Raw genomic sequence first — 56772 nt, 5'->3', positions numbered from 1 at the left:
GCGCCGTCGACCGCGGTCAGGCGCAGCGTGGAGCTGACCCCGTTGGTCTTGTGGAAGCTTCCGCCGAGGTAGACGCGGCTGCCCATCACGGCGAGCGCGTTCACGGTGTCGTCGGTGGTGGGCGCCCAGCTGTCCAGCGCGCCGGTGGCGGCGTTGAAGGCGGCCAGGTTGGTGCGCGGCGAGCCGTCGACGGCGGTGAGCCGGCCGCCGACGTAGACCCGGCCGTTGCCGACCGCGAGGGCGTTCGGCTGGCCCAGCACGGTGTGCTTGAGCGGGCCGGGCGCCCCGGTGATCGCGTCGAGACCGGCCACCGCGTCGCGGGACATCCCGGCGACCTTGTTGAAGTCGCCGGCGGCGAAGACCGTCGCGTCGTCGACCGCGAGAGCCCGGACGGTGTCGTCGGCGCCGGGGTTCCAGTCCAGCAGGACGCCGGTCTGCGCGTTGAACGCGGCGAGCCGGGACCGGGCGATCGTCTTGCCGCCGATCACCGCCCCGGTGAAGGAACCGCCGACGTAGACCACGTCGCCGCGGTGGGCGACGGCGTACACGGGGCCGTTGAAGGACGGCGCCGGGCTCGGGGTGCTGGAGACCACCTCGGCCAGCGCAGCGCCGCCGGCGGCGACGAGGACGGTCGCGGCGCCGATCATCACCAGCCGGCGAGCGGCAGATTTCAGGCCATTTCGGTTATTGAGCACACCAGCGGCAACGGTGCTCGCGCCCCGGAGGACGCGAGCACCGGTACGCAATACCGCTATGGAGTGACAGTGAAGGTCCGGCTGGTCCCGGTGAACGCCTTGACGGTCCCCGTGAGGCCCTTGGCGTCGCCGTGGTGCACGATCCGGTACGTGCCCGGCTGCGCGTCCGCGGGCACGGTCCACGTGATCTGGGCCGTGGAGACGCCGAGGTATTCGCGCTTCCAGCGGTAGATCGTCTGCCACTCGGCGTCGGTGGAGACCGTGGTCCACGAACTGCCGTTCTGCCGCTGCACCTCGATGAAGGTGCCCTCGTCGCGCAGGTTGTTGTTCGGGTGGCCGGTCACGAAGTCGACGCGGACGCCGGCGCCGCGGGCGTACGACGCGGCGGGCTGGGTGAGCACGCTGCCGAACGACTTGCCCAGCGGCGGCGTGTCCAGCACGACGCCCGGCCGTACGCTGATCCGGTTCTGCGGCAGCGCCGGCGGTTGGACCGCGCTCGGGGTGGGCTGCCCGGCGCGCAGGGCCGCCGCCAGTTTCGCCAGCTCCTGCTGGTACGCCGGTCCGGTGTAGCGGCCGAAGTGCGTGGCGGCGCCCTCGTAATGCTGCAGGTCGTACTCCTCGGGGGTGGTGACGTAGCCCGCGTAGGCGTTCGCGTACCCGGCGAGGATCTGGTGGGTCGTCACCCCGGAGAGCTGGGCGGCGACCGCGTCGCGCACCCGCTGGCCGGCCACGATGGTGAACTCGCCCGGGGCGGTGGTGATCGCGAGCTGCCCGATCCTCAGCACCTGCAGCGGCATGATCTGCGGCGTCCACGGCGGGTTCTGGCTGCCGCTGCCCAGGAACACGTCCTTGGGGGCCTGGCACACCCGTACCTCGGCCGGTGTCGGGTTGACCACGATGCCCGCGACCAGCAGCAGCGGGTTGGTGTTGAGGTCGCCCTCGTCGACGATCGGCGGGCCGGGGCCGTCCTCGGCGCCCGCGGTGAAGTTCTGCCCGAGCGCGCCCGGGCAGGTGCGGTGCGGTTGCCCGTCCGGCGTGTACGAGCCGGCGACCTGCACGGCGGAGAAGTCGACGTAGCGCCCGCGGGCGTCGATCGGCCCGGTGAGCTCCTCGGTGGCGGAGTCGAAGAGCTGCTGCGCCTTGTCGGCCTGCAGCCTGCCGATGATCCGGGTGTTCTCGAACTCGTCGTCGGTCGGGCCCTGCGCGCCGCCGTTGCGCAGGTTCGGCGACATGTCGCCGGCGTTGGTCTGCGCGAAGGCGGCCACGAAGTCGCCGCGGTGCGCCCAGTCGACGCCGTGCACGCCGTCCTCGATGAGGTGTGCGGCGTACCCCTTGTTGTCGGCGCTGATGAGGTGGTTGGCCGGCGTCATGGAGGTGCCGTGGGTGGCGAAGAAGGAGAGCAGCCCGACGGGCCGGCCGCCCTGCTCGAAGCGGAGCACGCTCATCCGGGTGTCGACGGCGCCGGGGAACCGGGCCCGGTCGGCGGCCGGGTCGGCGTTGAACGCCGGCAGCGAGCGGTTCACGTTCGCGCCGGTGAGCGTACCCTCGGCGATCTTGACGGTGCCGGGCGCGAGCCGGGCGTCGGCGGTCTCGATCGCGCGCACGATGCCGGAGACGATGGCCTCGAAGATCGGCGCCTCGAAGCCGAGCGTGGTCAGGTTCCACATCGTGTACTCGGAGAAGCCGCCGGGCCCGGAGTGCGTGTGGGTCGCGGTCAGCACGACGTTCTGGTCGGTGTACGTGTCGCCGTGCCGGGCCCGGAGCCGTTTGAGCACCTCCATCTGGACCGCCTGGGTCACGAAGTCGATCTCGGCGCTGACGAAGGCGACGTGGTGGCCGGCCGGGTCGGCGACCACGAAGGCGCGGGCCCATTGCCGTGAGGCGATGCCGGAGGTGGTCTGGGCGGGGTCGGCGTAGCCGAGCATGCCCACCTCGGCGGCCTCTCCGGTGATGTCGCCGATGCCGACCCCGACGGAATATCCGGCGGACGGCGCGGCGGATGCGGGCGCGGGCAGAAGAAGGAGAAGACTTGCGGTGAGCCCCGTGAGCAGGCGTCGAGCGGACAAGGGCACCTCCGGACAGCGACAGAGGTCGATGGATATCCGCAGATGCTAATGCGATTCATGTTTTCCCGCAGCGGGTGTGGAATACTTCCGAGACTTGATCCTGAAACTTACGAGGAGGCGTCCGTGGCCCGCGTGACCATCGCCGCGATCGCCCGGGAGGCCGGCGTGTCCGTCCCCACCGTGTCCCGGGTCCTCAACGGGCGCGCCGACGTCGCCCCGCAGACCCGCGAGCTGGTGGAGAACCTGCTCAAACAGCACGGCTACCGCCGGCGCGCATCCCGGCAGCCCACCGGCAAGGCCGCCCTGGTCGACCTGGTCTTCAACGACCTCGACAGCCCGTGGGCGGTCGAGCTGATCCGCGGCGTCGAGGACGTCATGCACGCCGCGGGCGTCGGCACGGTCGTCTCCGCGGTGCACCGCCGCTCCGCGGCGACCCGCCAGTGGATGCAGAACCTGTACGCCCGCCAGTCCGACGGGGTCATCTTCGTGACCTCGGACCTGACCACCCCGGTCTACGCGGAGCTGCAGCGGCTCAACATCCCGGTCGTGGTCATCGACCCGGCCGGCGGCGCGCCGCTGGACATCCCCACCGTGGGCGCCACCAACTGGGCGGGCGGCCTCTCGGCGACCCAGCACCTGACGTCGCTGGGCCACCGCCGCATCGGCTTCATCGCCGGCCCGAAGAACCTCATCTGCAGCCGGGCCCGCCTCGACGGCTACCGCACCGGCCTGGAGTCGGTGGACGAGTCGCTCATCCGCCAGGGCGACTTCCTGTACGAGTCCGGTTTCGCCGGCGGCATGTCGCTGCTGGAGATGGACGACCGGCCGACCGCGATCTTCGCCTCCAGCGACACGATGGCCCTCGGCGTGTACGAGGCGGCCCGGCACAAGGGCCTGCGGGTGCCCGACGACCTGAGCGTGGTCGGCTTCGACGACCTGCCAGAGGCCCGCTGGGCGTCCCCGCCGCTGACCACGGTCCGCCAGCCGCTCGCCGAGATGGGCGGGCTGGCCGCGCGGACGGCCCTGCGGCTGGCCCAGGGCGAGGAGATCCAGACGCCCCGGGTGGAGCTGGCCACCGAGCTGATCGTCCGCGACAGCACCGCACCTCCGCGGGCCGCCGCCCAGGATTAGGGCGGCGGCCCCGGCTCTGCGTCAGTCGGTCACGCGCGGCGCCGTACGGGCCGCTTCCTTCAGCGCCGCAGCCGCGCTGGAGTACGGGTTGTACGTGTACGACCGCGACAGCGTCCCCGGCACGGTGAAGTACTCCGCCGAGAGCTTGGCCGGGTCGGTGGCGAGCTCGCCGCGGCCCGGCAGGTCGTCGCCGTCGTCCCAGCCCCAGGGCGCGTTCGCCGAGTTGGTGCCGCAGGAGAACGTGCCCACGCCGCAGTCGCCCGACGTGTCGCCGGCGAACGTGCCGAGGTTGGCGAAGAGGTTCGCGTTGGCCCGCTGCGCCCACAGACCGCCGTCGGCGAACACGTCGATGAGGGCGTACTGCACGTCGCGGTCGTTCGTGCCGGACGGGGTCTCCGCGGTGGTGGACGGGTAGTAGACGAGCCCGTCGCCGACGATGTTGTACTGCGGGTACGCCTTGAGCCCGTGCCCGCGGGCCTCCTGGGCGGTCACCGGGTGCTGGAACGAGTCGTACGGCGAGCTCTGCATCTGCAGGGTGCCGTCGATGCTCTCCCGGCCGCTCGTCCACGTGCTGCCCGCCGGCGCGTACGAGTAGAAGTTGGTGTGCGCCACCGTGACCGCCGAGCGCAGCACGCCGTAGTCGGTGCCGTTCTTCTCGACGGCGAGGAGCACACCCTCGCCGTCGTTCTCGTGCTCGGTCTCGAAGAACGGGTGGTCGATCCAGTCGCGCGGGTGGAAGAAGAAGTACGTGATGTACCAGTGGCTGCCGGTCTCGACGACGGAGTAGTAGACGTTCGCCGCGAACGACACGCCGGACCGGGCGGCGTTGTCCCAGTTGTTGCGCCCGTTCAGGTCGCCGTCGAAGTCGATCCTGGTGACGTAGTCGGACTTGCCGCCCAGCGCGTGGCTGCCCGTGGCGTCGACGTCCTGGTAGTGGATGGGGGCCCAGCGCAGAGCGAGCTCGGCCCGGCTGACCGCCGCATGCGCCGGTGCCGGCGCGGCGAGGCCGGCGGTGACGAGCGCCGTGGTCAGCACGGCCGCGATTCTGCCCGTGACGGACATGTGTTCTCCCGCGATCGAAGAGATAGACCGCGAGCAATCTATGAGATCAGAGTCGGCCCGTACATGTCCGCTGGACGACGTACGGATGGAGGCCCGCCGACAAGTCCGCGGCGGCCGCCGCACCGAGGTCCTTGCGGACGAGATGCAGGCACAGCTCGAGGGCGGCGCGCTGGTCCGGCGCGGTGAGCACCGGGTCGTCGTCGACGAACCGGACGCCCGCCGCGACCCGTACCCGGGGGAACCGCCGGGCGAACGCGGCCGCCTGTCCCTCGTGGACGGCGACCCGCCGGCCGTCGAGCAGGCCGGTCGCCGCCAGGCCGGCGACGGCCGGCCCGGCGGCGAGCACCCGGCAGCCGCGCCCGGCAGCCGCGCGCAACCGGGCGGCGAGCCCCGGCGCGCAACAGCCGGCCGGGGCGACCGCCACGATGTCCGCCTCCTCCAGCACCGCCGTGGCGGTGAACAGCGGTCCGCTGAACACCCTCCGGTAGGCCTCCACGAAGGACGCCCTGGTGGCCGGCGGCGCGAGCACCGCCACGGTGGTGGTCATCGGCCGTACGCCCGGCTCTCCGGCGGGCCCAGGTAGCTGTACTTCACCCCGCCGGTGTCGACGACCAGCCTCTGCAGGATCACTGTCGGGTCCACCATCCAGAACTTCAGGGTGTGCGTGCCCGCGCGGTCGATCGCGTGCGTGGTGGTCGTGACGTTGACGTTGTCGGACGTGTTGCGCTCCCACTGCCGGTTCATCGTGGTGGCGTTGGCCCCGGTGGCGGCGATGACGTCGACGGTCTGCGGCGCCTGGTCGTCGACCGAGATCGCGTACCGCAGGCCCGGGGTGGGCAACGTGTCGTTGCGCGGCGAGAGCACGGCGGAGACGCGTACGGGGCCGGTGGTGGTCAGCGTCATCGCGTACTCGAGCCGGGCGCCGTCCCCGCCCAGCGGCGTGAGGCCGTCACCGGTCTTGCCGATGCGGGGCAGCACCTGCCAGTGGCCGACCTTGCGGGTGTAGTGCGGCGCGTCCATCGCCACGTACCCGTTGGCCTCGGCGAAGCCGGAGGGACGCAGCGCCGGCTTGCGGATCGGGGCCTGCACCACGACCTGCTCCCCCGCCCCGCTGACCGTGATGGGCACGGTGGTCGTGCCGGCCGGGGCCCGCGACCAGTCGACGCGCACGGTGGCCCGCACCTCCTTGTCCACCCGGCCCCCCGCCGGCGTGACGTGCACCCACGGCTGCCCCGCTGTGATGCGGTACGCGTACGGCGTGGCGCCCTTGTTGAACACGTCGATGTACTGCTGGGGCTGCGACTGCCACGGGCTGAACTCCGGCAGCACCTGCGCGTCCCCGCCGTCGAGGGCCACGCCGAGCCCCGCCGCCGCGGGCACCTCGATGCGCTTGAGGTACGGGTAGATCTCGTCGGGCAGCGCCACGTTGTCCTTCTCGGGCTGCTGCCAGGGCGCGTTGGGGCCGTACCGCTCGACGTTGCCGTACCCGATCTTCGGTTGCAGCTGCCAGTTCTTCCACTTCCCGCCGGCCAGGCGGGTGTTGTAGTAGTCGTTCATCGCCTGGTCCTCGGCGAAGCGCGCCTCGGCGACGCCGGCCAGGTCGTTGGTGGAGGCGCGGCCCTGGGTGGCGTAGAGGATGTTGGTGAACTCCGCGCGCCGCAGCGCGTAGAGGTTGGCCGTGGCCTTCACCTGGTAGTAGACGAGCTGGTAGAAGGCGTCCTGCCAGGCGGCCGGGACGAGCCTGCGGATCCGGTCGGCCCGCGCGCCCATCGCCTGCCACTCTGCGGTGACGCGGTCCATCTCGCGGTAGTCGGTGAGGCTGAAGGGGGTGGCCTGGTCGTCGTACACGATCTCGTTGGTCGTGGGGTTGATCGTGATCCGCCGGTTGAGCAGCTCGGGCTTGCGGCGCGACTGCAGGTAGCCGTAGTCGGCGAGCAGGTCGGCGATCGCGGGGGCGAGCGCAGCGCCGAAGTTCTGGGCGGCGTAGCCCCGTTCCCACTCCCCCAGCTCGTGCAGCGGAATCGCGGCCGGGTTCCAGGCGTAGTCGAGGAAGAACTGCGTCGGTTCCTCTTCGTTCTTCAGGTCACCCACGTTGACCATCCACAGCCGGTCGATGCCGGACGTGTACGCCCGGTGCAGCTGCTCCCAGGTGTTGGTGAGGTTGACGGTGTCGACCCACTTGTAGTTGCGGCCGCCGCCGACGTAGTCGAAGTGGTAGTACATCCCGTACCCGCCGCTGCGCTCCGGCAGGGAGGCGTCCGGGAACTTGCGCATGTTGCCCCAGTTGTCGTCGCAGAACACGACCGTGACGTCGTCCGGCGGCCGGTAGCCCTGGTCCCAGTAGCGCTGGACCTCCTTGTAGAGGGTCTGCACCTGGGGCGCGCCGATCAGCCCGGTCTCCCGCAGGATCTGCCGCTGGGTGTCGATGATGGAGCTCATCAGGTCGATGCCGTCGCCGTCGGGCAGGCTCACGTCACCGTTGCCCCGCATGCCGAGCGTGATGACACCCTCGATCTTCTCGCGCGCCATCCGCTCGGCGCCGTCCCGCCAGTACGCCTTGATCGCGTCGGCGTTGCGGCGGAAGCTCCACTCGCCGTTGCCGCCGTACGGGTCGGTGCCGTTCTTCGCGTGCCGGTTCCACTCCTCGATGCCGCGCATCATCGGCGCCTCGTGCGAGGTGCCCATGACCACGCCGTAGTACGAGGCGGTCGCGTGGTTCTGCGGGTCGTCCTCGGCGAACGCTCGGCCCCACACGGCCGGCCACAGGTAGTTGGCACGCAGCCGCAGCATGGTCTCGAACACCTGGGCGTAGTACGCGGCGTTGAGCCCGCCCGGGTAGCCGGGGGCCTTGCCGGGGCCGAAGTACCCGGGCGCCCAGGTGCCGGTGGCGGGGTTCTCGTCGTTGATGAAGAAGCCCCGGTACCTGACCGCGGGCGTGCCCTGGGTGTGCCGGCCGGGCAGGGCGTACAGGGCGTCGCGGTGGCGCACCGGCACGTCGTCCCAGAAGTGCCAGGGGCTGATCCCGATGCGCTTGGACAGGTCGTACGCGCCGTAGATCGTGCCGCGCTGGTCGCTGCCGGCGATGACGAACGCGCGCCGGACGCCGGGCAGCGGATGGTCGACGATCTGCTCGACCGTGGTCTCCCACTTGCCGGCCAGGCCGCGCACGTCGAGCCGGCCGGACGCGGCCATCCGGTCGATGAGCGGGCTCTTGCCGAGCGTGCCGAGGATGATCGGGTCGCGGCCGGTGGGCAGCGTGTCGTGCCCGACGGCCGGCCGCACGCCGGTGACCTTCTCGAGGTCGGTCTGCAGGTCGTCGGCGACGCGGATGACGCCCGCGTGGTCGCCGGCGCTGACCACGATCGAGGCGACCCGGCCGCGGTCGGCGATCGGGAAGCGGCCGGGGCCGGGGTGGGTGGAGACGTAGCCGCCGAGGTCGTCGGCGGCGGGCTTCGCGGCGGCGGCCGCCGACGGTACGGCCAGCACCGGCAGCAGCAGGGCGGCGAGGGCGAGGAAAGGTCTCATGGCGCGTCCTATCGGAAGAAGCGCAGGGGCACGGCCGCGGCCATGGCCGCCATGCCGGCGTCGTTGGGGTGCAGGTGGTCGCCGCTGTCGTACGCCGGGTTCAGCCGCAGCGGCTGGGCGGGATCGCGCATGACCGCGTCGAAGTCGACGACGCCGTCGTACTCGTGGCCGTGCCGGATCCAGGCGTTGAGCTCCGCGCGCTTGCGCTCGTTCTCCGGGGTGTAGAAGCCGAACGTGTCGCCCTGGAACGGCAGGATCGTGCCCGCGTACGCCCGCAGCCCCGCCTGGTGCGCGCGGGCGATGAGCTGACGGTGGCCGGCGACGAGGTCGGCGGCGGACACGGTCTCCGAGGCGGGCGCGGTGGTGCCCGGGTGCCCGAGGTCGTTCACGCCGAGCAGCACGACGAGGTACCGGGCGCCGGGCTGGGCGAGCACGTCGCGGTCGAAGCGGCGCAGCCCGCTCTGACCGAAGTACGCGGCGTACGCCTCGGCGTCGCTGCCGGCCGGCGGGTTCGGGTCGTGCAGCAGCCGGTTGCCCGACACGCCGAGGTTCACGACGCCACGCTCGAGCCGCGCGGCGCGCAGCCGGGCGGCGAGCAGGTCGGGCCAGCGGTGGTTGGCGTTGGTCTGCGTGTTGGCGCCGTTCGTGATGGAGTCGCCGAGCGCGACGATCGCCGCGGAGCGGCGGCGGACGCTGACACCGGTGAGGAACAGGTCCTGGGTGACCGTCGCCTGCGGCGTCACCGTCCGCGCCGCGGTGACGTTGCCGGCGGCGATGACGTTCTCCTGGTACGAGAACGCCGCGAGCGTGGTGACCGGCGTGCGCTGCGGCAGGTAGATGCTGATGACGAGGTCGGAGCCGTCGTCCACCCGCAGCGTCACGGGATCGCTGACGAGCGGCGCGCCGGCCGGCACGGTGGCCGAGGGGTGGCCGCTGAACGTGACGCGGCGGTCCGTGCCGGGCACGGTGGCGGTGCTCGCGCCGGTCCCCTGGCGGCGGGCGACGCGGACCTCGCCGATGACCAGCGGCGTCGTGCCGAACTCGTTGGACAGTCGGATCCGCAGCTGATCACCGCCGAGGCTGAGGTGCGCTACGTGCCGGACGGTTTGCCGCTCCAGCACGACCGGGGCGCCGGGCGGGATCGTCGTCGGCACCGCGGCCCAGCTGGCGGTCCAGCCGCCGGGTGCGGAGCTGTCGTGCGCTTGCGCGGCCCGGGGAGCGGCGGCGACGGTGGCGGCGCCGGCGGCCGCCACGAGGACGGTACGGCGTGAAGCGCGACCGCCGATGTCGGGTGTGGGCATGGGGTCTCCTACCTCGGCACGCCGGAACGGACCGGCTGTCGCGGTCGTAAGTTTCGGAAATGAGGTGGCAACTTCCCGAAAGATAGACGTCCATCCAAGTCCGGTCAAGAGTGTCGGCGACCTGCTGATCAGCGGTCTTGAGGCGTTATTTCGCGCATCAATGGTCCACATTGTTGCCCGTTGACCGCTCCGGCATCGCTGGCCTATGTTCCGGGCACGTAACGGAAACTCCCGAAAGTTTCGGGGCCGAGCCCGTGAGGACATCAATGATGATCAAACCTTTACCGGCCCTCGTGTCCGCCGCGCGCCCCGCGGCCCCCACGGCAGCGACCGGGTCATGATCGTGGACGACAACCGGCGGGTCACGATCTCCACCATCGCCCGTGCCGCCGGCGTCTCGGTGCCCACCGTCTCCCGCGTCCTCAACGGGCACTCCGACGTCTCGGCGCAGACCCGGGCCCGGGTCGAGCAACTGCTGCAGCAGCACGGCTACCGGCGGCGCAACTCGCGCCAGCAGACCGGCCGCACCGGGCTGCTCGACCTCGTCTTCAACGATCTCGACAGCCCCTGGGCGGTGGAGCTGATCCGCGGCGTGGAGGACGTCGCGCACGCCTCGGGGGTGGGCACGGTCGTCTCGGCCGTGCACCGCCGGCCGATGGCGACCCGCCAGTGGCTGCAGAACCTGCGCGCCCGGTCGTCGGCCGGCGTCATCTTCGTCAACTCCGAGCTGACCGCCACGGTCTCCACCGAGCTGACCCGGCTGGGCATCCCGGTCGTCGTCGTGGACCCGGTGGGCAACTCCGACTCGGACGTCCCCACGATCGGGGCGACGAACTGGGCCGGCGGGCTGAGCGCCACCGAGCACCTGGCGAAGCTGGGTCACCGGCGGATCGGCTTCATCGCCGGCCCGCGGCACGTGATGTGCAGCCGGGCCCGCTTCGACGGCTACCGCGCCGGCATGGAGGCGGCCGGGCTGCGGGTCGACGAGGACCTGATCCGGCAGGGCGACTTCTACCACGAGTCCGGCTACGTCCGCGGCGCCGAGCTGCTGGCCCGCCCCGACCCGCCCACCGCGATCTTCGCGGCCAGCGACCAGATGGCCCTCGGCGTGTACGAGGCGGCGCGCCGGCGCGGCATGCGCGTGCCGGACGACGTCAGCGTCATCGGGTTCGACGACCTGCCCGAGGCGCGCTGGTCGTCACCCCCGCTGACCACCGTGCGGCAGCCGCTCGCGGAGATGGGCGGGCTGGCCGCGCGGACCGCGTTGCGGCTGGCCCAGGGCGATCGCGTGTCGGCTCCCCGGGTCGAGCTGTCGACCGAGCTCATCCTGCGCGACAGCACGGCACCTAACCGAAAGTTTCAGCGGCCGACCGAGGCCTGAGAGAGACCCGTTCGTGACCTGGGCGAGACCAGCCGTGGGAGCGATCCCACCCGCGCTGGAGTCGTCTTTCATGTTCCGGGACGAAGGGCTTTGAGACCCTTGACACACCACAGCTGAAACCCTACGTTAACGAAATCTCTCGATAACTTACGAGCTCTTTTCGAAACTTCCGGTGCAGGTCGGCAAGCCGTGTCAGAGCGGCTCAGGAGTATGGAGACAACCGTGGAGCGCAGTTCGCTATCCCGTCGCAATTTCCTCAACCTCGCCGTCGGCGCAGGCGCCGCGTCGGCGCTCGCCGCGTGCGGCAGTTCCGGGCCCGGCACTTCCGGCGGGGGCAGCGCCGGCGCCGCCACCTACTGGTACCTGACCGGCCAGCCGGGCGAGGGGATCCGCAAGAACACCGTCGACCGGTTCAACAAGGCGAACCCGGACAGCAAGATCACCGGGACGGCGTACCAGAACGACGCGTACAAGACGAAGATCAAGACCGCCATCGGCGCCGGCCAGGCCCCGACCATCATCTGGGGCTGGGGCGGCGGCGGTCTCAAGAGCTACGTCGAGGCCGGTCAGGTCGAGGACCTCACCGACTGGTTCGGGCAGAACGCCGCGGTCAAGGACAAGCTCTTCGAGACCTCCTTCGGCCCCGCCACGATCAACGGCAAGATCTACGCGATGCCGGCCGAGACCGTCGCGCCGATCGTCCTCTTCTACAACAAAGAGGTCTTCCAGAAGCACGGTGCCACGCCCCCGCAGTCCTGGGGCGACATCATGAACCTGGTGACGCTGTTCAACAGCAAGGGCGTCGCCCCGTTCTCCCTCGGCGGGCAGTCCCGGTGGACGAACATGATGTGGATGGAGTTCCTCTTCGACCGCATCGGCGGCCCCGAGCTGTTCCAGGGCGTCTTCGAGGGCAAGCCGAACGCCTGGTCCGCGCCGGGCGCCAAAGAGGCCCTCGTCGAGCTGCGCAAGCTGATCGACGCCAACGGCTTCGTCAAGGGCTTCTCCTCCATCACCGCGGACTCCAACGCCGACCAGGCGCTGCTCTACCGCGGCAAGGCCGCCATGATGCTGCACGGCACGTGGACCTACGGCAGCATGGCCAACGACGGCGGCAACTTCGTCAAGGACGGCAAGCTCGGCTGGATGAACTTCCCGGGGGTCGACAAGGGCAAGGGCGACCCGAGCAACACGGTCGGCAACCCCGGTCAGTACTACGCCATCTCCTCCAAGGCCACCGCGGAGCAGAAGGAGACGGCGAAGAAGTTCTTCAAGGACGCCGTGCTCTCCGACGCCGAGGTCAAGGAATGGGTGGACTCCGGCGCGATCCCGGTCGCCAAGAGCAGCCAGTCCATGCTCGGGGCCTCCAAGGACGCCGAGTTCCTCAACTTCGTCTACGACGTCTCCACCAAGGCCAAGAGCTTCGCCCAGTCGTGGGACCAGGCGCTGAGCCCGACCGCGGCCGAGGCCCTGCTCGACAACATCGCCAAGTTCTTCCAGAAGTCGATCGGCCCCGACGAGTTCATCTCGAACATGAACGGGACCATCGGCAAATGACGACTGTTGCTCCGCCCCCGGTGCGGGTGGACCGGCCCACCTCCACCGGCGGGCGGAGCGGCGGCGTCGCCTGGATGGCGGTGCCGGCGCTCATCATGTTCACGATCTTCGGGGTCGTCCCGCTGCTGGGCGTGCTGGCACTGAGCTTCACCCAGTGGGACGGCATCGGCGAGATCAAGCCGGCCGGGCTGGACGCCTGGCGGTCGGTGCTCTCCGACCCCGGGCTGCCGCACGCGCTCTGGGTCACGTTCCTGATCATGGCGTTGTCCTGGCTGTTCCAGACGCCGCTCAGCCTGCTGATCGGGGTGTTCCTGGCCGGGCACGAGCGCTACCGCGAGTTGCTGGCCGTGCTGTACTTCATCCCGCTGCTGCTGAGCTCGGCGGCGCTGGCGATCACGTTCAAGGCGCTGCTGGACCCGAACTTCGGGCTCGGCTCGGGCCTGGGTGTCGACTTCCTCAACCAGGACTGGCTGGGCGAGAGCAAGCTGGCCGTCGGCGTGGTCGTGTTCGTGGTGTCGTGGCAGTTCATCCCGTTCCACTCGCTGATCTACCAGGGCGGCGTCCGGCAGATCCCGCGCTCGATGTACGAGGCCGCGCAGATCGACGGCGCGGGCCGGGTGCGGCAGTTCTTCAGCATCACGCTGCCGCAGCTCAAGTACACGATCATCACGTCGTCGACGCTGATGGTCGTGGGCTCGCTGACGTTCTTCGACCTCATCTTCGTGCTGACCGCGGGCGGACCGGGCGACGCGACCCGGGCGCTGGCGCTGGACATGTACCAGCGCGGCTTCATGGCCGGCCTGATGGGCCCGGCGAGCGTGATCGCGGTGATCCTGGTCCTGGTCGGCCTGGGGCTCGCCCTGGGGCTGCGGCGCCTCGGCGGCCGCGGTGACGAGAGCCAGCTGGAAGGGGCCTGACATGACCACGCTGACCACCGGCGCCCGCACCGCGGACGCCCAGCAGCAGCAGGAGCAGGCCCCGCGCCGGCGCGGACGCCGCGGGGTGACGCGCAACTGGCTCGGCGGCGCCCTCGGGTGGTTGTGGCTGCTGATCGTGCTGGTGCCGATCTACTGGATCGTCATCACCAGCTTCAAGACGCAGAGCACCTACTTCGTGGAGAACCCGCTGGTGCCGGCGAAGGAGCCGACGCTGGAGAACTACCGGCTGGTGATCGAGGCCGGCTTCATCCGGTACTTCTGGAACAGCGTGATCATCACGATCGGCGCGGTCGTGCCCGCCGTGGCGATCTCGTTCATGGCCGCGTACGCGATCGTGCGCGGCAGCGGCAAGCGCTTCCTGCGCTGGACGAACTCGCTGTTCCTGATGGGGCTGGCGATCCCGCTGCAAGCGGTGATCATCCCGGTCTACCTCATCATCATCAAGCTGCAGATGTACGACACGCTGGGCGCGATCATCCTGCCGTCCATCGCGTTCGCGATCCCGCTGTCGGTGCTGGTGCTGACCAACTTCATCCGCGACGTGCCGAAGGAGCTCTTCGAGTCGATGCGGATGGACGGGGCCACCGAGTGGGGCACGCTGCTGCACCTGGCGTTCCCGCTCACCCGCCCGGCGCTGGTCACCGTGACCATCTATCACGGCCTGACCATCTGGAACGGGTTCCTGCTGCCGCTGGTGCTCATCCAGAGCCCGGACAACCGGCCGCTGCCCCTGGCGCTGTGGAACTTCCAGGGACAGTACGGCACCAACTTCCCGGCGATCCTCGCGTCGGTGGTGCTGACGACGCTGCCGATCCTGGTGATGTACGCGGTCGGCCGCCGCCAGCTCCTCAGTGGTCTGACGGCCGGCTTCGGCAAATAGGGACCACCTCAGCCGCACCTGGGGCAATCGGGTGGGCGCGGCGGGGTGGCGGCTCCCGGGGCGGACCGGGACCGAAGTCGCGGGCCGTGCGGTGGGCGCACGGCCCGCGGCGCCGTCAGGCGTTCGCGGCGACGGGCCGGTCCACCCGGGCCGGCTCGCCGGCCTCCTCGTGCTCGTCCAGCATGGTGGCCTCGTCGAACGGGTCCTCCCCGGCGAGGACCGCCCGGGCCCGCTCCCGGTCGAACTCCTTCGTCCACGTCCCGATCAGCACCGTCGCGACCGCGTTGCCGGCGAAGTTCGTCAGGGCCCGCGCCTCCGACATGAAGCGGTCGATGCCCACGATCAGGCCGACGCCGTCGAGCAGCTCCGGCCGGTGGCTCTGCAGCCCGCCCGCCAGCGTCGCCAGGCCCGCGCCGGTCACGCCGGCCGCACCCTTCGACGCCACGATCATGAACAGCAGCAGCGACACCTGCTCGCCGACCGACAACGGGTCGCCCATCGCCTGCGCGATGAACAGTGACGCCATCGTCAGGTAGATCGCCGTCCCGTCGAGGTTGAACGAGTAGCCGGTCGGCACCGTGATGCCGACGACCGGCTTGCTGACCCCGGCGTGCTGCATCTTGGCGATCAGCCGCGGCAGCGCCGACTCCGACGACGAGGTCGACACGATCAGCAGGAACTCGCGGCCCAGGTAGCGCAGCAGGCTGAGGATGTTGATCCGGGCGACCGCCCAGAGCAGCGCGCCCAGCACCACGAAGACGAAGAGCCCGCAGGTCACGTAGAAGCCCAGCATGATCTGCGCCAGGCTCTTCAGCGCGTCGATGCCGGTGGCGCCGACCACCGCCGCCATCGCGCCGAACGCGCCGACCGGGGCGAGCCACATGATCATCGCGAGGATCTTGAACACCAGGCGCTGGATGATGCCGACCGCGCGCAGCACCGGTTCGCCGCGCGGACCCATGGCCTGCAGGGCGAAGCCGACCAGCAGGGCCACCAGGAGGGTCTGCAGCACCTCGCCGTCGGTGAGCGCGGACAGCAGCGAGGTGGGGACGATGCCGAGCAGGAAGCCGGCCGTACCCTCCGCGGGGGTGTCGCCGACGGCCTTCTGGCCCTGCGCGGCGGCGGCCGCGTCGAGGTGCAGGCCCGAGCCGGGGTGGATGAGGTTGCCGACGACCAGGCCGATCGCCAGCGCCACCGTCGACATGACGAGGAAGTAGCCCAGCGCGAGGCCGCCGACCCGCCCGACCTTGGCGGCCTGGCGTACGGAGCCCACCCCGAGCACGATCGTGCAGAAGATGACCGGGCTGATCATCATCTTGATGAGGTTGACGAAGCCGGTGCCGATCGGCTTGAGCTCGACGGCGGCGTCCGGGAAGAGGAGACCGACGGCGATGCCGAGCAGAACGGCGACGATCACCGCCAGGTAGAGGTAATGGGTGCGGTCCCGCCTGGCCCGCGGGACGGTCTGGGTGTCCATGCCGCTGACTGTGGCCTGCGTCTCACCGGCGGGGCACCATTACGTTCATTCTGTTCACCGCGCCCGACTGGTGGGAGCCCATGACCCGACGCTGGAGCATCGCCGGGCAGCTGTTCGCTCTGCAGGTGCTGGTCGTGACGCTGCTCGTCGCGAGCGCCACCGCGGGCGCCGTGCTGCTGGCCCGGCGCGACGCGCGTACCGCCGCGATCGCCAAGGTGACCGGGGTGGCCGAGGCCATCGCCCGCTCCCCCGCCGTCGCCGACGCGCTGCGCTCGGCCGACCCGGTCGCGGTGCTGCAGCCGTACGCCGAGTCGACGCGGCGCGCCACCGGGACCGACTTCGTCGTGGTGATGGCCCCCGACCGGACCCGCTACACGCATCCCACCCCGGCGCTGATCGGGCAGCGCTTCGCCGGCTCGGTCGCGGGCGCGCTGGCCGGCGGCACCGTCGTCGAGGAGTACCGCGGCAGCCTCGGCGACTCCTGGCGTACGGTCGTCCCGGTCCGGGCCGCCGACGGCACGGTGATCGGCCTGGTCGCCGTCGGCATCACCACGGAGGCCATCAACCGCACCCTGCTGCGGCAGCTGCCGACCGTGGCCGCCGCGACCGGCGTCGCCCTGCTGCTCGCCGCCGCGGGGTCGTGGCTGCTCAGCCGCCGGCTGCGGCGCCAGACCCACGGGCTCGGCCCGGCCGAGATGACCCGCATGTACGAGTACTACGACGCGGTGCTGCACTCCGTCCGCGAGGGCCTGGTGGTCGTCGACCGCGACGGCGCGGTGGCGCTCATCAACGACGAGGGCCGGCGCCTGCTCGGCCTGGCCGGCGACGCGCCCGCCGAGGGCCGGGCCGACCGGCTCGACCTGCCGCCGGAGGCCGCCGAGCTGATCCGGTCGCGGCGCCCCACGCTGGACGAGCCCGTGCTCGCCGGCGACCGCGTCCTGGTCGCCAGCCAGCGCGAGACCCGCTTCGAGGGCCGCACGCTCGGCACGGTGCTCACCCTGCGCGACCACACCGAGCTGCGCGAGCTCACCGGCGAGCTGGACTCGGTGCGCGGCCTGACCCAGGCGCTGCAGGCCCAGGCGCACGAGGCCGCCAACCGGCTGCACACCGTCCTCACGATGGTCGAGCTCGGCCGTACCGAGGAGGCGATCCGGCTCGCCACCGGCGAGCTCGCCGCCGCCCAGCAGCTCACCGACCGGGTCGTGGCCGCCGTCGACGAACCGGCCCTCGCGGCCCTGCTGCTCGGCAAGTCGGCCCAGGCCGGCGAGCGCGGCGTCGAGCTGGTCGTGGACGAGCAGTCCCGGGTCGACGGCGAACCCCTGCCCAGCCGCGACCTGCTCACGGTGGTCGGCAATCTGGTCGACAACGCGCTCGAGGCGGTGGCCGGCACCGAACCGCCGCGCCGGGTCCGCGTCCTCGTCCGCCAGGACGACACCGAGCTGCTCGTCCGGGTCAGCGACACCGGCCCGGGGCTCACCCCGGACCAGGCCACCGCGGCCTTCCGCCGCGGCTGGTCCACCAAACCCGGCCCGGGCCGCGGCATCGGCTTGTCGCTGGTCCGGCAGGTCGCCGAAAGGTACGGCGGCAGCTATGCGATCGCGTCCGGAGGCGACGCGGGTGGCGCGGTGCTGACCGTCCGGCTGCCGGTGCATTCATGAGCCTCATCCGGGTGCTGGTGGTCGACGACGAGCCGCTGATCGCCGAGGCGCACCGCGCGTACACGGAGAAGATCGACGGTTTCACCGTGACCGGCGTGGCGCACACCGCCCGCGACGCGATGGCGGCGCTGCGGGCCGGCCCGGTCGACCTCGTCCTGCTCGACCTCAACCTGCCGGACAAGCACGGCCTGGAGATCGCCCGGGCGCTGCGGGCGGCCGGCAGCGGCACGGACGTGCTCGCGGTGACCTCGGCCCGCGACATCGCCATGGTGCGCCAGGCGGTCGCCCTCGGCGTCACCCACTACCTGCTGAAACCCTTCACGTTCGCGGCCTTCCGCGACAAACTCGACCGGTACGCCCGCTACCGCAGCCAACTCCTCGCGGCGGCCGAGGTCTCCGCGCAGCACGAGATCGACCGCGTCCTCGCCACCCTGCGCGGTGCCCCCAACGACACCCTCCCCAAGGGACTGGACGCGCGCACCCTGGACCTGGTCGTGCAGGCGCTGCGCGAGGCCGCCGCGCAGGGCTTGTCGGCGGCCGAGGTGGCGGCGCGGATCGGCGCCTCGCGGGTCACGGCCCGGCGGTACCTGGAGTACCTGGCGGACGCGGGCCGGGTCGTGCGCAGCCCCCGGTACGGCGGCCCGGGCCGCCCCGAGGTCGGCTACCGCCCGGCGAGCACCGGCGGCGAGTGACGCCGGCTACGGTTCGAGGTCACGCAGGCCCCGTTCCCAGCGCTCGCGGCGCTCATCGGGACTTTGCTCCCACCAGGGGGCGCCGCGCTCGCCGAGCGCGACCTTCGCCGCCTGCACCCGGGCACGGGCCGGCGCCGGGTCGTCGCCCGCGCGCAACGCCGCGCCGACGTCCCGTCGCGCCGCCATCAAGGCCCGGCGCAACCGCGCCGCCTCGTCCTCGGGGATCGCCGGGTCGGTGGCGCGCCAGCGACGGCCCTTGATGACCACGAAGTGGCCGTCCTCGGTGGTCTCCATCGGGCTCCTTCCGCCGCCGGGGTACGACCGTGGTCCGACCTCGTTTCCGGACCGTCGGCAGACGCGCGCAGGCGACGTCCCCTGACACCGTTTCCCCATGATTGCGGTACGCGAACTGACCAAGCTGTACGGACACACCCCGGCCCTGGACCGCCTCTCCTTCGAGGTACGGCCCGGCGTCGTCACCGGCTTCCTCGGGCCGAACGGCGCGGGCAAGTCGACCACCCTGCGCATTCTCCTCGGGCTGCACCGGCCGACCAGCGGCGAGGCGCTGATCGGCGGGCGCCCGTACCGCCGGATCCGCCGGCCGCTGCACGAGGTGGGCGCGGTGCTGGACGCCGACGCCGCGCATCCGGGGCGGACGGCCCGGCATCACCTGGACTGTCTGGCGCGCACCAACGGCATCGGGCGGGCGCGCGTGGCCGCCGTCCTGGCGGAGGTGGGCCTGGCGGCGGTGGCGGACAAGCGGGTGGGTGGGTTCTCGCTCGGCATGCGCCAGCGCCTCGGTATCGCGGGCGCGCTGCTCGGCGATCCGGGCGTGATCGTGCTGGACGAGCCGGTGAACGGGCTGGACGCCGCCGGCATCCGATGGATCCGGTCCACCCTGCGGTCGCTGGCGGCGCAGGGCCGTACGGTACTGCTGTCCAGCCACCTGATGAGCGAGGTGGCGCTCACCGCCGACCGGGTGCTGATCCTCGGCCGGGGGCGGCTGCTCGACGAGATCTCGGTGGCGGATCTGCCGGTGCGCGGTGCCACCCTCGAGGATGTCTATCTGCGGCTGACGGGCGAGGCCGCCGAGTTCCGGGCGGTGCCGCGATGACCCTGTTCCTCGACGTGGCCGCCGCCGAGTGGATGAAGCTGCGGACGGTGCGGTCGACGTACGCCTTCCTCGCCGGCGCCGTGACCGCGACGCTCGCCGGCATGCTGATCCTGCTGCTCATGGTCCGGGCTTTCGACGCGGACACCCTGGCCGATCGGGCCGCCTACGAGACGGCCGATCCGACCGTGGTCGTCATGCCGTTCGTGGCGTTCTTCGTCGGCGCGATCGGCGCCATGATGGTCACGAGCGAGTTCACGACGGGCTCCGTCGGCCCGGCCCTGCTGGCCGTCCCGCAGCGCCGTCTCCTGCTGGGTGCCAAGGCGGCCCTGGCCGGTGCGGTGGGCGGCGTGGGCGGGCTGGTCTTCGCGCTGCTGGCGGTGTCCGGGGCGATGCTGCTGCTGGGTGACCGTCCGGCGCCGCTGAACCCGTGGCACGCCTGGACCGACGCGGTGCCCACGGTGCTCACCGCGGCGGCCGGGGTGCTCGTCACCGCCTGCGTCGGCCTGGGCCTGGGCGCCGTGCTGCGCTCGACCGCGTCGGCGCTGCTGACGCTGGGCGGCCTCGTGCTGGTGGCGCCGGTCCTCGCGCATTTCCTGCCGGTGACGTGGCAGCTGCGGTTCGGGTCGGTCCTGCTGCCCAACCTGCCGGCTCAGCTGGCGGGCGCCGATCATCCCTACCTGCTGTCGCCGGCGGGTGCGGCCGCCGTCATGGCCCTGTACGTGGCCGCAGCCCTCGGCGCCGGCGCGGCCGCCTTCCGGCAGCGCGACGCAACATGAACGTCAATTCAGACATGTAAATTCTTCACTTCATGGCTGTTCAACCTTCAAGCTCTCCGCAAAGCTATTGAGATCAATGGATGCGTTGGCATCCGGGATCAGGGGAGGAACACCGTTGAGAAGAGCTCTCGCACTGGCCTGCACCACGCTGCTGGCCAGTAGCTGCGCAGCGGTCGCCGCCACCAGTGCGTCCGCCGCGCCACCGCCCACACCGTCCGCCTCGCTGCCGGCCCAGGCCACCGCAGCCCTCCAGCGCCACCAGGCAGCCGTCGAAGGCTCGCCGCAGGACAGGTACACCGTCTACAGCAGCAAGAAGGACGCCCGGGGCAACGGCGTCGTGCGCTACACGCGTACGCATCAAGGCCTGCGGGTGTACGGCGGCGACATCGTCGTCCGGGTCGACGCCCGCGGCGAGTTCACCGGCAGCTCCAGCGGTCTCGCGGCACCGTTGTCGCTGAGCGTCACCCCGAAGGTCGGCGCCGCCCGGGCCCGCGCCGCCGCCGAGCGGGCCTTCTCCGGAAAGGTCACCTCGGTCGGCGCGCCGGAGCTGTTCATCGACGCCGGCGCCGGCACGCCCGTGCTCGCCTGGGAGACCGTCGTCAAGGGCTGGGCCAAGGACGGCCAGACGCCGTCCCGGCTGCACGTCGTCACGGACGCGGCCACCAACGCGGTCCGCGGCTCGTTCGACGAGATCGAGACCGTCGACGGCACCGGCAACAGCATCTACTCGGGCACCGTCCACCTCGACACCACCGCGTCCGGCTCCGGGTACAGCCTGGTGGACTCCGAGCACGGCAACGGCCGCACCTGCGACCTGAACAACGGCACCTCGACGTGCACCACGTTCACCGACGCGGACAACGTCTGGGGCACCGGCACCAACGCGGACCGGGCCTCCGCCGCGGTCGACGCGCACTTCGGCGCCGCCACCACCTTCCGCTACTTCCGGGAGGTGCACGGGCGCAACGGCATCTTCGGCACCGGCGCCGGGGTGCCGTCGCGGGTGCACTACGGCAACGCGTACGTCAACGCGTTCTGGGACGGCTCCCAGATGACATACGGCGACGGGTCGGGCAACGCCAAGCCGCTGGTCGCGCTGGACGTGGCCGGGCACGAGATGTCGCACGGCGTCACCGAGAACGTGATCCCCGGCGGCCTGACGTACTCCGGCGAGTCCGGCGGGCTCAACGAGGCCACCAGCGACATCTTCGGCTCCATGGTGGAGTTCTACGCCGGCACCGGCAGCGACCCCGGCGACTACGACATCGGCGAGAAGATCGACATCCGGGGCACGGGCGCGCCGCTGCGCTACATGTACAACCCGGCCCTCGACGGCGTCTCGCAGGGCTGCTGGTCGACGAGCACCAACAACGTCGACGTGCACTACTCCTCCGGCGTGGCCAACCACTTCTTCTTCGACCTCGCCGAGGGCACCGGGGCCACCGCGTACGGCACCTCCCCGGTCTGCGGCTCGGCGGACCCGGTCGTCGGCATCGGCCGTGACAAGGCCGAGAGGATCTGGTTCCGGGCGCTCGACACGTATTTCGTGTCCAACACCCGCTACGTCAACACCGCGACGCCGGGCAACACCGCGCGGGCCCACACGCTCGCCGCGGCGGCGGACCTCTACGGCCTCTGCGGCACGGAGTACAAGACGGTCCAGGCCGCCTGGACCGCCGTCAACGTGGCCGGCACCGACTACTGCCCCACCGGGGACGACTTCTCCCTCGCCACCTCTCCGGCGACGGCGACGATCGACCGCGGCCAGACCCTCACCACGACGCTGTCCACGACGGTCACCAACGGCACCGCCGAGACGATCGCCCTCACCGCCACGGGCACGCCCCCGGGCGTCACCGTGTCGTTCAGCCCGGCCGAGATCACCGCGGGTGAATCCGCCACGGTGACCGTCAGCACGCCGGACACCCTCGGCACCGGCAGCTATCCCCTCACCCTGACCGGCACGTCACCGTCGGTGGCGCACTCGACCCAGCTGACGCTGACCGTACGCAGCCCCGAAGGCTGCACGGGGGCCGACGACACCGACGTCGCGATCCCCGACAACACCACCGTGACCAGCACCGTCGCGATCAGCGGCTGCACGATCACGCCGTCGTCGACCAGCGCGGTGGAGGTGCACATCGTCCACACGTACATCGGTGACCTGGTGGTCAGCCTGGTCGCGCCGGACGGCACGGCGTACACCCTGCACAGCCGGGCCGGCGGCAGCACGGACAACATCGATCAGACGTACGCGGTGAACCTGTCCGGCGAGGCCCCGGACGGCACCTGGACCCTGCGGGTGCAGGACGCGGCGTCGATCGACACCGGATACATCAACAGCTGGAAGCTGTCCCTCTAGCCGAACCCGTGGATGGCGCCGGCCGGTCAGCGTGGACCTGCCGGCGGCTTCCGCGGCCCGCGGCGGGCGCAGCTCAGCGGGCGGCTTTGCGGTCCGCGGCGGCGTAGGACGCCGCTGCCGTGAGCGCCGAGACCGCCAGCACGGACGGCCAGGAGCCGATGCGCTTGGCCAGCGGGTGCGACAGCCCGAACGCGCCGACATAGGTGGCGACCAGTCCCGCCGTCACGGCCGGGCTGGTGCGCCGGGCCCACTCCCGGCCCGCCAGCACACCGCCCGCGGCCAGGACGACGCCGCCCAGCGGACGGATGCCGGTCCGGCGGGCGAGCTGCCAGCCGCCGATGAGAGACCCTGCGGTGACCGCTGCAGTAGGAACGCGCATGCGGCGACCGTACACCGCGCCGGCGGACGCCGGGCCCGTCCGGGCACCCCCGCGGCGGGTCTCACGCGGACGGTGGAACGCGCAGTCCCTCGGCCCGCCGGCCCGGCTGGTCATCGACGCAGGCGACCGCCGGCCGCCGCACGTCGGGGAACGACCCGTCACCGAACAGGATCCGGGCCGCAGCCACACGACCGGCCCGGCTGCGGAGCACGGCGAAGGCCGCCTCCGCCGCGGCCGGTGAGCGCAGGCCGGCCAGCACGCGCCGCATCGCGAGCCGCCCCCGGAAGCGGGCCCGCAGCTCGCCGCCCGAGTACCGGCGCAGGATGCACTGGTCGCCCGTACGCAGATAGCCCTCCGTGACCGCCGCGGCGAGCTCGGACATCCGCAGGCACGGGTCCAGCCCGCCCGCGGTCAGCGGCGACACCGCGCCCGCCGCGTCGCCGACGAGCAGACCCTGCGGGCACGCCAGCCGGCGCAGCACGCCGCCGACCGGGATGGGACCGCCCCGGCGTTCGACGGGGCCGGCCGGTGCCACCCGGCCCGGGGCGTCCGCCGCGAACTCGTCGAGCAGACGGCGTACGCCGGCGCCCATGGCGTGCGGGTATCCGGCGACGCCGACGTGCGCGTTCCGCCCGTCCGCGATGACCCAGCCCAGGTAGCCGGGGGCGACCCGGGGATCCAGCACGCAGTGGAACGCCGGGACGCCGGCGGCGGAGGTGACCGGGTGGACGATCTCGGCGCCGACGAGGAAGTGCCGGTTCACGTCCAGCCCGAGGTCCCGCGCCACCCGCGACCGCGCGCCGTCCGCGCCGACGACGAACCGGGCGCGGACCGCCTCCGCGCCCTCGAGCCGGACGACACCCCCCGACAGCCCGGCGTACCGGACCCCCAGCAGGATCCGGGCACCCGCGGCCTGCGCCGCACGACGGGCGTGCTCGTAGACGCCGGCCATGTCGGCGACCCGGTACTCGTCACGGTCACTGGTGAGATGCACCGGCGAGCGGCGCGACGGCGGGTAGAGCAGGACGTCGCGGACACCCGGGCCGAGCAGATGCCCCGGTAGGTCGAAGTCGTCCAGGGTGCGGCGGACGAAGATCCCGGTGGTCCGGATGCCCGCCGCCAGGCAGCGGCGGCGGTCGACCACCGTGACGGTCAGGCCCCGGCCGGCGAGGAGGCGGGCGGTGTGCAGGCCGGCCAGGCCCGCACCCACGACGAAGACGTCAACTGTTTGCACAGCCGCGACGGTAGGGGCGATTTCCCGGCGCGGCGGCGGGTCGCACATGACCTGCCGCGTACCTTCACATTCCCGCCACACCCCGGTCGCGGACGTTCACGCGGTGGTCAGGCCGCGTTGCCTTGCGCGACCATCGGGTTCGCGATCGTGAAGGCCGATGCGAATCCCTCGATGAAGCGGTGGCCATGTTCGTCCCCGTCGTGATCGTCCTTGCCGCCTGCGTCGGCGTGTTGCTCGCCGCACTGGAGAGCCCGCACGCCGCCGACGCCCGCGTCGTGGAGTGGCTCAGCCGGGGCGTGGTGGCCGCGGGCGCGGCGACCGCCACCCTCGCCGTGGCGCTGGCCGTCCTGCCGTGATCCGGCACCGGAGGGGAGACGTCGCGGCCCGCAGCAGGGAGAGTCGCCGCGGGCCGCGACGAGAAGGGGTGGCGGTCAGGCCGGCTCGACGACCACCGGGGTGTGCAGGACCCGGTCCGGGCCGGCCGCGCGCCGCTCGCCGGTCAGCCGTACGGTCGCCCGGCAGGGCAGGTCCGTGGCCGAGGAGCCGACGTGGATCTCCACGTCGCCCGGGTCGACGATGCGGCGCAGATCCCGGCCGACGAACGCGGTGCGGTCGGCGTGCAGGGTGAACTCGACGCGGGCCGCGGCGCCGGCGGCGAGCGGGACCCGGGCGAAGCCGGCGAGCTGCAGCAGCGGCCGGGTGACCTCCGCCTGAACGTCGTGCAGGTAGAGCTGGACGACCTCGGCGCCGTCGCGCGGGCCGGCGTTGCGGACCTGCACGGAGACGGTGAGCGTGCCGTCGGTGGGCAGCTCGGTGGCGCTGAGAGTCAGATCGCTGTACTCGTACGAGGTGTACGAGCGGCCGTGGCCGAACCCGAACATCGGCGTCGGGTCGAGGTTGCTGACGCCGTCGCTGTTCGCGCCGTACGGGGGCTGCAGGTACGTGCCGGGCTGGCCGCCGGGCAGCCGCGGCACCTGGACGGGCAGCTTCCCGCTCGGGTTGATCCGCCCCGAGACGACCCCGGCGATCGCCGCGCCGCCCTCCTCGCCGGGCATGAACGCCTGGATCATCGCGGCCGCGCCCTCGTAGTCGCCCAGCGCGTACGGGCGGCCGGAGACGACCACGACGACGACCGGCGTACCCGTCTCCAGCAGCTTGCCGAGCAGCTCGCCCTGCAGGCCGGGCAGCGCCAGGTCGGGCGCGTCGCAGCCCTCGCCCGACGTGCCGCGGCCGAACATGCCGGCGCGGTCGCCGACCACGGCGATGCAGACGTCGGCGGCGCGGGCGGCGGCGACCGCGGCGTCGAAGCCGGAGCGGTCCTCGTCGCGGATCGGGCAGCCGGTCTCGAGGGTGAAGTCGTCGTCCGGTAGCTCGGTACGCAGGGCGGCCCACAGCGAGGCCGCCTCCAGGCCCATGCCGTACTCGGGGTAGTCGCCGAGGACGTGGTTCGGGTACGAGTAGCAGCCCATGAACGCCTGCGGGTCGTCCGCGCACGGACCGACGACCGCGATCCGGCGCGGCGCGGCGCCCAGGCTCAGCGGCAGCACCCCGGAGTCGTTGGCGAGCAGCACCACCGAGCGCTCGGCGACCTCCCGCGCGATGCCGCGGTTAGCGGGCGAGTCGAAGTCGATGCCGGCGCCGGCCTCGACGGACCCCTCCGGCGTCCAGTCCGGGTCGAGCAGGCCGAGCTCCGCCTTCTGCCGCAGCACGCGGCGGGCGGCACGGTCGACGAGCTCCTGCGGTACGCGCCCGGAACGCACGAGCTCCACGAGGCCCTCGCCGTAGCCGATGGTGTCGGGCAGCTCGACGTCGATGCCGGCGGCCAGCGCGAGCGCCCCGGCCTCGGCGGGGGTGGCGGCCACCCGGTGCATCGTCTGCAGGAACGGCACCGACCAGTAGTCGGAGACGACGACGCCGTCGAAGCCCCACTCCTCGCGCAGCACGCCGGTGAGCAGGGACGGGTCGGCGGCGACCGGCACGGCGTCGATCTCGGAGTACGAGTTCATGACCGAGCGCGCGCCGCCGGTGCGGATCGCGGTCTCGAAGGTCGGCAGGATGTATTCGCGCAGCTCCCGCGGACCCATGGCGACCGGGCCGTGGTTGCGAGCGGCCCGTGACGCGGAGTACCCGGCGAAGTGCTTGAGGGTGGCGATGACGCCCTGGTTCTCCAGGCCGCGCACGTACGCGGCGCCCAGCGTCCCCACCAGGTACGGGTCCTCGCCCATCGTCTCCTCGACGCGGCCCCAGCGGTAGTCGCGGACCACGTCGAGCACGGGCGAGAGGCCCTGGTGCACGCCCACCGCGCGCATGTCGGCGGCGATCGCCGCGGCCATCCGCTCGACCAGCTCCGGGTCGAACGTGGCGGCCCAGGCCAGCGCGGTCGGGTAGACGGTCGCGCCCAGCGTGGTGAAGCCGGTGAGGCATTCCTCGTGCACGATCGCGGGCACGCCCAGCCGGCTGCTCGCCACGACCTGCCGCTGCATCTCGATCACCCGGGCCCGGCCCTCGTCGGCGGTCACCGGGCGGGTGCCGAAGGGGCGGGTGAGGTGCCCGATGCCGTCGCGTACGGCCGCGTCGAACGGGCGGGACCCGGCGGCGAAGACGTCCTGCATCGGCGCGACCTCACCGGTGCTCTCGACCGCGACCTGCTGCCAGACGCTGCCGAGCTGGGCGACCTTCTCCTCGAGGGTCATCTGCTCCAGCAACGCGTCGGCGCGCTCGGCGCTGGTTCGAGCGGTGTCGGTCCACGGTTGCGGGCCGGCCTTCAGCACGGTCATGACTCCTCCTGCTTCGCCGAAACTTCCGGTACTATTCCGGACGGCACAGGCAGTCTCTCCCGGCCCCTCTTCCCCGCGCAAGCCGGAAGTTGCGACTAATACCAGTTCTGCAGGCAGGACACACTTCGGAAAACCTCCGTAACTTTCAGCTGCTCCGGATACAACGATCCCGCCGCCTCCGCTCACGGAGACGACGGGATCGTGGGTGACGCGCGGGCTCACTCCCCGGGTTTCTTGAACTCCTCCTGGGGCTTGCCCTCCATGTAGTCGGCCACCGTCCGGTAGACCGCCGGGTTGACGATGCCGTGCTGCATCCGGTCATAGTGCCCGGCCCAGTCCGGGTTCACCAGGTAGCCGGCGACGACCAGGGACCGGGTGCCCACCACGAGCGCGGCGGTCTTGTCGGCGTCGGTCGTACCCGTCTTGCCGAAGATCGGGTGGCCCACCGCGTCGTGCGCGTTCGGCTCGGTGGCGCCGGCGCAGTTGCCCAGCTGGGCCTGGTCGCCGACCGGGCAACGGGCCGCGTCGAGCGCCCGGCGCGCCACGTCCTTGCTGGTCGCGCGGGTGCAGTCCGGCTGGCCCACGTCGAGCTTCGTGCCGTCGGCGGAGGTGATCCGCTGGATCGGCGTGGGCTTGCAGTACATGCCGTCGCCGGCCAGCGTCGCGTACGCGTTGGCGATGTCCAGCGGGGTCGACGCCGAGACGCCCAGCGTGAACGCGCCCCACTGGTGCGCCGAGGCCGGGTCGTTGGCGAACTCGGCGTCCTGCCGCGCCCGGAACTGCACGCCGAACCGCTTCGCCACGTCCACCACCTTCTCCGCGCCCACCTGCTCCTGCAGCGGCACGAAGTACGTGTTCACCGACTTGCCGAAGCCGGTCCACATGTTGAAGGTGCCCTGCTCGCTCTTGGACGCGTTCGACGGGCAGTAGAAGTGCGTGCCCGGGCAGGCCGCGTCCGAGCTGGGATTGATGATGTACCCCGACTTGTACGTCGAGCCCGACGTGATCGAGTGGTCCAGGCCGAAGCCGTTCTCCAGCGCCGCCACCATCGTGAACATCTTGAAGACCGAGCCGGCCTGGTAGCCGACGATGTCGCCGCCGCCGGTGATGATCGGGTTGGTGGTGTTCGGGTACGTGCCGCGGATGCCCTTCTCCGCCAGGTCCGGGTTCGAGCTGAGCTTGTTCTTCGGGTGCTCGGGATCGTCCAGCTTGTACTTGCGGTTGGCCGCCAGCGCGCGGACCCGGCCGGTGCCCGGCTCCACCCCGGCCAGCAGCAGCGCGTTGCGGTTCTTGTCGCTGATCTGGTCGGTGATCTCCTTGCGCGCCGAGGCCTGCGCCTTGATGTCCAGCGAGGTCACCACGCGGTAGCCGCCGCTCTTCAACTGGCGCTCACGGTCGTACGTCGTCGCGCCGAACTGCTCCTGGCTCAGCCACCAGCGGTAGAAGTAGTCGCAGAAGAAGCCCCAGTTGTTCTTCGCCACCGACACACAGCCGTTGCCGGGCCGCTTCGTGGTGCGGGCCAGCTTCACCTCCTTGGCCTGGGTGGCCTGCTCCGGGGTGATGTACTTCAGGTCGCGCATGTTGTCGATGATGTAGTTGCGCCGGTCCAGCGCCTGCGGGTAGCCGCTGGGCGTGGTCGGGTCGAACGACGTCGGCGCCTTCACCATGCCGGCGAGCAGGGCGGCCTCGGCGATCGTCAGGTCCTTCGGCTTCTTCTGGAAGTAGACCTGGCTACCGGCGTAGACGCCGTACGCGCCGTTGCCGAACGGGGCCATGTTCAGGTAGCGCTCGAGGATCTGCTCCTTGGTGAGCTCCTTCTCGACCTGCATGGCGTACTTCATCTCGGTGAGCTTGCGCTCCGGGCTGTCCTTCGTCGCGTCGATCGCCTGCTGCGGCGTCTTCGCCGAATACGCCAGCGTCATGCGCACGTACTGCATCGTCAGCGTGGAGGCGCCCTGCTGCGCGCCGCCCTGCTTGTTGTTGACGAAGGCCCGGGCGACGCCCTTGAGGTCCACGCCGTTGTGCTCGTAGAACTGATGGTCCTCGGCCGCGACGATGGCGTGCTGCATGTTGACCGAGATGTCCTTCAGCGGCACGTCGCTGCGGAACTCGTCATACATGACCGCGAGCTGCGTCTTGCCGTCGGCGGCGAAGATCCGGGTGACTTGCGGGGCCGACTGCTGCTCCAGCTCGCTGGGCAGCTCGGCGAAACCCTGCGAGCCCGCCTTGGCCGCCAGGCCCGACATGGCGACGGCCGGGAACGAGGCGGCCGCGACCACGACACCGGCGAGCAGGCCGCAGATCACCAGCGATCCGCCGTTGGCGAAGAGGGAGCGATCGCGTTTTCGGGTCCAGAAAGTCACCCGATCCACGTTAGCCACGGAGATCCAGCACCACCTCTCGAGGGTTGCCCCCTGCGTCCGCGTCCGCGGCCGCCGCCACGGGCTCCTGAACAGCCAGGTCATCCGTGCGGATCGGCCCGGCGGCGGGTCACACTTACCCAACGAAGCGGCATGCGTCACGCTCCTGGGTCGAGTGGACTGTGTCACACAAGCTGATCTTCGAGGGTGGCGACCCCGCCCGCGGCGGCCGCCTGCGGCAGGCGCGACCGGGCGGTGGCGTCGCCGTACAGGGCCCAGCGCAGGAATTCCGTCGAGGTGGCGGTGGTCGCCTCGAAGTCGGCGCCCGTCGTGACGTGCCCGCCGTCGGTGATCGACAGCATCGCGCGCGACCACGGCACCGCGGCGAAGACGGCATGCCCGGCCCGGTAGGTGACCGTGTCGTCCTTGCGGCCGTGCACGAACAGCATGGCCGCCGGCGGCCCGGTGAACGGCGTGCCCTGGAAGTCGGTGCCGGCCAGCATCACCCCCGCTTTCAGCCGCTCGTCACGGCGGGCGCTGAACAGCCCCGCGGTGGTGATTCCACCCGCCGAGTGACCGGCGGCGGCGAGCCGGTCCGGGTCGACGGCCGTGGCCAGCGGGCCGCCGGGCGCCAGCATCAGGTCGATCACGTGGGAGGCGTCCGCGGGCTGGTTCACGATGTCGAGCGGATCGAGGTCCGCGGCGCCGTACGAGGTGTTGGGGTACGTCGGCCCGGCCACCACGAATCCCGCCTGCGCCCAGCGGGCCAGCATCGCCTCGTAGTCCCCCGGCTGGGCGGTGAGGCCGTGGCTGAACAGCACGAGCGGGAAGCGCCCGGTGGCCGCGGGGGCGTCGGCGGCCGGCACCGGGGCGGCCGGGGCGGCGCCGGCGGCGGGATACCAGACCGTCGTGGGCAGAGCGCGGCCGTCCCGGCTGAACTCGAGGATGCGGCGGCCCACGGCGTACGCCTTCCCGGGCGCGTTGCCGGCCGGCGGCACGTACGGCGCGCTGACCGGCTGCGGCGCGAGCGAGGAGGCGGTCGTCGAGGCGAGGATCGGCGCGGCCGACGCGGAGGCGCTGGTGGCCCCGGCCATCCCGGCGCCGGTGTCGGCGGTGCACGCCGCGAGGCTCCCGGCCCCGGCGGTGCCGGCCAGCCCGAGCAGCAGTGTCCGTCTACGCATGGTGACATTGTCCGGGGCGTACCTGTGATGACCTTGAGAAACGCACGAGCCGAACATCACATCCGGTGATGGTGCGTCCGGGCTCGCGGTTCCCGGCCGCCGGCCGCGGAACCGCTTAGTGTTGGCAATCATGACGACCAGGCCTGTGAGGATCGGGCTGCAGCTGCAGCCCCAGCACGCGGACTACCCGACGATCCGGCGTACGGCCGCCGAGGCGGAGGAGCTCGGCGTCGACGTCCTGTTCAACTGGGACCACTTCTACCCGCTGTACGGCGACCCCGACGGCCTGCACTTCGAATGCTGGACGATGCTCGGCGCGTGGGCGGAGGCCACCTCCCGCGTCGAGATCGGCGCGCTCGTGACCTGCAACAGCTACCGCAACCCCGACCTGCTCGCCGACATGGCTCGCACGGTCGACAACATCAGCGACGGCCGGCTGATCCTGGGCATCGGTTCCGGGTGGTTCGAGAAGGACTACCAGGAGTACGGCTACGACTTCGGCACCGCCGGCGGCCGCCTCAACGACCTGGCCGACGCCCTGCCGCGGATCGAGGCGCGGCTCGGCAAGCTGAACCCTCCGCCGACCCGCAAGATCCCGGTGCTGATCGGGGGCGGCGGCGAGAAGAAGACGCTGCGCCTGGTGGCCCAGCACGCCGACATCTGGCACAGCTTCGGCGACGCCGCGACCGTCGCGCACAAGCTGGGCGTGCTCCGGCAGCACTGCGCCGACGTGGGCCGGGACCTCTCGGAGATCGAGGTCTCCGGTGGCCTGTCGGCCGAGGGCGGTCCGGAGGCCGCCGCGGCGCTGCGCGAGCAGGGCGTCTCGCTGTTCACCGTCGGTGTCGGCGGCCCCAAGCCGGATCTGGGCCCGCTGCGCGACTGGCTGGCCTGGCGCGACGAGCAGAACGCCTGATCCGCGGCGCCGCGGCCGGGCCCCCACCGGTACGGGGCCCGGCCGCGGCGTCGTCAGACGAAGACGTCCAGGATCAGCACGCAGGCGAACCCGACCACCGAGATGATCGTCTCCATCACCGACCAGGTCTTGATGGTCTGCCCGACGGTCATCCCGAAGTACTCCTTGACCAGCCAGAACCCGGCGTCGTTGACGTGCGAGAAGAACAGCGACCCGGCGCCGATCGCCAGCGCCAGCAGCGACACCTCGGGCTTGTCCAGGGTCGCGGCCAGCGGCGCGACGATGCCCGCCGCGGTGATCGTGGCGACCGTGGCCGAGCCGGTGGCGATCCGGATGCCGACCGCCGCGAGGAAGCCCAGCAGCAACGCCGAGATGTTGGCGTCCTTCGCCGCGTCCGCCACCACGTTGCCGACGCCGGCGTCGACGAGCACCTGCTTGAAGCCGCCGCCCGCGGCCACGATGAGCAGGATGCCGGCGATCGGCGGCAGCGCCCCGCCGAGCACCGAGGAGGTCTGGGCCCGGTCGAAGCCGGCCCGCTTGCCCAGCGTCCACATCGCGAGCAGCACGCCGAGCAGCAGCGCCACCACCGGCTCACCGAGCACCTCGAACGCGCTGCGCACGCTGTTGCCCTCGTCGAGGGTCAGCTCGGCGATCGCCCGCAGCAGCATCAGCACGATGGGCAGCAGGACCGTCAGCACCGCGGGCCAGAAGCCCGGGTTGCGCCGCCGCGCCGGCAGCCCCCGGTCGACCGTCTCGTCCGGCTCGCCGGTGCCCGCGTTGCCCAGGTCGTCGCGGTCCACGAAGTCCTGACCGCCGGCCGGGCCGGAGCCGGGCCGATCGCCGCCGGACCCGACGGCCGCCCGGTCGCCCGCCGCGACCGCGGCGCCCGCCATCGCCCGGGCCGGCACGGCGACCGGCACCCGCTTGGCGATGAAGTTCCCGAAGACGGGGCCCGCGATGATCACCGTCGGGATCGCGCAGATCAGCCCGAACGCGAGCGTCAGGCCCAGGTCGGCGTTCAGGTTCGCGATCGCCACCAGCGGGCCCGGGTGCGGCGGCACCAGGCCGTGCAGCACCGACAGGCCGGCCAGGGCGGGGATGCCGATCTTCAGCAGCGGCACGTCGGTCCGCTGTGCGACCAGCAGCACGATGGGCACCAGCAGCACGACGCCGACCTCGAAGAACAACGGCAGGCCGATGAGCGCGGCGACGCCCGCCATCGCCCACGGCAGCGCCGAGCCGGAGAACTTGCGCACGATCGTGCCGACGATGCCGTCCGCGCCGCCGGACTCCGCGAGCAGCGCGCCGATCATGGAGCCGAGGGCGATCAGCAGGCCGACGCTGCCGGCCGTACTGCCGACGCCTTTGGTGAAGGAGGTCACGGTGTCGCCGGGCGCGGCCCCGGCGACGATCCCGAGCACCGCCGCCCCGACGACCAGGGCCAGGAAAGGATGCCATTTCGCCCAGGCGATGAGCAGAATGACGGCCGCGATGCCCAGCACGGCGGCGAGGACGAGTTGGCCGGTACCGGCGGAGGTGATCGCCTCCGCGGCCAGCGAGGGAGCGGCGTGCGCAATCATGGGCGAGCCGTACCCCGATCCGCGGGAAACGAACCGCCCGTCGAAACCCGGTTCAGCCCTGCAACGCCGTCGCCGGACCGCGCTTGACGGATGCCGTGACCGGTTAGCGGGGGCCCAGCGGGAGCCCGGCCTGGAGCAGCTCGAGCGCGCGATCCATCGCGTCGAACTCGCCGCTGTCCAGGGCGGGCTCCTCGACACCGCGCGGCAGCGCGGCGAGCAGGGAGCCGATCACCGCGCCGGCCAGCACGCGGCACGGGAAGTCGTCGGCCGGCAACCCGGCCCGTTCCGCCACGACGGCGGCGAGCATGTCGACGGCGGCCGCGTACTGGTGCAGGGAACGGGCCCGCAGCTCGGGCACCGACTGCACCAGGCGCTGCCGCCGCCGCTCCTGCTCGCGCTGCTCGGCGCTGACCGAGGTGAAGACCTGCCGGATGCCCCGCTTGATCGCCTCGATCGGATGCAGGTCCGCCGGCTGGTCGCGGACGGCCTGTGCGAGCAGCGGATCGAGGTCGTCGGCGAGGACCACGTCCTCCTTGGTCGGGAAGTACCGGAAGAACGTGCTCTGCGAGACGTCCGCCGCCTCGGCGATCTGATCGACCGTCGTGGCGGCGTACCCCTGCTCGTCGAAGAGCCGCATCGCGTGCTCGCGGATCGCGGCGCGCGTCCTGGCTTTCTTGCGTTCCCGCAGTCCCGGCGGCGTCATACCGTCGATTCTGCCGCCGCCGGCGGCGAGGCGGGCGCGAGGGGGATGTCCGGCGCGTCGTCCGGTCGCGCCGGGCGGCCCGGAAGAAAGATCATCGATAGTACGGCGCCACCCATCGCAACCGCAGCGGCCACCAGCATCGTCACGGCCATGCCATCGGTGAACGCCGAGCGCACCACGTCCAGCAGCCCGGGGTCGCCCAGCCGCCGGGCCACCGCGACGCCCGCCGAGACGCTGTCACGGGTCGCGTCCGGCAGTCCGTACCCGTCGATACCGTCGCGGTACGCGGAGTTCAGCACGGTCCCCAGCACCGCCACCCCGATCGCGCTGCCGACCTGGCGCATCGCCTGGATCAGCCCGGAGCCCACCCCGCTGCGCTCGTGCGACAGGGCGCCCAGCGCGGCGTTCATCGCCGGGGGCATGGTCAGGCCGAGGCCGATGCCGGCGAGCGTGATCCAGACCGCGACGAAGCCGTACCCCGAGTCAGGGCCGGTGGCCGTGCCCACCGCCAGACCGCCGGCGATGAGCACCAGTCCGGCCGTCACGATGATCTTCGCGCCGAGCCGGCTCTCGAGCTTCCCGCCGAGCCGGGCGCCGACCATCAGCCCGCCGATGACCGGCAGCAGCCGCAGACCCGTGCCGAACGCGTCATTGCCGCCGATGTCCTGGAAGAACAGCGGCAGGGCGAAGAGCAGGCCGAACATCGCGAAGCTGGCGACCGTGGCGAGCAGCGCGCCCCAGGTGAACCCGCGTGAGCGGAACAAGGCCAGGTCCACCAGCGGCGTCTTCGCCCGGCGCTGCCACCACCCGAAGAGGACGAGCAGCACCACCCCGGCCACGGCCGTGAGCACGGCCCGGGCATCCGTCCAGCCGCGCTCGCCGGCCTCGATGACGCCGTACGTGACGGCCACCAGGCCGGACGTGGACAGCAGCACGCCGAGCGGGTCGAAGCGCCGGTTCCGGTCGCCGTGCGACTCGGGCACCCACAGCGCGACCGCGACGACCCCGGCGATCACCAGCGGCACGTTGATGAGGAACACCGATCCCCACCAGAAGTGGTCGAGCAGATAGCCGCCGACCAGCGGGCCCAGCGGGATGCCCAGGGTGTTGGCGGTGACCCAGACGGTCAGCGCGCGGCCGCGCTCCTGCGGATCGAAGATCACGGTGAGCACGGCCGAGCTGAGCGGCATGATCACCGCCGCACCGAGGCCGAGGACGGCGCGGGCGGCGACCAGCTGGCCGGAGGTCGTGGCGTACGAGCACGCCGCCGACGCCGCGCCGAAGACGACCAGGGCGCCGAGCAGCATCCGCTTGCGGCCGAACCGGTCGCCGAGCATCCCGGCGGGCAGCAGCGCGGCGGCGAGCACCAGCAGGTACGAGGTGGTGAACCACTGCAGGTCACCGGTCGACGCGCGCAGGTCCCCGGCGAGGGTCGGCAGGGCCACGGACAGCACGGTGCTGTCGAGCCCGATGGCGATGGTGCTGAGGGAGAGCGCCGCGAGCGCCCACCAGCGTGAAGTGGAAGTAGCCATGAAATGATGGTAACCATCAAAAGCTAGAGTCAGTCAGTTTGTGATGTAGGCCATCATCGGACGGTGACCGCCTTCGCCACCGCGCTCGGCCTGCCCGGGCTCGCCGACGTGCACACCCACTTCCTGCCCGACCGGATGCAGCGCCGGGTCTGGGCGCACTTCGACGAGGCCGGGCCGCTCATCGGCCGGGAATGGCCCATCCACTACCGCGGCAGCGAGACCGAACGGGTCGCCACGCTCGGCGAGCTGGGCGTGCGGGTGTTCACGGCGCTCGCGTACGCCCACTGCCCCGGCATGGCCGCCGACCTCAACGCGTGGACGCTGGACTTCGCCGCCCGCACGCCCGGCTGCCTGCCGAGCGCGACGTTCTTCCCGGAGCCGTCGGCGGCGCGGGACGTCCGTACGGCGCTCGAGCGCGGAGCGCGCATCTTCAAACTGCACCTGCAGGTCGGCGGCTTCGACCCGCGCACCCCCGAGCTGGACGAGGCGTGGGGCGTCCTCGCCGACACCGGGACGCCGGTGATCGTGCACGCCGGTTCCGGCCCGGTCGCCAACCGCTTCACCGGCCCGGGCCCGATCGGCGAGGTGCTGCGCCGTCACCCCCGCCTGGCGATGATCGCCGCGCACCTGGGCGCCCCCGAGTACGCCGGCTTCCTCGAGCTCGCCGAGCGTCACGACCGCGCCGGCCTCGACACCACGATGGCGTTCACCGGCTTCTTCGAGGACATCGCCCCGTTCCCGCGCGAGCTGCTCCCCCGCCTGCGCGACCTCGGGCTCGCCGGGAAGGTCCTGCTGGGCAGCGACTTCCCGAGCATCCCGTACCCGTACGCCCACCAGCTCGAAGCCCTCGCCGCCCTCGATCTCGGCGACGCCTGGCTGCGCGCGGTGTGCTGGCACAACGCGGCCCGGCTTTTCGATCTCTGACGGCGCGTCCGGCCCCGTGAGCTGCCGCGCTGTGTCACGATCGGTCTCGATCACTCACGCCGGGGAGGTGGGCGGCGATGAAGAAGGCCGTCGGCTGGATCGTGCTCGCGCTGGTCATCTTCTACATCGGGACGAACCCGGGCCCGGCCGCGGACATCGCGCGGGGCATCGGCGACGGCATCGCGGAAGTGTTCCGCAACATCGGCGTCTTCTTCTCCAACCTCGCGAGCTGAGCCGGCGTGCGGGTCGTCTGCGTCGGCCTGGCCACCGTGGACCTGGTCCAGCGCGTCGACCGCCTGCCCGGCCCGGACGACAAGGCGGAGGCCCTCTCGGCGGAGGTGGCGGCCGGCGGTCCGGCCACCAACGCCGCGGTCACCGCCGCGGCGCTCGGCGCGCAGGTCACCCTGGTCACCGCGGTCGGCGCCCATACGCTCGGCGACCTCATCCGGGCCGACCTGCGCGCCTGCGGCGTCACCCTGCTCGACGCGACACCGGAGGCCACGGAACCCCCGCCGGTCTCGGCCGTCACGGTGCTCGACGCCACCGGCCAGCGCACGATCGTCAGCCGTAATGCCCGGGACGTCGCTGTGGCCGTACCGTCAGATCTTGCGGAAACCCTGACCACCGCGGACGCGGTGCTCGCCGACGGCCATCACCCGGCACTGGCTACAGCGGCCACGCGCAGCGGGCGGCCGCTGGTGCTGGACGCCGGCACGTGGCGGCCGGTCTTCGCGGAGCTGCTCCCCCACGCGGCGGTCGTCGCGTGCTCCTCGGCCTTCCGCCCGCCCGGCGCCCTCCCGGTCGAGCAGGCGCTGCGTGACCTCGGCGTGGACCGCGGGGCGATCACGTCCGGGCCGGAGCCGGTCCGGTGGTGGTCCGGCGAGTCCTCGGGCGACATCGACGTCCCGCCGGTCGCCGCCGTCGATACCGCCGGCGCGGGCGACGCCTTCCACGGCGCGCTGACGGTCGCGGTGGCGCGAGGCGCGGAGCTCCCGGAGGCGCTCCGCTACGCGATCGGCATCGCCGGAATCAGGGTCCGGCACCGCGGCCCCCGCAGCTGGCTCGCAGCGCTGCGCTGACCGTCAGAACATCCCGACCTGACTGGGCACCAGGCAGCCGCTTGAGCACCCCGCGGCTCGACCCCGGATAAGCCTGGGACACCTCGGCCGCACCGACAACCCGGTCGTGCTCGATGTCGGGCCGGTCATGGCCATGACGCGGTTCGCTGCCTGGCCACGATGAAGCTCATGGTCATGCTCCGTGCGAAGCCCTCGTCGGATGTCCGGGCCCGCTGCGTCAGTCGCGGTCGAGGGCGGCCAGGATGCGCTCGTGGTGGGCGTCCAGGTCCTCGGCCGGGACGCTCGGGTTCGCGCGGGCGAAGTCGAAGTCGGTCATGTCGTGCGCCGGGAAGACGTGGACGTGGGCGTGCGGCACCTCGAAGCCCGCGACGATCAGCCCGATCCGCGGCGCGTCGAACGCCCGTTTGAGGGCGCCGCCGATGGTGTGGCTCACCGACATGACGTGGGCGTACAGGTCCGGGTCGAGGTCCGTCCACTGGTCGACCTCGGCGCGCGGCACGACGAGCGTGTGGCCGGGCGTCAGCGGCGCGATGGTGAGGAAGGCCGCGACCCGCTCGTCCGACCAGACGATGCGGCCGGGCAGCTCGCCGTTGATGATTTTCGTGAAGATGGTCGGCACCGTCCTATGAGATCACGCCGGCCCGGGCCCGCCGGCACGGCATGCCGCGCCGGCGGGCGCGCGTGACTCAGGACAGTTTCACGAGGGTCTTGCCGATGCCGTCGCCGCGCAGCATCGACAGGAACGCCTCCACGGCCTGGTCGACGCCCTCGAGGACGGTCTCGCGGTAGCGGATCGTGCCGTCGGCCACCTTCGGGGCCACCTCGGTGAGGAACTGGTCGCGCAGGTCGCCGTGGTCACGGACGAGCATGCCGCGGATGGTGAGGCGTTTGCCGATGACCTGGGCCAGGTTGCGGGGCGCCGGGACCGGTTCGGTGGCGTTGTAGACGCTGATCATGCCGCAGACGCAGACCCGGCCGTGGACGTTGAGCGCGGAGATCGCGGCCTCGAGGTGGTCGCCGCCGACGTTGTCGAAGTAGACGTCGATGCCGTCCGGGGCGGCCGCCCTGAGCTGGTCGCGTACGGGGGCCTCGTGGTAGTCGAACGCCGCGTCGAAGCCCAGCTCGTCGCGCAGGTAGGCGACCTTGGCCGCCGAGCCGGCGCTGCCGATGACCCGGGCGGCGCCCTTGAGCTTGGCGAGCTGGCCGACGACCTGGCCGACGGCGCCGGCCGCGCTGGAGACGAAGACGACGTCGCCGGGCTTGAACTCGGCGGTGCGGATGAGGCCCGCGTACGCGGTCAGCCCCGGCATCCCCAGCACGCCGAGGTACGCCCCCAGCGGCCCCCGGGACGGGTCGATCCTCGCCGCCGAGCGGGCCTCGACGAGGGCGTACTCGCGCCAGCCGAGCCCGTGCAGCACCGTGTCGCCGGGCTGGAAGCCGTCCGCCCCCGAGGCGACGACCTCGCCGACCGCGCCGCCCTCGAGCGCCTTGCCGAGCTCGTACGGCGGCACGTACGACTTGCGGTCGTCCATCCGGCCCCGCATGTACGGGTCGACGCTCATCAGCGTGTTCCGGACGAGCAGCTGCCCGGGTCCGGGATCGGGCACCTCGGTCCGCACGGTCTCGAAGTCGGTGGGCACGGGCGTCCCGTGCGGGCGGGCGGCAAGCCGGATCTCGGTCGAGGAGGTCATGCCGCCCACCCTAGGGGTCGTTCAGATCGTCCTGGCGAGGCGGTCCGCGAGGAGCTTCGCGAAGCGGGCCGGGTCGGCCAGGTCGCCGCCCTCGGCCAGCAGGGCCGTGCCGTACAGCAGCTCCGCGGTCTCCGGCAGGTCCGGGGCGTCGGCGCTCCGGGCGTACGCGTCGCGCAGACCCGTGACCAGCGGGTGGTCCGGGTTCAGCTCGAGGATGCGCTTGACCGGGGGCACCTCCTGACCCATCGCCTTGTACATCTTCTCCAGCGTCGGGGTGATGTCGTTCGCGTCGCTGACCAGGCAGGCCGGCGAGGTGGTGAGCCGGGTGGAGAGGCGGGCCTCCTTGACGTCGGCGAGGGTCTCGCCCAGCCAGGTGAGCAGCGGCGCGAACTCGCCGGTCTTCTCCTCGGACGGCTTCTCGTCGGCCTTCAGGTCGACGTTGCCACGGGCGATGGACTGCAGCTTCTTGCCGTCGTACTCGGGCACGGCCTCGACCCAGATCTCGTCGACGGGGTCGGTGAGCAGCAGGACCTCGTACCCCTGGGCCTTGAACGCCTCCATGTGCGGGGAGTTCTCGACCTGGGCGCGGCTCTCGCCGGTCATGTAGTAGATCGCGTCCTGGCCGTCCTTCATGCGGGACACGTACCCGGCGAGGGTGGTGGGCTCGTCGCCGGTCGTGGAGGCGAACGACGCGACGTCGAGGATGGCCTTCTGGTCGTCGGCCTCGCCGAGCAGGCCCTCCTTGATGGCCCGGCCGAACTCGCGCCACAGGGTGCGGTACTTCTCCGGCTCCTTGGCCATCAGGTCCTTGACGGTCGACAGGACCTTCTTGGCCAGGCGCCGGCGGATCAGCTGGATGTGCCGGTCCTGCTGCAGGATCTCGCGGGAGATGTTCAGCGACAGGTCGGCCGCGTCCACGACGCCCTTGACGAAGCGCAGGTAGTCGGGCATCAGCTCGCGGCTGTCGTCCATGATGAACACGCGCTTGACGTACAGCTGGATGCCGCGGCGGCCGTCGCGCTGGAACAGGTCGTGCGGCGCGCGGGACGGGATGAACAGCAGGGCCTCGTACTCGAAGGTGCCCTCGGCCCGCATCTGGATGATCTCCAGCGGGTCGGTCCAGTCGTGGCTGATGTGCCGGTAGAACTCGGTGTACTCCTCGTCCTTGACCTCCGAGCGCGGCCGCGCCCAGAGCGCCTTCATGGAGTTCAGCGTCTCCGGCTCGCCCTCGCCCTTGAGCAGGCGGATCGGGAACGAGATGAAGTCGGAGTACCGCTTGACGATCTCGCGGATCTTCCACTCGTCGGCGTAGTCGTAGAGCGCGTCCTCCTCGTCCTTCGGACGCAGGTGGACGGTGACCGCGGTGCCGGTGGGGGCGTCGGCGACGTCCTCGATCGTGTACGTGCCCTCGCCCGCCGACCGCCACCGGGTGCCCGCGTCCTCGCCGGCCTTGCGGGTGACCAGGGTGACCTCGTCGGCGACCATGAACGTCGAGTAGAAGCCGACGCCGAACTGCCCGATCAGCTCGGCGGACTCCGCCTCCTTGCTCTCCTTGAGCCGGCGCAGCATCTCGGCGGTGCCGGAGCGGGCGATCGTGCCGATGAGCCCGACGACCTCGTCGCGCGACATGCCGATGCCGTTGTCGCGCACGGTCAGCGTGCGCGCCTCCTTGTCGGCTTCGATCTCGATGTGCAGGTCGTCGGCGCGCAGGCTGTCCTCGGTGAGCCCGGCGAGGCGCCGCTTGTCCAGCGCGTCGGAGGCGTTGGAGATGAGCTCGCGCAGGAAGATGTCCTTGTTCGAGTAGATCGAGTGGACCATCAGCTGCAACAGCTGCCGCGCCTCGGCCTGGAATTCCAGCGTCTCGGTGCCCATGTCATCCCTCCGTGCGTAGGTACGTTCCGCCGCTGATCGTATGACCCTGCGCCGGTCTACCCGAAGGGGTTCCCCGGCGGCACGGACGGGGGCCAGGTCAGCGAGCCGGGGTCGGGCAGACCACCTTCGCCGGGCTCCCACGGGAAGTCGTGATCGTGGTCCTCGCCGCCCTGGTCCTGCGGCTCGGACTTCGCCGGCTCCGGTTCGGACGGCTCCTGCGGCGCCTCGGTGACCGGCGGGGTGGCCGGTTCGGCCGGCGGAGTCGTCACCGGGGGCGTGGTCGTTGGGGGCGTGGTCGCCGGCGGGGTGGTGACCGGCGGCCTCGTGGCGGGAGGCCGGCTGACCGGCGGCCGGGTGTGCGGCCGGGCCGGCGGCTTGGTGGCCGGGACGGGCTTCGAGGTGGCCGGCGTGGTGGGCCGGGCCGGCGTGGTCGGCGTCGGCAGCGGCGGCCGCACCAGCGGCGGCGGGCTCGGAACCCGCTGCGGCGTCACGCCGGGCGCGGTGGTGCGGCTGCCGGTGGCGCCGGTCGCCGTACCCGTCGCCGCCGGAAGGCCCGGCCACGGGCTCAGCGTGCGGATCTCGGACGGCGCCTCCGCCGCGCCCTCCTGCGCCGAGCCGGCGGGCCTGCCGGGCACCGGCAGCCGGGCCGGGCCCATCTCCGTCTCCGCCCCGGCGATGACCGTGCGTTCCGGCGGCGCCGTCGCCGTCCCGCCCGTCTCCGCGCTCTCGCCGCTGAGGACCAGCGCGCCCCCGCTCGCGACCAGGAGCGCCACCATCCCGCCGACGACCTGCTTGTCCCGCCTCGTCAACTCACCCATGAAACCGTCATACAGGTACGAACAGGACTTCCGTGTCGGATCAGGCGGATTTCCCTCCGTGTCGCCGGACCGTCAGGAGCACGGTCGCGGCTCACCCCGGTCAGCAGCCGGGGCCGGACGCCCGCCCACCCACGATCCGGTACGCGGACACATCGCCCTTCACGTACGGCCGGAGCTGCTCCATGCGGACCGGGGCGGCGCCGGACTGGGCGGCGTAGGCGACGATCGCGTCGTCCACCGCTCGGCAGCTCACCTGGTCGGCGACCTTGACCGTGGCCCCCGTAAGGCCGTGCGAGTTCACCACAGCGTAAGAAACACCGGCAACACTCACAGTGATGGCAGCAACCATCGCGACCTCGGTCAAGTTCACGAGGGCAGCATACGCAGTGACTCTGAGGCACCACACCGGCCGAACGGCCAGCCTAAGTTAACTCTATGTAATTACAGTCCCAGATCGAGGGCGGCCGTGGCGCCCGCGCCGGCCACGGCGGCCGTCGTCGCCGGGGTGGCGTTGATCGTCGTGCCGTCACGGCGGGCTCCGCGCGGCGTTGAGGACGGTGATGAGACGACGGACGCTGCTGGCGGGGGCGGGCGCGGCGGTGGCGATCGCAGCCGCCGGGGGCTACGCCCGGAACAGGTACGCCGCTGAGCCGGTGATCCCGGACGCCCCGCTCGGCGACGAGCGCCTGGAGACCCGGCGGTCGCGGGCGCGGGGCCGGGACGTCGACTTCTACACGGCCGTGCCGGCGGGGCACGGCGACGGGCGCGGGCTGCCGGTCTGCCTCGTGCTGCACGGCGCCTCCAAGACCGCCGCCGACTATCCCGCGCTCGGCCTGGGCCGGTTCCTGACCGATTCCGTACGCCGCGGCAACGCCCCGTTCGTGCTGGCCGGGGCGACGGGCGGGCGGCTGGCGTGGCGGCCGTCCGGCACCGACGACCCGCAGGCGATGGTGCACGAGGAGATCCCCGCCTGGTGCGCCCGGCGCGGCTTCGACACCACCCGGATCGCCGCCTTCGGCTGGTCCATGGGCGGGTACGGGTCGCTGCTGCTGGCCGAGACGTTCCCGGGTTTCGTCCGGTCGGTCGCCGCCTTCTCCCCCGCGGTCTCCCCGGGCGACGAGGTGTTCGCACAGGTGGACCGGTTGCGCGGCATCCCGGTCGGTCTGTGGTGCGGCACCGGGGACGGCCTGCTCCCCGAGGTGAAGGCGCTGGAGAAGGCGCTGCCCGAGGGCCGGGCGGCCGGCAGCTACCGCGAGGGCCGGCACAACTTCGCGTACTGGAGCACCTGCCTGCCGGAGGCGTGCGACCTCATCGCGCGGGCGGTGGCATAGGGCAGACTGACGGACCATGCGCCTGGTCTCGCTGCTGCCCTCCGCCACGGAGATCGTGTACGCCCTCGGCCTCGACACCGACCTGGTCGGCGTCACCTTCGAGTGCGACGAGCCGGCCCGGGCCCGGGCGGACAAGGCGGTGGTGGTCGGCGGCCGGGACACCCGCGGCCTGAGCCCCGCCGAGATCGACGCGTACGTGAAGTCGCAGCTGGCGGCCGGCGGCGACCTCTACACGCTGCACGAGGACGCGCTCGCCGGCCTCGAGCCCGACCTGATCCTCACCCAGGACCTGTGCCGGGTGTGCGCGCTGCCCTCCGGGCACGTCTCGGACGCGCTGGAGCACCTGGGCTGCCGGGCGGACGTGGTGTCGCTGGACCCGTACACGCTGGAGGAGGTCCTCGGCACCTTCCTGACGGTGGGCGAGCGGGCCGGGGTGCCGGAGCGCGCGACGGCTCTCGTCGCGTCGCTGCGCGCGCGACTGGACGCGATCGCCGCCGCTGTGGGCGGCCGTCCGCGTCCGCGGGTGGCCGTCGTCGAGTGGGTCGACCCGCCGTTCACCGCCGGCCACTGGGTGCCCGACCTGGTCACGGCCGCCGGCGGGGAGCCCGTCGCGGCCCGTCCCGGCGCCCGGTCGGTCGAGACCTCGTACGCCGAGCTGGCGGCCGCCCGGCCGGACGTCGTGCTCGTCACGCCGTGCGGGTTCCACCTCGACGGCGCCGCCGGGCAGGCCGAGCGGGTCGTGCCGCACTTCCCGGACGCGGCGGTGTGGGCGATCGACGGCGACGGCCTGGTGGTCCGGCCGGGTCCGCGGCTGGTCGACGGGATCGAGGCGATCGCGGCGGTGCTGCACCCGGACGCGGTGCCCGCCGCCCGGCCGGGGACCGTGCGGCGGATCTCCTGACGCGTCAGGCGCTGACCGAGGCCGGCCGGCGGGTACGCCGCACGCCGGGGACCATACGCGGCAGCACCCGGGCCCGGCGGGCGGCCACCGAGGCGCGGCGCTCCTGCTCAGCGCGCCACAACCAGGCGATGTCCTTGCCGAACGACCAGATGAGCGAGGCGAGGGCGGCCGCCACGGCGACCCGGGTGATCGCGTCCGGCAGCACGCCCGCGGTGGCCACGACCAGCACGACGCCCTGGGTGGCGGCGACGACCTTGCGGGAGAACCGGGGCGGCAGCGCCGCGAGGATCCACGGGGCGACCGCGGCGGCCGCGACGAACAGGTACCGGGCGGCGCCGATGAGCAGGGCCCACCAGCCGACGGTGCCGGCGACGTAGACGCTCAGCACCAGCGCGAGGAACGAGTCGACCTCCATGTCGAAGCGTGCGCCGAGCGGGGTGACGTTGCCCGTGCGGCGAGCGACCTGCCCGTCGACCCCGTCGAGGGCGAGCGCGACACCGACCAGCGTCACCAGGACCGGCAGCGCCACGGAATGTTCGAAGGACGTGACCACCAGCGCCGTCACCGCGCCGACGAGCGTGGCCCGGCCCAGAGTCACCGCGTTGGCGGGACCCATGGCGCGCATCCCGGCCCGGCGCATCCCGGAGCGGAGCAGGGCGCACAACACCACGGCGTACGCGAGGCCGGCCAGCCAGCCCGCCGCGCTCAGGCCCACCGTGGCGGCGAGCGCCGCCATGATGACGACCTGGGCGGCCACACCGGCGAGGGGGCCTCGGCCGGAACGGGCCGTCATGGTGTCGATGCTGAGTGTCACAGTGCCTCCGGGTGGGCAAGATCGGGTCCCGCGTATGGTTGCCGCTGTCCTAAACACGCTTCCCCAGCGCGTTCGGTTCAGTCACCGGAGGAGAAACACCCATGGCGGGTACGGCCGAAGCGTTCTGGCTGGCGCGCCCCGGTACGGGCGAGATCCGGCCGGTGGACGTGCCGGAGCCCGGACCCGGCGAGGTGCTGGTCCGCACGCTGCACTCCGGGGTCAGCCGCGGCACCGAGACGCTGGTGTTCCGCGGCGGCGTGCCGCACAGCCAGCACGGGATCATGCGCGCCCCGTTCCAGGAGGGCGACTTCCCCGCCCCCGTGAAGTACGGCTACCTCAACGTCGGCGTCGTCGAGCAGGGTCCGGCGGAGCTGCTCGGCCGTACGGTGTTCTGCCTCTTCCCGCATCAGACCCGCTACGTCGTCCCGGCCGACGCGGTGACCGTCGTGCCACCGCGGGTCCCGGCCCGACGGGCGGTGCTCGCCGGCACGGTGGAGACCGCGCTCAACGGGCTCTGGGACGCCGCGCCGCTGATCGGCGACCGCATCGCCGTGGTGGGCGCGGGCATGGTCGGCGCGAGCGTCGCCGCGATCCTGTCCCGCTTCCCGGGCGCCCGCGTCCAGCTCGTGGACACCGACCCGGACCGGGCGCGGATCGCCGCGGCGCTCGGCGTGGACTTCGCCCTGCCCGCCGACGCCCGCGACGACTGCGACCTGGTCGTGCACGCCAGCGCCACCTCGGCCGGGCTGACCCGGTCGCTGGAGCTGCTCGCCGCCGAGGGTACGGTCGTCGAGCTCAGCTGGTACGGCGACCGCGAGGTCAGCGTGCCGCTCGGGGAGTTCTTCCACTCCCGGCGCCTCGCCATCCGCAGCAGCCAGGTCGGCGGCATCGCCCCGGCCCGGCGCGGGCGCCGCTCGTACGCCGACCGCCTCGCGATCGCCCTCGACCTGCTCGCCGACCCGGTGTTCGACACGCTGATCACCGGCGAGTCCGAGTTCGCCGCGATGCCGGAGCTGCTGCCCCGGCTGACCCGCGGCGAACTGCCCGCCCTGTGTCACCTCATCACCTATCCGACGGGAGAGTAGATGTTCAGCGTCACGGTCCGTGACCACATCATGATCGCGCACAGCTTCACCGGGGAGGTCTTCGGACCGGCCCAGAAGCTGCACGGCGCCACCTTCGTCGTGGACGCCACCTTCAAGCGTCCCGAGCTGGACGCGGACAACATCGTGGTCGACATCGGGCTGGCGAGCCAGGAGCTGCACGCGATCTGCGGCGGGCTCAGCTACCGCAACCTGGACGACGAGGCGGACTTCGCCGGGATCAACACCTCGACCGAGTACCTGGCCAAGGTCATCGCCGACCGGCTCGCGGAGAAGGCGGCGGGCGGCGCGCTCGGCGCGGGTGCGAGCGGGCTCACCGGCATCGCGGTCACGCTGCACGAGTCGCACATCGCGTGGGCGACGTACGAGCGAGACCTGTGACCGGACCGCTGTACGCGGTGCTGCCGGGCGACATCGACGACCCGGCGGCGCCGAGCGGCGGCAACACGTACGACCGCCGGGTGCTCACCGGGCTGGCGGCCACCCGCGCGGTGCACGAGATCGCGGTCGCCGGGCCGTGGCCGTACCCGGGACCGGAGCAGGCCCGCGAGCTGACCGCCGCGCTGCAGTCGCTCCCCGGCGGCGCCACCGTGCTGATGGACGGCCTGGTCGCCGGCGCCGTCCCGGAGATCGTCGAGGCCCAGGCGGCGCGGCTGCGGCAGGTCGTGCTGGTGCACCTGCCGCTGGGCGACGAGACCGGGGCCGCGCCGGAGCTGCCCGAGCGGGAACGGCGGGCGCTGCACGCGGCGCACGCCGTGGTGGCCACGAGCGAGGGCGCCGCCCGCCGCATCGAGGCCCTGCACGGGCTGTCCCCGGGCACCGTGCACGTCGCGCCGCCCGGCGTGGATCGCGCGCCGCTCGCCGAGGGCAGCGCGGACGGCCGCCGCCTGCTGTGCGTCGCCGCGGTCACCCCGCGCAAGGCGCAGGACGTGCTGGTCGACGCCCTCGTCCGCCTCGAGGACCTGCCCTGGGAGTGCGTGTGCGCCGGCGCGCTCGACCGCGACCCGGCGTACGCGGCCCGCGTGACGGCGCGCAGCGACCGGGTGCGCTTCGTGGGCGCCAGGACGGGCGCCGCGCTCGAGGCCACGTACGCCGCCGCCGACCTGCTCGTGCTGCCCTCGCGCGCCGAGACGTACGGGATGGTCGTCACCGAGGCGCTGGCCCGCGGTATCCCCGTGCTCGGCACCCGGGTGGAGGGCGTGCCCGAGGCGGTGGGACGAGCCCCGGACGGCGCCGTACCGGGTGGGCTCCTCCCGCCGGGCGACGTAGAGTCCCTGGCCACGGCCCTGCGCCGGTGGCTGACCGACCCCGGTCTGCGCGCCGCCTGGCGCACCGCGGCCCGCGCCCGGCGGGACACGCTGCGCGGCTGGGACGAGACGACCCGACGACTGAGCGAGGTAGTGGACAGATGACCGGAGAGTTCAGCACCGAGTGGCTGTCGCTGCGCGAGCCCGCGGACGCCGCCGCGCGCTCCACCGACCTCGCCGGCCTCGTCCGGCCGGCGGGCGGCGAGATCGTCATCCGCGACCTCGGCTGCGGGACGGGCTCGCTGGCACGCTGGCTGGCTCCCCGGCTGCCCGGACCGCAGCGGTGGGTCCTGCAGGACCGTGATCCGGCGCTGCTGGCGTACGCGGCCGCGCACCTGCCCACCGCCGCGGCGGACGGCAGCCCGGTCACCGCCGGGACCGCCCAGGGCGACGTCACGGAGCTGACCGCCGCGGACCTGACCGGGGTGTCGCTGGTCACCTGTTCGGCCCTGCTCGACCTGTTCACCGCCGACGAGGTCACCGCGCTCGCCGAGGCCTGCGCGGCGGCGGGCGTGCCCGCGCTCTTCACGCTCTCCGTCACCGGCGAGGTCACCTTCGACCCGCCGCACCCGCTCGACGCCGAGGTCCGCGCGGCGTTCAACGAGCACCAGCGGCGCGAGACGGGCGGCCGCCGGCTGCTCGGGCCGGAGGCCGTCGGCGCCGCGGCCCAGGCGTTCGCCACCGCAGGGGTGACGGTCACCACCCGGGAGAGTCCCTGGTCGCTGGGGCCCGACACGCCCGCCCTGCTCGCCGAGTGGCTGCGCGGCTGGGTGGCCGCGGCCGCCGAACAGCGCCCTGAGCTGCGGCTCGACGGCTATCTTGCGGACCGGCTGGCCGCGATCGAGGCCGGCACGCTGCACGCGACCGTGGGTCACCAAGATCTTTACGCCCGCAAGGACTGAACCGCCCGGCGCCGCCGGGACGTATGAGTGTCAGGACGGCGAGCTACAAGGGGGCGGCATGAACCGATCGATCTGGGCGTGGGCGCGGCTGCTCGGCGGGGCAGGGATCCTCGCCGTGCTGCTCTGGCGCCTGGGCACCGGGGCGTTCGTCGACGGGCTGCGGGTGATCGACGCCCCCGCCCTCGGCCTCGCCTTCGCGATCGGGGTGACCACCACCGTGTTCAGCGCCTGGCGCTGGTGTCTGGTGGCCCGCGGCCTGGGCCTGCGGCTGTCGATGCGCAGCGCGATCGCCGACTACTACAAGGCCCTGTTCATCAACGCGGCTCTGCCCGGCGGCGTCCTCGGCGACGTGGACCGGGCCGTGCAGCACGGCCGGGACGCCGGTGACGTGGGCAAGAGCGTTCGGGCGGTGGTGCTGGAACGCACGGCCGGGCAGATCGTGCTCGTCTGCGTCGGGGTCGCCGTGCTGCTGACCGTACCGTCGCCGGTGTCGTCGCATCTGCGCGAGCACGGGCAGGCGGTCGCGGTGACCGCCGCGGCCGTCGCCGCGGTCGCGGTCCTGCTCGTCGTCGCGGTCGGCCGGCTGCGCAGCGGCGCGTCCCGCTGGGCCCGGGCGGCGCGGACCGCGGTCGCCGAGGTCCGCGCGGGGCTGCTCGCCCGCGGCAACTGGCCGGGCGTCCTGCTCGCGTCGACGGTCGTGCTGGCCGGGCACCTGGCGACCTTCGTGGTCGCGGCCCGCGCCGCCGGCTCGGACGCCTCGCTGCTGCGCCTCACGCCGCTCATGCTGCTGGCGCTGCTGTCGATGGCGCTGCCGGTGAACATCGGCGGCTGGGGGCCGCGGGAGGGCGTGACCGCCTGGGCGTTCGGCGCGGCCGGGCTCAGCGCCACCCAGGGCCTGACGATCTCCGTCGTGTACGGCCTCTTCGCCTTCGTCGCGGCGCTGCCGGGTCTTGTGGTCATTGCCACACGGGCCGCGAGCCGGGCCCGGGCGCGGGCGGCGGCACGGGCCCTTCCGATGGTGGAGATTGTCGAGATCGCGCCGGTACGTCCCACCGTCCGCCCGGTCCGGGAGTTGGTCGGCAGCGGTGCGTGAGGGTGCCGCCACCCTCGGCGCGGATTATGTTGGTGCGGTGGAAGATCGGCCGTACGTCCTGCTGAGCTGCGGCATGTCCATCGACGGATATGTCGACAGCGCGGACGACGAACGGCTGCTGCTGTCCAACGACGCCGATTTCGACCGGGTCGACGAGGTCCGCGCCGGCTGCGACGCGATCCTGGTCGGCGCCGGCACCGTACGCCAGGACAACCCGCGGTTGCTGATCCGCGACGAGACCCGGCGCAAGACCCGCGAGGCACGCGGGCAGTCACCGGACCCCGTCAAGGTCACCGTCACCAGCAGCTGCGACCTGGACCCGCGGGCGCACTTCTTCACCCTCGGCGAGTCCGCCAAGCTGGTGTACTGCGCCACCCCGGCGATGGCACCGGCCCGGCACAAGCTGGGTCACCTCGCCACGGTCGTGGACGGCGGCGACCCGGTCGACCTGCGCCGCGTCACCGCCGACCTGGCCGGCCGCGGCATCGCCCGGCTCATGGTGGAGGGCGGCGGCACCGTGCACACCCAGTTCCTGACCTCCGGGCTCGCCGACGAGCTCCAACTGGTCGTCGCGCCGTTCTTCGTGGGCGACTCCAAGGCCCCGCGCTTCGTCGGGGACGGCGACTTCCCGTGGTGCGCGCAACGCCGCGCGCAGCTCGCCGACGTCCGCCGCATCGGCGACGTGGTGCTGCTGCGGTACGCGTTGTCCGACCGGTTCCGGGACTGACACCCCCGCTGCCAGGGGTACGGGGAAAGACCGATCATCGAAAGTGGGGGGCCGATGTCCGAAGCGCCGGGCTGGAGGGACGTTCCAGGGGCCACCGTACGCACGCGCGTGACGGTGCCGCTGCGCTTCGCCGACGGCTACACGACCACCGCCCGCGTGCTCACCTTCGACGGGCTGCTCGACGGCCGGGAGCACCTCGCCCTGGGACTGGGCGACTGGGAACGGGCCGTGCTCGACGCGCCGCTGGTCCGCCCGCACAGCGAATGCCTGACCGGCGACGTCTTCGGCAGCCAGCGCTGCGACTGCGGGCCGCAGTTGCGCGAGGCGGTCGAGCGCATCGCGAGCGTCGGCGGGCTGCTGCTCTACCTGCGCCAGGAGGGCCGCGGCATCGGCCTGTACGCCAAGCTCGACGCGTACGCGCTGCAGGAGGCGGGGCTGGACACGTACGAGGCGAACGTGGCGCTGGGCCGCGGCGAGGACGAACGCGACTACACGGCGGCGGCGCAGATGCTGCTGGCGCTGGGCGCGGACAAGATCCGGCTGCTCAGCAACAACCCCGACAAGGCGGCGCAGCTGCAGGCGTGCGGGGTCGAGGTGAAGGAGCGCATCCCGACCGGGGTGCACCTGTCCCCCGCCAACCGGCGCTACCTCGCGACGAAGGCCACCCACACCGCGCACACCCTCGACCTGCCGGGCCTCTGAGGGCGGGCTCACCCGCCGGGCGACGTGCGGCCCCGGCGGCGGGGCACGATGATGGCCTGACAGCGGCACAGTGGGAAGCGCGGTGGGATGGGCGGAGAGCGGGCCGGTGACCCGGAGGCGGTCACGTCGGCAGTGGAGCAGATGCCGTTCATCCTCATCGTCTGCGAGGGCCCGGAGCTGCGCCTGGCGTACGTCAACGCGGCGACCCGGGCGCTGATCCCCGGCCGCGAGACGCTGGGCCGCCCGCTGAGCGAGGTGTTCCCCGACGTCGGCGGGCAGCAGTGGATCGAGCTGTACGCCGAGGTGCTGCGCTCGGGCGAGGCCGTGAGCGGCGTGGAGTGGCGGGCGACGCTCACCGGGCCCGACGGTTGCGTGCAGGAGGTCTACGCCACCTTCTCCATCAGCCCGTGGCGCCGCGCCGACGGCGGGATCCGAGGGGTCATCGGCGCCGGCTTCGACGTGACGCCGATGGTGCGGGCCCGGCTCGCCGCCGAGAGCCGCGCGGAGCACCTCCAGGAGCGCTACGAGAAGACGCTGGACGTCGTCACGGCCCTGCAGGGCGAGCTGCTCCCGCACGGGCTGCCGGTGCTGCCGGGCGCGCGGATCGCCGCGAGCTACCTGCTCGCCGACACCGACCGCGCCGCGGGCGGCGACTGGTTCGAGGCGGTCGCGCGCGAGGACGGCACGGTCGCGCTGGTCGTCGGCGACGTGGTGGGTCACGGCGTCACCGCGTCGGGCGTGATGGGCCAGCTGCGCGCGGTGCTGCAGGACCGGCTCGCCGGCGGCGCCGGCATCGCGGAGGCGATGGCCGCCGTGGACCGCTTCGCGCGGCGCAACCCCGCCGCGCACGCCACCACCGTCTGCCTCGCCGTGCTCGACCCGGGCAGCGGCGGGCTGGCGTACTGCACGGCCGGGCATCCGCCGCCGCTGCTGGTCGGCGCGGACGGTGACACCCGTTATCTGGCACCGACCGGCGCGGCGCCGCTGGGCACCGGCGGTGACTTCCCCGTACGCGAGGAGCGGCTCGGCATCGGTGACCTGCTGCTCCTGCACAGCGACGGCATCCTGGAACGGCCGGGCCTGTCCGTGCCCGACGGCCGCGCCGAGCTCGCCCGGGTCGCCGCGGCGGCGGCCACCGGACGGGCGCTGCACGCACCGCAGGACACCGCCGCCGAGCGCGTGTGCAGCCAGACCGTCGAGCTGCTGGTGCGAATCAGCGGGCACAGCGACGACATCACGCTGCTCGCCGCCCAGCGGGTCGCCCCGCCGCCCGAGCTGGTCCTGGAGCTGCCGGCCGAGCTGACCTCGCTGCGGGCCTCGCGGACGGCGCTCGCCGGGTGGCTCGCCGCCGCCGGCGCGACCGAGGACGATTCGTTCGTGCTGCAGCACGCGCTGAGCGAGCTGGTCACCAACGCGATCGAGCACGGGTACGGCGGCCGCGCCGGTGCCGGCGTCCGGATGACCGTACGGCTCACCCCCGCCGGCGAGGTCGTCGCCGAGGTCCGCGACCGGGGCTCGTGGCGCGAGCCGGCCCGCAAGTCCCTGCGCGGGCGAGGGCTCGCGCTGACCGCGCAGCTCGTCGGGGATCTGCGCGTGGAGCCAGGGCCGGCGGGCACGGTCGCGACGCTGCGGCACACGCTGACCCGCCCGGCCCGTACGCCCGGTGTCACCCGCCACTCCGGCACACGCCCGGCCCACGCCGAGGCGATGCGCCTCGAGGAGGCGGGGCCGGACGAGGTCCGCGTCGTCGGCCCGCTCGACGCCACCACCGCCACCCACCTGCGGCAGGACCTGCTGCGCCGCAGCCGCGGCGGCGCGCTCCCGCTCGCGGTGGACCTGACCGGGGTCACGCTGCTGGCCAGCGCCGGGGTGTCGGCCCTGCACCACGTCGCCGAGCGGCACCGGCGCCAGGGCTCCCCGCTGGACCTGCACGCCGGCCGCGGCAGCGCCGCCCAGATCGTCCTCGACCTGGTGGCGCTGCCGCACCGGGTGACTCAGGCCGGGCACACCGCCCCACGCTGAGGCACCACGAGCCTGGTCAGATAGGCGTCCACCGCTGCCCGCATGCACCCCGAGCCGCTGTTGTACGAGCCGTGCCCGGCGCCGGCGTACGTGAGCAGCACCCCCGACCGGCCGAGCTGGCGCGCGACGGACAACGCCCAGTTGTAGCCGCTCGCCGGGTCGTGGCGCGCGTTGATCTGCAGCAGCGGCGTACGGGTGTGTACGTGCAGACGGTGCTGGGGATTGGCCACGGGCTGCGGCCAGCCCAGGCACATGCCGACCGCCATGACGCCCGCCGAGTAGCGCAGGTCGCGGGTCTGCGCCCGCTCCAACTCCCGGGCGTACGCGCGGTAGTCGCCGACCGGCAGCGCCCAGTCGTTGCAGAACACGGCCGGGACGGGCGGAGGCGGCGCGGCTCGCTCCGCCGGCCGGTGGTCGAGCAGGGTCCGCATCGTCGCCGCGAGGGTGGCGTAGTCGGGGCCGTACAGATAGCGGTGCGCGGTGACGGTGAGGTCCCAAGCGGACAGGTTGATCGCGCCTCGGTCGGCGTCGGCCATGAGCCGCGCCCAGGCGGCGTGCGCGTCATGGCCCGGCAGGTCGCATGCGGTCTCGGTGCACCAGCGGGCGAACGCGTCGAAGGAGTCCTGCAGCGCCCAGGCCTGCGTACGTAGGAAACCCCTCGTGTCCCGGCTGTGGTCGACGGAGCTCTCGAGCACGATCGCGCGGACCCGGGACGGGTAGCGCTCGGCGTACTGCTCGCCGAGAAGGGTGCCGTACGAGCTGCCGTGAAAGGTCAGCCGCGACTCGCCGAGCGCAGCGCGCAGGGCGTCGAGGTCGCGGACGGTGCTCGCCGTGTCGGCGTGATCGAACAAGGCCCCGTACGCCCGGCGGCACCGGCTCCAGAGCGCGCGGTTGTCGCGGACCCGCTGATCGAATTCGGCCTGGCTGTGCACGACCGGATCGGCGTACGCCGGCTTGCACGGCATCGCGTGGCTGCGGCCCACCCCGCGGGGGTCGAAGCTGACGATGTCGAACCGGCGCTGCAGGTCCGCGCTGAACCGGCCGATCCCGGTCTGGACGCGGTCGGTGCCGGAGTCGCCGGGTCCGCCGGGGCCGAAGACCAGCGTGCCGACGCGGGCGGCCGGATCGGTGGCTCTGCGGCGCGCGACGGCCAGGTCGAACGTCGCACCGCCGGGATCGGACCAGTCGACGGGCAGCCGAAGCGTCGCGCAGTCCGCTCCGCTCGTCGCGCAGGGGTGCCACTCGATCGTCGGCGGCCGGGCGTGGGCGGGCGTGGCCACGAGCGCGCCGGCGGCCAGCGCGAGGACCAGAGGCCGGGCAATCATCATGCGTCGATGCTTCGCCGCGGCCGCCGGGTGGTCATCGGGGTGATACCCCGAGCCGCCCCCTAAGGTTGCGGCCCGGCCACGCCGTCCTGTTGACGCCCTTGGCTAATAGCAGTAGCTTTATGGCTATGAGACTTAAGACTTCGCTCGGCTCCCTTGCGTACGACGACACCGGCAGCGGGCCGCTCGTCCTCTGCCTGCCGGGGATCGGCGACAACCGCGACTCGTACCGGCACCTGACCCCGCTGCTCACGGGGGCCGGCCACCGCGTCGTCACACTCGACCCCCGGGGGCAGGGCGAGAGCGACGCCGTCTGGCCCGACTACTCCCCCGACGCGACCGCGGACGACGTGATCGCCCTGCTGCGGCACCTCGACGCGGGGCCCGCGCTGATCGTCGCGAACTCGTACACGGCGGCGTCGGCGGTGCGCGTGGCGGCGATCGCACCCGGCATGGTGTCGGCCCTCGTCCTGACCGGCCCGTTCGTGCGGGTCATGCCGCGGCCGAACGTCATGCTGCGGCTCGCGGTGGCCGCGGTGGGGCGCTTCCGGCCGATGTGGATGGCGTACTGGGCGTACTCGTTCAGGACGCGCCGTCCCGAGGACTTCGCGGCCGCGCGCAGGCGGCTGTCCGCCCAGATGGCCGAGCCGGGCCGGATGGCGGCGCTGCGGGCCCAGTTCGCCGCGGACGTCTCCGGCTGCGAGGCGCTGCTGGACTCGGTCCGCGTGCCCACGCTGGTCGTCATGGGCACCAAGGACGCCGATTTCCCCGATCCGGCCGCCGAGGCGCGACTCGTCGCGGACCGGGTGCGTGGCACCGTCACGATGATCGAGGGCGCCGGCCACTACCCGCACGCCGAGTTCCCGGCGGAGACCGCGGCGGCCGTACGGTCGTTGTCCACAGCCCCCGGAGCGGACGGCGGCGGGGTCACTAAACTCGCGGGGTGACTTCCGCTCCCCCGCTCGCGGGCCCCGCGTACGACGTGCTCAGCCGGGTGTTCGGCTACGCCGAGTTCCGCGGCGGGCAGCACGAGATCATCGAGCACGTCGTGGCCGGCGGCGACGCCCTGGTGCTCATGCCCACCGGCGGCGGCAAGTCGCTCTGCTACCAGATCCCCGCGCTGGTGCGCCCCGGGACCGGGGTGGTGATCTCTCCGCTCATCGCACTCATGCAGGACCAGGTGGACGCGCTGCGTACGCTCGGCGTGCGGGCCGGCTTCCTCAACTCCACCCAGGAGTCGCACGAGCGCCGCCGCACCGAGCAGCAGTTCCTCGCCGGGGAGCTCGACCTGCTCTACGTCGCGCCCGAGGGCCTCGGCTCGCCGGCCACCCAGCGGCTGCTCGACCAGGGCCGGATCGCGCTCTTCGCGATCGACGAGGCGCACTGCGTCGCGCAGTGGGGCCACGACTTCCGCCCCGACTACCTCAACCTGTCGATGCTGCACGAGCGCTGGCCCGACGTGCCGCGCATCGCGCTGACCGCCACGGCGACCAGCGCCACCCGCGAGGAGATCGCGACCCGGCTCGACCTGACCGGCGCGCGGCACTTCACCGCGAGCTTCGACCGGCCCAACATCCAGTACCGCATCGTGCCCAAGAACGAGCCCCGCCGGCAGCTGCTCGAGCTGCTGCGCACCGAGCACGCCGGCGACGCCGGCATCGTCTACTGCTTGTCGCGCGCCTCGGTGGAGAAGACCGCCGAGTTCCTCACCCAGCAGGGCATCGCCGCGCTGCCGTATCACGCCGGCCTCGACGCGCAGACCCGAGCCGCCAACCAGAGCCGGTTCCTGCGCGAGGACGGCCTGGTCATGGTCGCGACGATCGCGTTCGGCATGGGCATCGACAAGCCGGACGTCCGGTTCGTGGCCCATCTCGACCTGCCCAAGTCGGTGGAGGGCTACTACCAGGAGACCGGGCGGGCCGGGCGCGACGGGCTGCCGTCGACGGCCTGGCTGGCGTACGGGCTGCAGGACGTGGTCCAGCAGCGCAAGATGATCGAGACCTCGGACGGCGACGCGGCACACCGGCGCAATCTCGCCGCGCACCTCGACGCGATGCTCGCGCTGTGCGAGACGGTCCAGTGCCGCCGCGCGCAGCTGCTCGCCTACTTCGGCCAGGCCGCCGACCCGTCCTGCGGCAACTGCGACACCTGCCTGAACCCGCCGGAGTCGTGGGACGGCACGATCCCGGCGCAGAAGCTGCTCTCCACGGTGCTGCGGCTGCAGCGCGAGCGGGGGCAGAAGTTCGGCGCCGGCCAGTCCATCGACATCCTGCTCGGCAAGACGACCGAGAAGGTGACCCAGTTCCGCCATGACGAGCTGTCCGTGTTCGGCATCGGCACCGAGCTGCGCGAGCAGGAGTGGCGCGGCGTGGTCCGGCAACTGCTGGCGCAGGGGCTGCTCGCGGTCGAGGGCGACTACGGCACGCTGGTGCTGACCGACGCCAGCGGCAGCGTCCTGCGCCGCGAGCGGGAGGTCATGCTGCGCCGCGAGCCGGAACGCACCCGCGCGCCCCGGGCCCGGCGTGCGTCCTCCTCCGGCGGCAGCGCCGCGCCGGCCGCCGACCTGGACCCGGCGGGCGCGGCGGCCTTCGAGCGGCTGCGCGCCTGGCGGGCCTCGGCCGCGCGCGAGGCCGGCGTCCCGGCCTACGTGATCTTCCACGACGCGACCCTGCGCCAGATCGCCGCGCTGCGGCCGGGCTCGCTGGCCGAGCTGTCCACCGTCAACGGGGTCGGCGAGAACAAGCTCGCCAAGTACGGCCAGCCGGTCCTGGAGGCCCTCGCCACCGGCGAAGCGGCCGGATAAGCGGGCCGGGCCCGGGCGGGCCGGGGCGGCCGGGCCCGGGAACGATGACCGTGTCCGCCGGCCTGGGCTTCGCAGTCGTCCAGGACC

50 protein-coding genes (1 of these 50 only partly in view) are annotated in these 56772 nt (G+C 72.7%); 27 read left to right on the top strand and 23 right to left on the bottom strand.

Annotation, left to right across the window (positions count from 1 at the left end; genetic code table 11):
* On the bottom strand, positions 1-647 hold the beginning of the coding sequence (locus AB0K03_RS37410) for a LamG-like jellyroll fold domain-containing protein (protein WP_364695624.1). The gene continues 1135 nt to the left of window position 1, outside the view; 647 of the gene's 1782 nt are visible here — the first part of the coding sequence; its start codon is at positions 645-647; its stop codon lies off the left edge, out of view.
* 104 nt (positions 648-751) lie between these two features.
* The gene (locus AB0K03_RS37405) at positions 752-2761 is read right to left on the bottom strand and encodes a neutral/alkaline ceramidase (RefSeq protein ID WP_364695621.1); all 2010 of its coding nucleotides are present in this window, start codon (positions 2759-2761) and stop codon (positions 752-754) included.
* Positions 2762-2884: 123 nt separating this feature from the next.
* On the opposite strand from AB0K03_RS37405, the gene AB0K03_RS37400 reads away from it, so the two are divergent.
* Positions 2885-3892 carry a LacI family DNA-binding transcriptional regulator gene (locus AB0K03_RS37400; protein WP_364695619.1) on the top strand — a complete coding sequence of 336 codons (1008 nt, stop codon included), beginning with the start codon at positions 2885-2887 and terminating at the stop codon, positions 3890-3892.
* Between the two features lie 21 nt (positions 3893-3913).
* Here the strand turns inward: AB0K03_RS37400 and AB0K03_RS37395 are convergent, their stop codons facing one another.
* From AB0K03_RS37395 to AB0K03_RS37380, 4 genes are read right to left on the bottom strand one after another with little or no spacing between them, the layout of a single operon-like run.
* The gene (locus AB0K03_RS37395) at positions 3914-4954 is read right to left on the bottom strand and encodes a hypothetical protein (RefSeq protein ID WP_364695616.1); all 1041 of its coding nucleotides are present in this window, start codon (positions 4952-4954) and stop codon (positions 3914-3916) included.
* 46 nt (positions 4955-5000) lie between these two features.
* The gene (locus AB0K03_RS37390) at positions 5001-5501 is read right to left on the bottom strand and encodes a hypothetical protein (RefSeq protein WP_364695614.1); all 501 of its coding nucleotides are present in this window, start codon (positions 5499-5501) and stop codon (positions 5001-5003) included.
* Positions 5498-8479 (bottom strand): glycosyl hydrolase 115 family protein, encoded by a 2982-nt coding sequence (locus tag AB0K03_RS37385; protein WP_364695611.1) that lies wholly within the window; start codon positions 8477-8479, stop codon positions 5498-5500. Before AB0K03_RS37385 ends, AB0K03_RS37390 begins: the two co-directional genes overlap by 4 nt.
* Before the next feature lie 8 nt (positions 8480-8487).
* Positions 8488-9780, bottom strand: a complete 1293-nt coding sequence (locus tag AB0K03_RS37380) for an SGNH/GDSL hydrolase family protein (RefSeq protein ID WP_364695608.1) — start codon at positions 9778-9780, stop codon at positions 8488-8490.
* Between the two features lie 337 nt (positions 9781-10117).
* Between AB0K03_RS37380 and AB0K03_RS37375 the strand changes: the two genes are divergently transcribed.
* The 4 genes from AB0K03_RS37375 (at position 10118) to AB0K03_RS37360 (ending at position 14533) form a co-directional block, all read left to right on the top strand.
* A complete protein-coding gene (locus AB0K03_RS37375) occupies positions 10118-11161 on the top strand; it encodes a LacI family DNA-binding transcriptional regulator (RefSeq protein WP_364695605.1) in 1044 nt (347 codons plus the stop codon).
* Between the two features lie 222 nt (positions 11162-11383).
* Positions 11384-12715, top strand: coding sequence for an extracellular solute-binding protein (locus AB0K03_RS37370; RefSeq protein ID WP_364695603.1), 1332 nt, complete (start codon positions 11384-11386; stop codon positions 12713-12715).
* Entirely contained in the window at positions 12712-13632 is a 921-nt protein-coding gene (locus AB0K03_RS37365) for a sugar ABC transporter permease (protein ID WP_364695600.1), read from the top strand. Before AB0K03_RS37370 ends, AB0K03_RS37365 begins: the two co-directional genes overlap by 4 nt.
* A gap of 1 nt (position 13633) precedes the next feature.
* A complete protein-coding gene (locus AB0K03_RS37360; protein ID WP_364695597.1) occupies positions 13634-14533 on the top strand; it encodes a carbohydrate ABC transporter permease in 900 nt (299 codons plus the stop codon).
* Positions 14534-14648: 115 nt separating this feature from the next.
* On the opposite strand, the gene AB0K03_RS37355 is transcribed toward AB0K03_RS37360, so the two are convergent.
* Positions 14649-16010: a cation:dicarboxylate symporter family transporter gene (locus AB0K03_RS37355; RefSeq protein WP_364695594.1), complete on the bottom strand. Its 1362-nt coding sequence runs from the start codon at positions 16008-16010 to the stop codon at positions 14649-14651.
* Between the two features lie 80 nt (positions 16011-16090).
* On the opposite strand from AB0K03_RS37355, the gene AB0K03_RS37350 reads away from it, so the two are divergent.
* Both AB0K03_RS37350 and AB0K03_RS37345 read left to right on the top strand, forming a co-directional pair.
* Positions 16091-17668: a sensor histidine kinase gene (locus AB0K03_RS37350; protein WP_364695591.1), complete on the top strand. Its 1578-nt coding sequence runs from the start codon at positions 16091-16093 to the stop codon at positions 17666-17668.
* Positions 17665-18360 (top strand): response regulator, encoded by a 696-nt coding sequence (locus tag AB0K03_RS37345; protein WP_364695588.1) that lies wholly within the window; start codon positions 17665-17667, stop codon positions 18358-18360. Before AB0K03_RS37350 ends, AB0K03_RS37345 begins: the two co-directional genes overlap by 4 nt.
* A gap of 6 nt (positions 18361-18366) precedes the next feature.
* Here AB0K03_RS37345 and AB0K03_RS37340 read toward each other — a convergent pair whose 3' ends face one another.
* Complete coding sequence (locus AB0K03_RS37340; RefSeq protein WP_364695585.1) at positions 18367-18654, bottom strand: hypothetical protein; 288 nt, start codon at positions 18652-18654, stop codon at positions 18367-18369.
* A 97-nt stretch (positions 18655-18751) separates the two neighbouring features.
* Between AB0K03_RS37340 and AB0K03_RS37335 the strand changes: the two genes are divergently transcribed.
* From AB0K03_RS37335 to AB0K03_RS37325, 3 genes are all read left to right on the top strand, one after another.
* Positions 18752-19474 (top strand): ATP-binding cassette domain-containing protein, encoded by a 723-nt coding sequence (locus tag AB0K03_RS37335; protein ID WP_364695582.1) that lies wholly within the window; start codon positions 18752-18754, stop codon positions 19472-19474.
* A complete protein-coding gene (locus AB0K03_RS37330; RefSeq protein ID WP_364695580.1) occupies positions 19471-20250 on the top strand; it encodes an ABC transporter permease in 780 nt (259 codons plus the stop codon). Before AB0K03_RS37335 ends, AB0K03_RS37330 begins: the two co-directional genes overlap by 4 nt.
* Positions 20251-20365: 115 nt before the next feature.
* Entirely contained in the window at positions 20366-22612 is a 2247-nt protein-coding gene (locus AB0K03_RS37325) for a M4 family metallopeptidase (RefSeq protein ID WP_364695577.1), read from the top strand.
* Between the two features lie 73 nt (positions 22613-22685).
* Here AB0K03_RS37325 and AB0K03_RS37320 read toward each other — a convergent pair whose 3' ends face one another.
* Both AB0K03_RS37320 and AB0K03_RS37315 read right to left on the bottom strand, forming a co-directional pair.
* On the bottom strand, positions 22686-22991 hold the full coding sequence (locus AB0K03_RS37320) for a hypothetical protein (RefSeq protein ID WP_199514819.1): 306 nt from the start codon (positions 22989-22991) through the stop codon (positions 22686-22688).
* 61 nt (positions 22992-23052) lie between these two features.
* Positions 23053-24225: an NAD(P)/FAD-dependent oxidoreductase gene (locus AB0K03_RS37315; RefSeq protein WP_364695574.1), complete on the bottom strand. Its 1173-nt coding sequence runs from the start codon at positions 24223-24225 to the stop codon at positions 23053-23055.
* A 185-nt stretch (positions 24226-24410) separates the two neighbouring features.
* On the opposite strand from AB0K03_RS37315, the gene AB0K03_RS37310 reads away from it, so the two are divergent.
* Positions 24411-24581 (top strand): hypothetical protein, encoded by a 171-nt coding sequence (locus tag AB0K03_RS37310; RefSeq protein WP_364695571.1) that lies wholly within the window; start codon positions 24411-24413, stop codon positions 24579-24581.
* 75 nt (positions 24582-24656) lie between these two features.
* On the opposite strand, the gene AB0K03_RS37305 is transcribed toward AB0K03_RS37310, so the two are convergent.
* From AB0K03_RS37305 to AB0K03_RS37295, 3 genes are all read right to left on the bottom strand, one after another.
* Positions 24657-27002 carry a glycoside hydrolase family 3 N-terminal domain-containing protein gene (locus tag AB0K03_RS37305; protein ID WP_364695568.1) on the bottom strand — a complete coding sequence of 782 codons (2346 nt, stop codon included), beginning with the start codon at positions 27000-27002 and terminating at the stop codon, positions 24657-24659.
* Between the two features lie 218 nt (positions 27003-27220).
* A complete protein-coding gene (locus AB0K03_RS37300) occupies positions 27221-29365 on the bottom strand; it encodes a transglycosylase domain-containing protein (RefSeq protein WP_364695565.1) in 2145 nt (714 codons plus the stop codon).
* 182 nt (positions 29366-29547) lie between these two features.
* Positions 29548-30543, bottom strand: coding sequence for a chlorophyllase/cutinase-like alpha/beta fold protein (locus AB0K03_RS37295; RefSeq protein WP_364695562.1), 996 nt, complete (start codon positions 30541-30543; stop codon positions 29548-29550).
* Between the two features lie 130 nt (positions 30544-30673).
* On the opposite strand from AB0K03_RS37295, the gene AB0K03_RS37290 reads away from it, so the two are divergent.
* Positions 30674-31456: an LLM class F420-dependent oxidoreductase gene (locus tag AB0K03_RS37290; RefSeq protein ID WP_364695559.1), complete on the top strand. Its 783-nt coding sequence runs from the start codon at positions 30674-30676 to the stop codon at positions 31454-31456.
* A 53-nt stretch (positions 31457-31509) separates the two neighbouring features.
* On the opposite strand, the gene AB0K03_RS37285 is transcribed toward AB0K03_RS37290, so the two are convergent.
* The 3 genes from AB0K03_RS37285 to AB0K03_RS37275 form a co-directional block, all read right to left on the bottom strand.
* Positions 31510-33036: an SLC13 family permease gene (locus AB0K03_RS37285; protein WP_364695556.1), complete on the bottom strand. Its 1527-nt coding sequence runs from the start codon at positions 33034-33036 to the stop codon at positions 31510-31512.
* A gap of 103 nt (positions 33037-33139) precedes the next feature.
* Entirely contained in the window at positions 33140-33739 is a 600-nt protein-coding gene (locus AB0K03_RS37280; protein ID WP_364695554.1) for a TetR family transcriptional regulator, read from the bottom strand.
* On the bottom strand, positions 33736-35271 hold the full coding sequence (locus tag AB0K03_RS37275) for a DHA2 family efflux MFS transporter permease subunit (protein WP_364695551.1): 1536 nt from the start codon (positions 35269-35271) through the stop codon (positions 33736-33738). Before AB0K03_RS37275 ends, AB0K03_RS37280 begins: the two co-directional genes overlap by 4 nt.
* A 63-nt stretch (positions 35272-35334) precedes the next feature.
* Here AB0K03_RS37275 and AB0K03_RS37270 point away from each other — a divergent pair, with 63 nt between their 5' ends.
* The 3 genes from AB0K03_RS37270 (at position 35335) to AB0K03_RS37260 (ending at position 37274) form a co-directional block, all read left to right on the top strand.
* On the top strand, positions 35335-36195 hold the full coding sequence (locus AB0K03_RS37270) for an amidohydrolase family protein (RefSeq protein WP_364695548.1): 861 nt from the start codon (positions 35335-35337) through the stop codon (positions 36193-36195).
* A 77-nt stretch (positions 36196-36272) separates the two neighbouring features.
* The gene (locus AB0K03_RS37265; RefSeq protein ID WP_364695545.1) at positions 36273-36428 is read left to right on the top strand and encodes a hypothetical protein; all 156 of its coding nucleotides are present in this window, start codon (positions 36273-36275) and stop codon (positions 36426-36428) included.
* 6 nt (positions 36429-36434) lie between these two features.
* The gene (locus AB0K03_RS37260; protein WP_364695542.1) at positions 36435-37274 is read left to right on the top strand and encodes a PfkB family carbohydrate kinase; all 840 of its coding nucleotides are present in this window, start codon (positions 36435-36437) and stop codon (positions 37272-37274) included.
* Between the two features lie 217 nt (positions 37275-37491).
* Here the strand turns inward: AB0K03_RS37260 and AB0K03_RS37255 are convergent, their stop codons facing one another.
* From AB0K03_RS37255 to AB0K03_RS37235, 5 genes are all read right to left on the bottom strand, one after another.
* Positions 37492-37893 (bottom strand): HIT family protein, encoded by a 402-nt coding sequence (locus AB0K03_RS37255; RefSeq protein WP_364695539.1) that lies wholly within the window; start codon positions 37891-37893, stop codon positions 37492-37494.
* Between the two features lie 67 nt (positions 37894-37960).
* Positions 37961-38965 carry an NADP-dependent oxidoreductase gene (locus tag AB0K03_RS37250; protein ID WP_364695536.1) on the bottom strand — a complete coding sequence of 335 codons (1005 nt, stop codon included), beginning with the start codon at positions 38963-38965 and terminating at the stop codon, positions 37961-37963.
* 21 nt (positions 38966-38986) lie between these two features.
* Positions 38987-40837 carry a molecular chaperone HtpG gene (gene htpG, locus AB0K03_RS37245; RefSeq protein WP_364695533.1) on the bottom strand — a complete coding sequence of 617 codons (1851 nt, stop codon included), beginning with the start codon at positions 40835-40837 and terminating at the stop codon, positions 38987-38989.
* Positions 40838-40893: 56 nt separating this feature from the next.
* On the bottom strand, positions 40894-41655 hold the full coding sequence (locus tag AB0K03_RS37240) for a hypothetical protein (RefSeq protein ID WP_364695530.1): 762 nt from the start codon (positions 41653-41655) through the stop codon (positions 40894-40896).
* Positions 41656-41755: 100 nt separating this feature from the next.
* Entirely contained in the window at positions 41756-42025 is a 270-nt protein-coding gene (locus AB0K03_RS37235; RefSeq protein ID WP_364695527.1) for a hypothetical protein, read from the bottom strand.
* A gap of 190 nt (positions 42026-42215) precedes the next feature.
* On the opposite strand from AB0K03_RS37235, the gene AB0K03_RS37230 reads away from it, so the two are divergent.
* Entirely contained in the window at positions 42216-42986 is a 771-nt protein-coding gene (locus AB0K03_RS37230) for an alpha/beta hydrolase-fold protein (RefSeq protein ID WP_364695524.1), read from the top strand.
* Positions 42987-43002: 16 nt separating this feature from the next.
* On the top strand, positions 43003-43887 hold the full coding sequence (locus AB0K03_RS37225; RefSeq protein WP_364695521.1) for an ABC transporter substrate-binding protein: 885 nt from the start codon (positions 43003-43005) through the stop codon (positions 43885-43887).
* A gap of 4 nt (positions 43888-43891) precedes the next feature.
* Here AB0K03_RS37225 and AB0K03_RS37220 read toward each other — a convergent pair whose 3' ends face one another.
* Entirely contained in the window at positions 43892-44680 is a 789-nt protein-coding gene (locus AB0K03_RS37220; RefSeq protein ID WP_364695518.1) for a CDP-alcohol phosphatidyltransferase family protein, read from the bottom strand.
* A 122-nt stretch (positions 44681-44802) separates the two neighbouring features.
* Here AB0K03_RS37220 and AB0K03_RS37215 point away from each other — a divergent pair, with 122 nt between their 5' ends.
* The 8 genes from AB0K03_RS37215 to AB0K03_RS37180 all read left to right on the top strand — a co-directional run bounded on the left by AB0K03_RS37215 (position 44803) and on the right by AB0K03_RS37180 (position 52557).
* Positions 44803-45786 (top strand): dehydrogenase, encoded by a 984-nt coding sequence (locus tag AB0K03_RS37215; protein ID WP_364695515.1) that lies wholly within the window; start codon positions 44803-44805, stop codon positions 45784-45786.
* Positions 45787-46185 carry a 6-carboxytetrahydropterin synthase gene (locus AB0K03_RS37210; protein ID WP_364695512.1) on the top strand — a complete coding sequence of 133 codons (399 nt, stop codon included), beginning with the start codon at positions 45787-45789 and terminating at the stop codon, positions 46183-46185. It begins immediately after the preceding gene.
* Complete coding sequence (locus AB0K03_RS37205; RefSeq protein WP_364695509.1) at positions 46182-47216, top strand: glycosyltransferase family 4 protein; 1035 nt, start codon at positions 46182-46184, stop codon at positions 47214-47216. Before AB0K03_RS37210 ends, AB0K03_RS37205 begins: the two co-directional genes overlap by 4 nt.
* Positions 47213-48013, top strand: coding sequence for a methyltransferase domain-containing protein (locus AB0K03_RS37200; RefSeq protein WP_364695506.1), 801 nt, complete (start codon positions 47213-47215; stop codon positions 48011-48013). The genes AB0K03_RS37205 and AB0K03_RS37200 overlap by 4 nt, the downstream gene beginning before the upstream one ends.
* Positions 48014-48071: 58 nt before the next feature.
* Positions 48072-49106: a lysylphosphatidylglycerol synthase transmembrane domain-containing protein gene (locus AB0K03_RS37195; RefSeq protein WP_364695503.1), complete on the top strand. Its 1035-nt coding sequence runs from the start codon at positions 48072-48074 to the stop codon at positions 49104-49106.
* A gap of 37 nt (positions 49107-49143) precedes the next feature.
* Positions 49144-49833: a dihydrofolate reductase family protein gene (locus AB0K03_RS37190; protein WP_364695501.1), complete on the top strand. Its 690-nt coding sequence runs from the start codon at positions 49144-49146 to the stop codon at positions 49831-49833.
* Positions 49834-49887: 54 nt separating this feature from the next.
* Positions 49888-50535, top strand: coding sequence for a GTP cyclohydrolase II (ribA, locus tag AB0K03_RS37185; RefSeq protein ID WP_364695498.1), 648 nt, complete (start codon positions 49888-49890; stop codon positions 50533-50535).
* An 87-nt stretch (positions 50536-50622) separates the two neighbouring features.
* On the top strand, positions 50623-52557 hold the full coding sequence (locus tag AB0K03_RS37180) for a SpoIIE family protein phosphatase (protein WP_364695495.1): 1935 nt from the start codon (positions 50623-50625) through the stop codon (positions 52555-52557).
* Here AB0K03_RS37180 and AB0K03_RS37175 read toward each other — a convergent pair.
* On the bottom strand, positions 52530-53882 hold the full coding sequence (locus tag AB0K03_RS37175) for an alpha/beta hydrolase (protein ID WP_364695659.1): 1353 nt from the start codon (positions 53880-53882) through the stop codon (positions 52530-52532). The genes AB0K03_RS37180 and AB0K03_RS37175 overlap by 28 nt on opposite strands.
* Positions 53883-54010: 128 nt before the next feature.
* Here AB0K03_RS37175 and AB0K03_RS37170 point away from each other — a divergent pair, with 128 nt between their 5' ends.
* Both AB0K03_RS37170 and recQ read left to right on the top strand, forming a co-directional pair.
* Positions 54011-54829, top strand: a complete 819-nt coding sequence (locus AB0K03_RS37170; RefSeq protein ID WP_364695492.1) for an alpha/beta hydrolase — start codon at positions 54011-54013, stop codon at positions 54827-54829.
* Positions 54826-56685 (top strand): DNA helicase RecQ, encoded by a 1860-nt coding sequence (gene recQ, locus AB0K03_RS37165; RefSeq protein ID WP_364695489.1) that lies wholly within the window; start codon positions 54826-54828, stop codon positions 56683-56685. Before AB0K03_RS37170 ends, recQ begins: the two co-directional genes overlap by 4 nt.
* Positions 56686-56772: the final 87 nt, after the last annotated feature.

Source organism: Actinoplanes sp. NPDC049316 (assembly GCF_040677315.1).
Classification (GTDB): domain Bacteria; phylum Actinomycetota; class Actinomycetes; order Mycobacteriales; family Micromonosporaceae; genus Actinoplanes.
The sequence above is the reverse complement of the archived record's forward strand: the minus strand, read 5'-3'. Positions and strand labels throughout refer to the sequence as shown.

Bases quoted from the DNA above. Each gene is read 5' to 3' on its own strand.
- AB0K03_RS37395 (WP_364695616.1), bottom strand. From the start codon at position 4,954: ATGTCCGTCACGGGCAGAATCGCGGCCGTGCTGACCACGGCGCTCGTC.
- AB0K03_RS37390 (WP_364695614.1), bottom strand. From the start codon at position 5,501: ATGACCACCACCGTGGCGGTGCTCGCGCCGCCGGCCACCAGGGCGTCC.
- AB0K03_RS37385 (WP_364695611.1), bottom strand. From the start codon at position 8,479: ATGAGACCTTTCCTCGCCCTCGCCGCCCTGCTGCTGCCGGTGCTGGCC.
- AB0K03_RS37380 (WP_364695608.1), bottom strand. From the start codon at position 9,780: ATGCCCACACCCGACATCGGCGGTCGCGCTTCACGCCGTACCGTCCTC.
- AB0K03_RS37375 (WP_364695605.1), top strand. From the start codon at position 10,118: ATGATCGTGGACGACAACCGGCGGGTCACGATCTCCACCATCGCCCGT.
- AB0K03_RS37365 (WP_364695600.1), top strand. From the start codon at position 12,712: ATGACGACTGTTGCTCCGCCCCCGGTGCGGGTGGACCGGCCCACCTCC.
- AB0K03_RS37360 (WP_364695597.1), top strand. From the start codon at position 13,634: ATGACCACGCTGACCACCGGCGCCCGCACCGCGGACGCCCAGCAGCAG.
- AB0K03_RS37355 (WP_364695594.1), bottom strand. From the start codon at position 16,010: ATGGACACCCAGACCGTCCCGCGGGCCAGGCGGGACCGCACCCATTAC.
- AB0K03_RS37350 (WP_364695591.1), top strand. From the start codon at position 16,091: ATGACCCGACGCTGGAGCATCGCCGGGCAGCTGTTCGCTCTGCAGGTG.
- AB0K03_RS37345 (WP_364695588.1), top strand. From the start codon at position 17,665: ATGAGCCTCATCCGGGTGCTGGTGGTCGACGACGAGCCGCTGATCGCC.
- AB0K03_RS37340 (WP_364695585.1), bottom strand. From the start codon at position 18,654: ATGGAGACCACCGAGGACGGCCACTTCGTGGTCATCAAGGGCCGTCGC.
- AB0K03_RS37335 (WP_364695582.1), top strand. From the start codon at position 18,752: ATGATTGCGGTACGCGAACTGACCAAGCTGTACGGACACACCCCGGCC.
- AB0K03_RS37330 (WP_364695580.1), top strand. From the start codon at position 19,471: ATGACCCTGTTCCTCGACGTGGCCGCCGCCGAGTGGATGAAGCTGCGG.
- AB0K03_RS37320 (WP_199514819.1), bottom strand. From the start codon at position 22,991: ATGCGCGTTCCTACTGCAGCGGTCACCGCAGGGTCTCTCATCGGCGGC.
- AB0K03_RS37310 (WP_364695571.1), top strand. From the start codon at position 24,411: ATGTTCGTCCCCGTCGTGATCGTCCTTGCCGCCTGCGTCGGCGTGTTG.
- AB0K03_RS37305 (WP_364695568.1), bottom strand. From the start codon at position 27,002: ATGACCGTGCTGAAGGCCGGCCCGCAACCGTGGACCGACACCGCTCGA.
- AB0K03_RS37295 (WP_364695562.1), bottom strand. From the start codon at position 30,543: ATGCGTAGACGGACACTGCTGCTCGGGCTGGCCGGCACCGCCGGGGCC.
- AB0K03_RS37290 (WP_364695559.1), top strand. From the start codon at position 30,674: ATGACGACCAGGCCTGTGAGGATCGGGCTGCAGCTGCAGCCCCAGCAC.
- AB0K03_RS37285 (WP_364695556.1), bottom strand. From the start codon at position 33,036: ATGATTGCGCACGCCGCTCCCTCGCTGGCCGCGGAGGCGATCACCTCC.
- AB0K03_RS37280 (WP_364695554.1), bottom strand. From the start codon at position 33,739: ATGACGCCGCCGGGACTGCGGGAACGCAAGAAAGCCAGGACGCGCGCC.
- AB0K03_RS37275 (WP_364695551.1), bottom strand. From the start codon at position 35,271: ATGGCTACTTCCACTTCACGCTGGTGGGCGCTCGCGGCGCTCTCCCTC.
- AB0K03_RS37265 (WP_364695545.1), top strand. From the start codon at position 36,273: ATGAAGAAGGCCGTCGGCTGGATCGTGCTCGCGCTGGTCATCTTCTAC.
- AB0K03_RS37250 (WP_364695536.1), bottom strand. From the start codon at position 38,965: ATGACCTCCTCGACCGAGATCCGGCTTGCCGCCCGCCCGCACGGGACG.
- htpG (WP_364695533.1), bottom strand. From the start codon at position 40,837: ATGGGCACCGAGACGCTGGAATTCCAGGCCGAGGCGCGGCAGCTGTTG.
- AB0K03_RS37240 (WP_364695530.1), bottom strand. From the start codon at position 41,655: ATGGGTGAGTTGACGAGGCGGGACAAGCAGGTCGTCGGCGGGATGGTG.
- AB0K03_RS37230 (WP_364695524.1), top strand. From the start codon at position 42,216: ATGAGACGACGGACGCTGCTGGCGGGGGCGGGCGCGGCGGTGGCGATC.
- AB0K03_RS37225 (WP_364695521.1), top strand. From the start codon at position 43,003: ATGCGCCTGGTCTCGCTGCTGCCCTCCGCCACGGAGATCGTGTACGCC.
- AB0K03_RS37220 (WP_364695518.1), bottom strand. From the start codon at position 44,680: ATGACGGCCCGTTCCGGCCGAGGCCCCCTCGCCGGTGTGGCCGCCCAG.
- AB0K03_RS37215 (WP_364695515.1), top strand. From the start codon at position 44,803: ATGGCGGGTACGGCCGAAGCGTTCTGGCTGGCGCGCCCCGGTACGGGC.
- AB0K03_RS37210 (WP_364695512.1), top strand. From the start codon at position 45,787: ATGTTCAGCGTCACGGTCCGTGACCACATCATGATCGCGCACAGCTTC.
- AB0K03_RS37200 (WP_364695506.1), top strand. From the start codon at position 47,213: ATGACCGGAGAGTTCAGCACCGAGTGGCTGTCGCTGCGCGAGCCCGCG.
- AB0K03_RS37195 (WP_364695503.1), top strand. From the start codon at position 48,072: ATGAACCGATCGATCTGGGCGTGGGCGCGGCTGCTCGGCGGGGCAGGG.
- ribA (WP_364695498.1), top strand. From the start codon at position 49,888: ATGTCCGAAGCGCCGGGCTGGAGGGACGTTCCAGGGGCCACCGTACGC.
- AB0K03_RS37180 (WP_364695495.1), top strand. From the start codon at position 50,623: ATGGGCGGAGAGCGGGCCGGTGACCCGGAGGCGGTCACGTCGGCAGTG.
- AB0K03_RS37175 (WP_364695659.1), bottom strand. From the start codon at position 53,882: ATGATTGCCCGGCCTCTGGTCCTCGCGCTGGCCGCCGGCGCGCTCGTG.
- AB0K03_RS37170 (WP_364695492.1), top strand. From the start codon at position 54,011: ATGAGACTTAAGACTTCGCTCGGCTCCCTTGCGTACGACGACACCGGC.